Below are 57,671 nucleotides of genomic sequence, written 5' to 3'. Positions count from 1 at the left end.
TACTATGATGAATGTGGCCGTATTTGTCGGGTTTAGAAGGTATATCAGAAATGCACAGCCGGCTGCCTGGGAAAAGGCAAGCAGAAACCAGGAAGTGGAAAGTAGCCTGAACATAAACAGAGCTTGATTTAAAACAGGCCATGTGCCTTTGCAAAGGTACACATGGTCGGATAAGTCGTAAGAAGTATTAATAAATTAGAAGATAAACTTATTTTTCATGAGAGTAGCTCACTTGATTATGGCGCATAAAGAGCCGGCACAGGTAGAGAGGTTGGTTAAAGCGTTACTACATGATGATGCGGATATTTATATTCATATCTCCACCAATAGTGCGATCGAACCCTTTGAGTACCTGAAACTGATTGATCATGTGCGTTTAATACAGAACAGACTGGATGTTCGCTGGGGATCATATAAGTTTACAAAAGCTATTATTGAGTCTACCCGCGAAATTTTACAGACAGGTATTGCCTACGATTTTATTAACCTTATCAGCGGACAGGATTATCCGATTAAACCCGTTGACAAAATCCATAAATTTTTAGAAGCACATATCGGGCGTTCTTTTATTTACGACGAACCCGAAGGGTCTGACTGGTGGAGCCATGCGATAACCAGGGTGGAAAAATACCATACCACTAATTTCGAATTTAAGGGACAGTATCGCATTCAGGCGTTTATTAACTGGCTGCTGCCTAAGCGCAAGTTCCCTCTGCCCATGGAACTGTATGGCGGCTCCAACAGCACCTGGTGGACCATCAGTATAGAAAGCGCGGAGTACCTGGTCCAGTTTTTCGATAATCATCCGGAACTACGGCGTTTTGCCTACTTTAGCTGGGGCTCAGATGAGTTTCTGGTTGCGACCATCCTGATGAACTCTCCCTACAGAGACAAAATGATTTGCCATAATTACCGGTATATAGACTGGTCGGACGGCGGGGCACATCCTGTGATTCTTACCACGAAAGATCTGGCAGGTATCAAAGCATCAGACTGCTTGTTTGCCCGGAAGTTTGATGTACAGCAGGATGCGACAATACTCGATAGGATTGACAAGGAAGTCCTGGGCCTGGCAACGTACCAGGATAAGATGTCGGCATAAGCCGAAACGAACATAAGCTTCAGAAAAATGAACAAGTATAAGATAACAGGTAAGGATATTGTTATTGTAGGTCAGCAGCCCTGGGACACTGAAATAGGCAGCAACTGTAAAGATATTGCCCTGGAGTTCAGCAAAGACAATAGGGTGTTGTATGTGAATGCTCCTCTCGACAGAAATACAGTGCTGAAACACCGCGACGATCCGAAAATACAGGACAGGCTGCGCGTTGTGAAAGGGAAGGAACAGGGGCTTAAAGCTGTCTCATCAAATCTTTGGGTGTTGAATCCGGATAAGATCATGGAATCCATCAACTGGATGCCGCACTCGCCCTTGTACAACTACTTTAACAAAATCAATAATAAACGCTTTGCCGGTGCCATCGAAAAAAGCATTAGGAGTTTAGGCTTCCGCAATTTTATCCTGTTTAACGATAACGATATTTTCAGAAGCTTTTACCTTAAAGACCTGCTATTACCAGAAATCAGCGTGTACTACTCCAGGGATTATATGCTTGCTACAGATTACTGGAGAAAACATGGTGCGGCACTGGAGCCTCAGTTAATTGCCAAAAGCGATCTTTGTGTGGCGAACTCCGGTTACCTGGCTTCTTACTGCGGCAGGTATAATACAAATGCCTACTATGTAGGGCAGGGCTGCGATCTGAGCAGCTTCCAGCAGGCGGAACAGTTGGAGATGCCTGCTGATATGCTGGCTCTGAACAAACCTATTATCGGTTATGTAGGTGCCCTGGTGAGCCTGCGGTTAGATATAGAAGTGCTCGAGTATATGGCTGCACAAAGGCCGGAGTGGAACATTGTACTGGTGGGGCCTGAAGATGAAGCCTTTAAAAACAGTGCTTTACACCAGATGGCCAACGTGCATTTTCTGGGTTTGAAAACGCCTCAACAGCTCCCTGCTTACATACAGAACTTTAACGTTTGCCTGAACCCGCAGCGGGTAAACGAAATGACCATTGGAAACTATCCCAGGAAATTAGACGAGTACCTGGCGCTTGGAAAGCCTGTGGTGGCCACTAAAACAGAGGCGATGGAGGTTTTTAAAGAGCATGTATACTTGGCGGAGTCAAAAGAAGCATATGTGCAGTTAGTAGAACTCGGACTGGAAGATGACAGTAAAAGGCTTCAGAAACTGAGACAGGAATTTGCCGCCACCCATACCTGGGAAAACAGTGTAAGCGAAATTTACAAAGCTATTTATACCTACTCTTCCCAAAAAGAAGAAAAGATACATGCAATGAACAGCTAAATGTATTTAATATAGAATTTTTTAGCTAATATTAATCAACCACAGCAGAAGCACCTTTGAAACAGTTATCACTTTTTAAAAACAGGCATTTTTTATCTCTTTCCGGTAATGGAGTGGTGGCTGTTTTTAGTGTCCTTACTTACAGCATCCTTTTCCGTTTCTTATCCGAAGCGGATATGGGTAACTGGATTTTCTTCCAGTTTGCTTTCTTATTGCTCGATGCGCTCAGAACCGGTATGCTGCAAACAGGACTCATAAAGTTTTACTCTGGTGCAAGTGCCGAACGGCAGGCCAGTGTGGCTGGTTCGGCCTGGTATATAGGTATATTGATAACTGCTTTTTTTGTACTTTTAAACATTCCAGCCTTTTTTACGCTGCACTTAATTGCCGATGAGGGAGTGTTGCTTCTATTAAAATGGTTCAGCATCAGTTTAATAGCCACGCTGCCATACAATGTGGCTCTTTGGATTTTGCAGGCAGAGCAAAAGTTCGACATCATCCTGTACATTCGCATCATAAGCCAGGGTTCTTTTATAGCCCTGATAGGCGGCTTGTATATTTTCTCCCATGTAAGCCTGAATAGTGTACTATATTCTTTTCTAGCCAGTTCGTTGTTGAGCAGCATCATCTGTTTTATCTATGGCTGGTCGGGCATCTCTAACTTAAAGCATAAAACAACGGCCTGTGTACAAGAGCTTTTCCGTTTTGGCAAGTATAGTGTCGGTACCTTTCTATGCTCTAACCTGTTAAGAACTTCCGATACCTTTATTATTAAATTCATGCTGGGGCCGGCACCGCTGGCTATTTATAATCTTTCCCAGCGGTTGCTCGAAACCATTGAAATCCCGCTGCGAAGTGCTCTGTACACTGCCATGCCAGATATGTCGGCCGCTGTAAACCAGAACCAGGAGGAGAAGGTAATCTTTATCATGAAGAAGTACGCAGGAATGCTTACGCTACTGTTTATACCCATCGCCATAGGTGTATTTATTTTCGCTGACCTGGTAATCCTGATTATCGGAGGAGAGAAGTATGTCGGCACGGAGGCTGCTAATATTTACAGGATATTCATGTTGTTTGCCATCTTGTTTCCGGTGGAAAGATTTCTCGGCATTACGCTGGACATCATTAACAAGCCACACCTGAACCTGATTAAAGTAATAGTAGCACTTACAGTAAATGTGATTGGCGACTTTGTGAGTATTTACTTCTTTAACAGCATTTACGGTGTTGCTTTAGCTACCATTTTTACCTTTGTAGCAGGTTTGCTCTATGGCTACTGGGCACTTAACAAGTACCTTCCTCTAAACTTCAATGGCTTTCTGCAAATCGCTTTTTCTGAGGCCAGCCATATAGTAATGGTGTTTTTCAGGAAGTTAAATTTTTTCAAATCGTAGTCTCATAACAATAAGATACAGCTTACCGGCAGGTTTTGCCTGTTTTAAAGTAGTTCTTTATCTCAGCTTATCCTATAAAAGCAGCAGTCAGGTACTTTATGTGCAGCTTCCTGACCAGTTGGCTTTTATAGGATAGCTTTTTTCATTCTTTTCAATAGTAGCGTCTTCTTGCTGGATACCTCTTGGATTATTTTTATAAATTAATATTATTCAAATAATATTAATTTTATGCAATTACTAACCAAATAACATGTAATATAATATTATAAAGAATTTAGTTAAAAACGTAACCTTTTTGTGAATTTATTAAAGTGGTTGGAGGTTAATTTCACATCTTTGTGCTATGCAAACAAACTTAAACTTTTTTATTACACATGAAGCTAAGACGCAGAATTTTAACTGTTTTTGCTTGTGCTGTTTGTACTTATTCTAGTGCCTTCGCAAGTGACCCAACCTGGTACGGCAACGACCATTTTAAAATTACCCCTAAGTCTGATTATGTAACTATTTCAATGAGTAAGCACTCATGGGAGACTTTTTCAGTTGATTTGAAAGATGTACTTTCTAAAGAGGGTGTCCTCTCATTTGAAGTAAAGGCGGAGCAGGCTGTTCTGCTGCGGGTGGACGGATTTACGGCCAACAACACGCAAGTGAATTTATTCAGCAACCAGGTAATGCCCGGAAGCTTTCAGCAACTCTCCTTTGACCTGACGGCTGTAGAGCACCAGGTAGAAAACCTTATTTTTTACCTGAATCCCGGTGAGGATTTTACAGGCGAAATACAGATTAAAGAATTAAAGGTAACCGCACCTTTTCTGAAGCAGGAGGTTTTAGCTGTTTATCCGAATCCGACGACTGATTTCATTAATGTGCAGCTTCCTACAACCGACGAATTTGACCAGGTACAGATTTTTGACAATACCGGCCAGGTTATTTCTACCATCAAACCTGACTCGAAAGAATTTAACCTTGATCTGAAAGGCTATAAGCCCGGTATGTATTTTTTAAAGGCTCAGAAACAGGGAACGAAAAATTATATTTCGACTAAATTTATAGTAAAATAGTATAAGGCACCAGCATGAAATACAAACTACACATACTCATCTGCCTGCTTTTCTTGTCCATAACCAGCTTTGCGCAGAAAGTTACAATCACACCTTCGATGCTGTCTTATTACCAGGGACAGGGAAACACCTACATTGATCTGGCTCAGTTAGCAGATGAACAGGCTTTAATCGGAACATCTGTCAGCAATAACTCGGCATCTCCTTATCCTTCTAAAATATGGAACCCAAGCTGGGGTGCCACGCCAACGGTACAACTCGATTTGGGTAGTACGTACAGTTTGTCTCAGGTTGCCATTTTTGATGGATGGAATAAGACCGATCTTGTTGTGAAATATAACAAAGAAGGTGCCTGGGTAAATTTGTTTGCGTGGGACATGTCTTACGGCGAGAAATGGAGGGTTGAGAAAGTGAACGTACAGACTGATAAGCTCTTGTTTGAGTTTGCCGGTTTGTCTTCACAAATAGGCGAGATAGCTGTTTTCGGTTCAGCAGTATCCGGTGCTGCGCCTGCACCAGGCCCAAATCCGGCACCTGCTCCGGAAGTAACACCAGCGCCTGCACCAGCTCCGGTAGCAGATCAGCAGGCCCCAACAGTACCGGCAAGCTTAACAGCAGGAAGCATCACGCAAACCAGCGTCACCTTAAGCTGGAGCGCTTCAACAGATAACACAGCTGTAACAGGGTATGATGTGTTCCGAAACGGAAGCTTGTTTAGTAGTGTAACAGGAACCACTACAACCATTACAGGTTTAACAGCCGGTACAAGCTATGCGTTTAAAGTAAGAGCAAAGGATGCGGCCAACAACCTGTCCGGGTTTAGCAAAGAGATTACAGTTACAGCAACGCCAGTTCCAGCGCCAGCGCCAGTTCCGGCACCTGCTCCAACTCCTGCACCTATAACCAACAACAACTGCGTACCGGCTAAACTTGCCATTACGCCATCTATGATTGTTAATGAGCAAGGGAAAGGCGATGCTAAAATGCTGGTAGATGAGCAGACGCTGGCTGGTCTTCCGGGGCAGGGACAAGGAGGTTCTCCAACTACTGTGTGGATGCCTGGTTGGAATGCTTCAGATTATCCGGCAAGTGCATATATTGATCTGGGTACTGCCACTACCATATCTGCCATATACCTGCGCGATGTGAATGATGCAGGCGCTTTCACCATAGAGACAGGTTCTCCGGGCAACTGGACGCCACTGGTAGCAGATAAATTAACAGGTTATTTAAGCTGGAACCAGCACAACGTAAATATAAGCACCCGCTACCTGCGCTTTACCCGCGGATCTGTGGGAGCAAACGTTTCGGAAGTTGTGATTTATGGTTGCATGGGGGCAAGTACGCCTGCATCGCCAGCACCAGCGCCTACACCTACACCTACACCTGCTATGCCTTCTTCTGCCCGGTTTACAATAGATCAGTTTATGGGAGTAAACGCTTTCGTAGACGATCCGATAGACAAGATGCAGGCCGTAGGCTTTGTGCGTGAGTATCATGACTGGAACTGGGATGAAGGCAATATCTGGAGCGGTGGCGGTAACCATAAATACCCGGGTTACCCGAACAACCAGATGAAGTGGGCGCCGAGTGAACCAGGCTGGAACTTCGATAATTTCTACACCAATGTAAAAAATGCCGGCCTGGGAATTTCACCTGCCATTCAGGGCTCGGTTAGCTGGCTTCATGGTGGCATCAGCTTCCCGTACCATAACAAGCCGATCGATGAGCCGGGTGCCAGTACAACCAACCCTAATTCTTACGAGAAGAAGGCACACCACATGTACCAGTTTGCAGCACGTTATGGCGCAACACCTGTGGCAGATGGCAAATTAACACTTGCCCCTGGTCAGCCGCGCCATACAGGCATGGGCCTGATAAAATACATAGAAGACTGGAACGAGCAGGATAAAAACTGGGAAGGACCAGCTGCACAATTCTCACCACAGGAATATGCTGCTATGGCCAGTGCTAACTACGATGGGCATGCCAACACCATGAAGCAGGGCAGCGGTACCTTTGGTATCAAAAATGCCGACCCGAACATGAAGTTTGTCATGGGTGGTATTTATGAGCTTAACCTGGATTACGTGAAGCAGATGAAAACCTGGTTCGAGCAGAACAGACCTGACAAGAAGTTTGCTGCCGACGTAATCAATGTGCATACCTATGCGTGGCTTAACAACGGACCTGGCGGCGGCGGACCTGCTAAAAGCCCTGAAGAAGACAGCTTCAAAGAAAAGATGAAGGCTTTTGTAGACTACAGAAACCAGCATCTGCCAGGTGTGGAAGTATGGATTTCTGAGTTTGGCTGGGATACACATCCTACTTCTCCGCTAAGAGTACCAGTTGTTGGGCCTTTCGATCAGCAGGAGGTACAGGGGCAGTGGATGGTTCGTGCTTACCTTGCTTTTGCTGCAGCTGGAGTAGACAGAGCGCAGATGTATATGCTTCGCGATGTGAACACAAGCGATGCCACCCACTTCTCTAACTCTGGCCTGGTAGGACCGAAGGGTAGCTGGGCACCTAAAAAATCGTGGTACTATGTTTACACTATGAAGAACACCCTGAAGAACATGGTGTTCATAGGGGAGCAGGCTTCCGGTAATTCCGACGTGCTGATCTATAAGTTTAAGAATGTAAACGGCTCGAACGGCGGTTACGTGGTGTGGGCCAAAACCAGGAAGAACTACACTGTAAACGGCCTTAACGTAACTTTGGCGGGTAGCCCGACCACTGCTACAAAAGTAGAGATGGTGAATGGCAAAACTGAAGGGGTACGAAGCAGCCTGCAGATAAACGGAGGCAAAGTTTCTGTAGATGTCAGCGAAAGGCCAGTCTTTATCATGGTGGATAATATTCAGTAATACACCTTTGCTTTCACAAATAAAAGAGGCTGCGGGAATACCCGCAGCCTCTTTTATTTGTGAAAGCATTTATTCTTCTATGTAGTTTGCAAGCGTATTGTACTCGAACGTATTGCTTGTTTTGGCATCTGTATTTACGGTAGCTGCCCTGCTTACAAAGATGCCGTAGCCTAAGCTGCCGGAGATGTAGCTGTTTACAACCTTGGCTGCCCCTCTCACAGTGATGTTAGCCATCGGGTTCAGGACAGGGTTATTGCTCATGCCGCCATTGCTGACCGTTACCCTGTGCAGCTCATTCAGGCTGCTGTTGCTGTCGAAGAAGATGCCCTGCCAGTTAGATGTAAATTGTGGAGTAGGATAGCCTCCGAAGCTAACAGGCCCTTCTGCAGAACCTTTTGCAATCAGGTAGCCATTGTTCCGCACGTGCAGCGCCTTGTTCGAATCAAACTGAAAGGAAACCGGTTTATTGGTGGCCGAAATAATTTTCACTCCTGACTCAAAAAACAGATCACCTACCACATGTACCCCCATCGCACCGATTGCTGTTGGCCAGGTTATTTCCTCGTTATGAGACACAGTGCCTTCTGTTTCTATGCCGTTAAAGCCATTGCCATTGCTGAACCTGGAATTGTTGTCTAGCTTATGAACCAGGTTGGCACGGATATAAAGTGCAGCGCCTGTATTATTGCTGAATCTGTTGCCGGAGAAATGATGCAAAACTGGTGCTTCTCCTTCTATATAAAAGCCGTAGCCGCCACTATAGCTGCTCTCTGTATTGCTTATTTTCAGGGAAGGACTGGCATAGCCACTGTATTGGTCTATTGTACCCGCAAGCCCGATATTCGTTTTTACATTTGCAGGGAAGTTGTAGAAGTTGCTGTTGCCCGCATAAAGCACCTTTACATGGTCCAGTTCATTCCGCTGACTCGAAGAAGAAAACATGATGCCTTTCCAGTAGCCTTTTTGTTTACTATAACCTGTAAAGGTGATAGGTTTATCGGCTGTTCCTTTGGCAACGAGTGAGCCGTAGGCAAATGCACCCTGGCTGTTTCTGATATAAAAAGCTTTGTCGGCTTTAAATTCAAAAGTGGCCCCCGGGGCTATTTTTACATCGGCTTCCAGTATAATATCATCTGTAACAAGGTAAGTCGCACCATCTTCCAGGGCAGGCCAAACCAGTTCAGGCAAGTGGGTATAATAAGGAACATGTCCGCCGGTTGCCACTCCATTATGCCCATTACCACCTACCAGGCTGATACCGGAGGCTAAACCTGGCAAAACAGTGGCATGAGCATACATGCTGCTTCGCGTATTGGAGGTAAAGGTAACGTTGCTGAGATTATGGCTATCTGAACCAACGCCTAAGTACACACCATAGCTGCCACTGTTCGAAAACGTAGTGTTGCTGGCTTTTAGACTAATAGACGACCAGGTTTCACCGTAGAGGGTTACATTGCCAGAAATTCCGTTGTCACCCCCGCCACCTCCATAGGCTACTTCCACATGATCGAACTCATTGTAACCTTGTATCAGGATGCCTCTCCAGAAACCTTTAACTTTTTGTTTGCCTGTGAAGGTGATGGTCTGGCTAGCAGTTCCGTTGGCGATCAGGGCACCTTGTAAGGCCACTTCCAAGCCCTTGTCTGCTTCGAACTCTATGACAACACCTGGTGCAATGGTAAGCCTAGCGTTCACTTTGATATTGCCAGCAACAACATAATCTGCCTTGCCAGGGTCGGCAAATTTATCAGTTAAGGTGAGGTCAGTGGTAATATCCTAGTTTAGAATAGTGGCTGTTTCACCTTCGCCGCCAGCTCCACCTGTGCCGGTAACAGCGGTAAGGGTTAACTGATCTTTGCTTTGACCGCCAGCGCTGCTTGCCGTAAGCTCTATCTGGTAAACACCTGGTAAATCTGCTACAAAGGTTGGTCTTACCTGGGTAGGACTGGTGATAACGGCCTGGCTTCCTTCCGGCTTCTGCAAGATGGCCCAGCTATAATAGAGGGTTCTGTTTTCACTTTCAGTAGAGGCGGAGGCATCGAGAGTAGCGGTCTGGCCAACCTCCACTGTTTTGTCATCTCCCGCTTTGGCTGTAATGGTGGTGCCAGTTGGGGCCGGATTGTTCAATTCCTCTTCGCAGGCGCTAAGAACTGTTGTGAACAGCAGCAGCAACAATATTTTGCTGTATAAAAGCGCAGTGGCTTGCGAAGTTGTTGTACCCACTCGGGATAGTGTTTTTGCTAAAAATTGAACATTTTTCATGGTTTTATTTTTGTAAGGAACTAGATATAAGGAGCATATATTTATTATATATAGGCCTTAGCAGATTGTGTGCCAGAAATAATCACATTGAGATGAAAAATTGTGAAATGCTGCCGGAAAGCAGCAGATAGTGCAGGTACATAAAAAAACAGCCCCTGCATCTGGTATTGCAGGGGCTGTTTTTTAAGGTGAAACGGGTTTTACCTTCTCAGGATCAGCTTTATTGTTTTTGTTTCGGAAGCACTTACAAGGCGAACGAAGTACATGCCTTCTTTCAGGTTATTTCCGTCTACTTCCGATGTAAGGGTTTCATTGGCTAATGCTGTACCTGCTTTCAACTGCTTTACAAGTTGCCCTTTGCTGTCGTACAGGCTCAGGTTGTAATTATCTGCAGTTTCAAATTTAAATTCAACTGTAGCCTTGTCGTTAAACATAGTCGGATAAGCAGTGGCATAAGTTGTAGAGGATACTTTTGGTTCTTCCTGGGCGACAGGGCAGGGGGCAGGAACTTCTTTATCCATGTAGAATTTCAGATCGTCTATGGCTCCGGAGCCGGCCAGTTGCCCGTTATTTCTGCCGTCAAATACCACTTTCATTTTCACGACACCTCTTGTATTGCCCAGATCTACTTCCTGCGCACTGTTATTGCCCAAAGGCTGCAGTTTAATACGTTTCAATTCTATATCAAAAGGTCCGTACAGGTAAATCCAAGAGTTGTCTTCGTATGCATCAATGTCTTTCACCTTTACAGATTCCAGGTTCAGGTAGCCTATGGCAGAGAAGTCCAGAATTAATTCGGCTCCCCACTGGTTATCATTCGGAACGTCTGTTAAATCCTGGTTCACAATCAGAATATTGCTCCAATCTTTTGAATACAGGTCTGCATCGTCGCCGGTAGGGGCTTGTGAATCGAAAATGGCGGCATGATTTTCGGGCGCAAACATATCCTCACCATCAGGAAGCCTTCTTCTGCCCATAATCGATACAGGTCCGTATTCAGTATCTATAGAACTGATCAAGCCTTTCTTTTCCCCATTAAAGTCAATGACATGATGCGATTTTACGATCTCGGTGGATGCCGTCCTGACATATACTGTTGAAGTGGCCTGGCAACCACTTTGCGGGTGGGTAACTGTTAAAGTATAGGCGCCTAACTCCGTTACTGTCGGGTTCTGCTTGTTAGAAGTAAAACCTCCGGGTCCTGTCCAGCTATAGGTGGCGCCCGGTGTATCGGAAGAACCTTTTAGTTGAAGCGAACTGCCCAAGCAGCTCAATTCGCCACCCACAGCATTGGCCGTTGGTACTTTATCTTCGCGGGTAACGATTACGGTATCTTCTAAAACACAGCTGCCTATCATTTCCGTCATTCTTAGAATGTAAGTTCCGGGTGCGTCCACTGTAGGTGTAATGATGTTGTATTCTGACGCAATATGGCCACCGTCTAGTGCAATCCAAACGAAGTTACCTGTATTCGTTTTGCCTTCGAGTGTTACAGTAGGGTTGTCGCATGTTAATACTTTGTCCGGACCGGCAGTGCCTTTCGGATAAACAGGTCCACCTACAGTATATTCGGCAGTAGCCGTGCAACCTGTAGCTGGATCGGTTGCGGTAAGACTATATTTACCCGGTACGCTAACACTGATGGTGCCTGCAGCAGATGAAAACCCATCAGGGCCCGACCAGCTATAAACTAATGCTTTGTCATGTGGAGTCGGTAAAGCTATTAAGCTAACCGATTCTCTGTTACAGTGTAGTATGGTTGTGCCGGGAGAGGAAATTTTTACGCTAAAGCTTTTTTCACCTGTAACCAGTACTGTGTCACTTTTCTGGCAGGCAGTTAATATATCTGTAAGTAATAAAACATACTTACCCGGTGCGTCTACTACAGGAGTCAGGCTTCTTTCTCCGGAAACGATATGTCCACCATCAAGCGCAAACCAGATAGCATGAGGTGCTCCTGCAGTACCTCTGTTACCTTCAAGTGTTACGGTAGGGTTTTCACAGCTGATTTGTTTGTCAGGGCCAGCATTACCAGTAGGAACGATAAGTCCGGCTAAATCATATTCATCTGAAACAGTACATCCGGTAGCAGGATTTACTGCAGTTACCTTGTATATTCCACCAACTGATGCGGTAATAACCGGCTTGTTCGAAGTGAATCCGTTTGGCCCGATCCACGAGTATTCAACACCCTCCAAAATAGGACCGCTACGTAATTCCATTTCCGGATTATTACATGTTAATCTTGTTCCGTTGGGGCTAAGTGAAATTCTGAACCTGTTGATTACTACTTCAGCCTTTGCAGTACTTCCGTCAGGAGCTGCTACCGTTAAGCTATAGTAGCCTTCAACTGTTGCTTGTATATCCTGATCGTTTGAAGTAAAGTTTCCAGGGCCTGTCCAGCTATAGGTAATGCCTTCAGGATTTGTAGCGCCATCTACAATGGCTTGCCCTTGTAGTAAAACAGATGAAGTTTCGCAATCTAACAAAGTAGAGCCCTCTGTTTTTATGGTAGCTTCTATGGCTGCTGCCTTTGCGCTTAAGGTAGCTGAAAACAGAAAGACAAACAGCAGCAGGCGCAAGGCAGATTTACCTGCTTGTGAAATGTAAGGCGATGTGCTGTCGTTTGTCTGACTTAAATCGTGGTAGTGTTTTTTCATAGTTTAATTGTAAATGTTAAAACTGATTGAACAAGATATAGCAGTGCCTGCCGTTAAACAGATAAAGCTGAACGGATGATTACTGCTTAAAATAAAATATTATTGTTATAAGATTGGACCAGCCCGGTAAAGTGAACACTGCAATAGGCTGTGGAAGGTGGTTGGCAGTATTGTATTCAAATCTTTCACTTCAGAAATTAATATTTAAAGCGCCTTCTGCTGGAAATAATGCTAATGTTAACAACCGGAATAAAAGAAATCACTGGATTTATCTCCTTTTGTATTAATCTTTGACAGGATATACGGCAGAACTTCAGTTAAAAGTTATTAATACATGATAATATTTTGTTATGAGCAGTTTTAGTGGGTAAACGTACTTATATCTTAAGTAGAGGTAGTTATTTGCTATGGGAAGAAGTTTTATGCTGCTTTATGCCTGCGTGTAATTATTAGCATTTGTTGAAATCGTACTAGATAGAATTGTAACAACAAAACCCGCTGCCCCACTTGTAAAAGTGGAGCAGCGGGTTTCAAGATCCGATTGATACGAACTATCGCTTCTCTAACTGCCTTTTCAGTTTTTCCTCTACATTTTTCAGAAGCTCAAACCAGTTTTCGCCAGTGTCTTCGGCAAACACATCGTTGCCGGGTATACCTACGCGCATACTCACCCGCCTGGAGTCAGTAGACTGGCTGGCTTCTTCTTTAAAGTATACATCCACGGAATCTATTTTCTTGGCGTGGCGCTTCAGTTTTGTGATCGAGTCGCGCACCATTTGCTGAATAGAATCAGAAATAGAAATGTCCACAGCCTGCACATCTATCTTAATACCTTCAAAATTCTCAGTATAATTCATATAGCTTTTAGTTTAAGTTGTAAAAGAAGAGAAGGGAATGGTAAATATGCCAGTTCCTCCATCTGTCAGTTTCAGTTTAAACGGCAAGAGCAGGTTTTGGTTAAGACGCGAAGGTGTATCTGCGTTTTTTGTAGGATGAACAAAAGCAAAAAGCCTCCCTGCGAGTAGTTCGTCCAGGCAGGGAGGCTTTATCATTATTTCTTTGTAGGGTTTAGAATAGTATCTATCCTGAAAAGGGCATCGTCTATGTGATACCTGGTAAGGTCGTTGCTGTGGCGGCTCTGGGCGTTTCTGAGCTGGCGTTGCAGCCTGATCAGTTCGCCTCTTGCAATCGAGCGAATGTCTGACTGGCTCAGGTCAACGGGAGTACCGAAGCGCGAAGCTCTTGCAGGTTCTTCGTTCAGCAGGAAGTTCATGCGGTCTAGGTAAGCCTTTTGCAGGTTTCTGCGGTAAATGTCTATTTTAGCTCCGCCTGCCAACTCATTCCAGATGCCACTCTGTAACTGGCGCACCATATCCAGGGCATTATAGCGCACACCGTTCACCTCGTTTTCCATCAGGCGGGTTAGCCTGTCGGCAGAGAGTAAGCTGTTCAGGTGGCGTGTCTGCAGGCTACGGATATTATCTACATGGCTGGCGTGGTGTATATTGCTGCTGATTTTAGACTGGTGTAACCAGGCAGGAGAAGAGAAAGCGTTTGTAAGGAGCCACGCTACCGAAGCTGCCTGCTCTTTAGCGCTTACCGGCGTAAAAATATTGCCTTTTTGGCTGGGCTTGAGCCTGTCTTCGTGTATGCCACCTACATTGGTAACTACATGGCCAATGTAGCGGCTCCAGACACCCATCAACTCTCCGTATAACTCGTTCAGGTCTTCGTACTCGTTGGTTTGGGCAGCGGTCCAGTCGTATAGTTTAGGTGCTACTTTCTTCAGGTTGCTTAAGCCGTAGCTGCTGGCTTTTACCACATCGTTTCCGATGCCTTCAGTCTGGCTATCCGGATCATAACCGCCACTGCCGCTGCCGAAGCGGTACATCGGGTTATTGGCTTTGTCTTCAATCCATTTATTTAGCGTTGGTACTTCCTGCTCAGCATTCTGAGCATTGGGCAAATAGCGGTAACCCCAGTTAATGGCATAATGGTCGTAAGGGCCCAGCTGGCGTATAAACCGTACGTTTTCATCGCCTGGCTGGGCAACATAATTATACCGGGCATAGTCCATGATCGTAGCCGCTATACCATATTCCTGCGTGAATTTACCGGAGCGCAAAGAATCGGTCAGGTAGGCAGCGCTGGCTTTCATGTTATGGGGCAATCCTAAAGCATGGCCTACTTCGTGTGTAATTACCTCAAGCATCATTTCGCCCAGGTCTTCCATAGGGGTTTCCAGGGTACGTGCCGAAGGGTTGGCGGCCCCAGTCTCGAGCAGGTACCTGTTGCGGTAAGAGCGAAGGTGGTTGTGGTACCAGATAATGTCGCTTTCAATAATCTCTCCTGAACGCGGATCAGACACACTCGGCCCTACTGCATTTCGGGTGGTGCTGGCCACGTAGCGAATCACAGAATAACGCACATCTTCAGGGTTAAAATCAGGGTCTTCTGTTGGAGAAGGAGGGTCTTTGGCCAGAATGGCATTTTTAAAGCCTGCTGTTTCGAAGGCTTTCTGCCACTGTTCCACACCTGCCCGAATGTAAGGGCGCAGCTTTTCAGGTGTGGCAGGGTCCAGGTAATAAACAATCGGTTTCACAGGCTCTACCAGTTCGCCTCGTTTATAAGCCTCCACATCTTTAGGTTCGAGGCGCCACCTGCGGATATACGACTTTTCATCTGCTTTCAGCGCTTCAGACCCGTAGTCAATCTGGGATACATTGAAATAGCCAACCCTGTAGTCGTTGATGCGTGGCTGCATAGGTACCTTGGGGAGCAGAACCATTGATTGGTTCATGAGCAGACTGATAGTGCCTGTAGCGGAGTTAGAAGGCGGTGCGCCTGCCTCGTAGGTAAAGTCTTGCTTTACCTCCAGGTTCAGCGGAAAGCTTTTGGCACTGGAAATAAAGCTGCGGCTCTCGTCGAGCTTGCTTACTTTATACGTTTGCCTCATATTCGCGTCCAGGCCACTAAAGGCTTTCACATCGCTTTGAAGAAATTTGCTAACCTCCACCACATAGCCGGCAGAATCTCTGGCGAGTGCCGCAATATCAAAGGCGTAAATAGTAGGCTGGTAATTGTTCACCTGTACCGATAAACTAATAGGCAGCGAATCGGCTGCTACCGACTGGTATGACTTTGTTTTAAGCAGAATCTTGTTCTCGAATTTCTGCCATACCACCATCTGCTCATTTACAGATGATCCGGCATTTATATAGCCGTTTCCGAGCCCGGTCGGAAGCCCGGCAAAGCGGGTGATCCAAAGGAAATCGCGGTTCAGAAGCGAATCCGGGATTTCATAGTAATACTTATCACCTACTTTATGTACTGTAAAAACCCCTTCGTCAGAAACGGCCTCTCGGGTAATGACGTCGCTGTAGTTTTTGATACCACTTCTGGAGCTTTGCTTTGGCTTTTCAGCATTTTCTGTTTTGGCTGTTTCGGGAGCTGTACCGGTGGTTGCTTTAGTAGTGGAACAGGATGTTTGTGTAATAGCCGCAAGCAAAAGCAAACTTAGGGCCTTGTAGAGTTTTGGCATTAGCTATTTAGTTGAAGATGAAAATAAAAACCGTATGATTGCACAAGGTGCAGATTACCTGATTTTAAAGGTAAGTTAAAATTTGCAAAGACCGCTTAATTGAACAATAGATAACATCAAAGTTATAACATTACTTGCTTAAATTCAAGGTTTTGTATATTGTACTTTAATTTGTTTAATATATAATAGAACTATTTAAAGGTGTTTTAAATAGTAAAAATTAAATATGCAAAAGGCTGGTATTCTTAGAAATAAGTTACAATTTGCATATTCTTTTAACTTACCAGCTTGTTTAATTAGCTTACAAATGGGTTTGCCATTATTCCGTCGCTATTGGTGCTTGTTGTGGCTGCTTTACCTTTGTGGCGGACAGCTGAGTGCACAGCAAAATATAAGCGCCTGGTTCGAACCATCTTTTGTGGTGCAGATCTGGGATAACAAAAGCGGCCTGCCTCAGAACACTGTTTTCGATATCAGGAAAGACGACGAAGGTTTTCTCTGGACTGCCACAGAAGAAGGGCTGGTTCGGTTTGACGGCCATGAACTGCTGGTTTATAAAGAAAACAACCTTCCTGGTTTATCTTCGAGCGCGTTTTATGCTATAGCCCCTTCTGCCAAAGGAGGCATCTGGGCCGCCAGCGATAATGCGCTTGTTCGGGTGCATCATAACAGGGCAGAGGTAGTGGATCTTTCAGAGCAGATCGTCGACTCCAGAATTACCACTCTGGTAGAAGATGGCATGGGCAGGCTCTGGATCGGGACGCACAACGGGGATCTGCTATACCACCAGAACAAGGCATTTCATAAGGTGAAGCAGTGGCCGTATCGCAAGAGAAAATCGATACAGGTAATCAGAACTGCCGCTGACGGAATTTACATCGGAACTGATGCCGGTTTGTTTCATCTGAGCCAGGACCTGAAGCAAACTAAAGCCATCAGCGGCTTCGAAGATAACTATATCCGTTCGCTGGCTATCGCCCCCGACAAGTCTCTCTGGATCGGCACCAAGGAGGAGGGCCTGTTTCATAAAACAACAAAAGAAAATGTTCATTTTACAGAAGAAGACGGGCTTCCGGAGCTGTTTATTTCGGCCATCGAGATTGCGCCGGATAACAGCATCTGGATAGGCACCTTAAGTTCAGGCGTATACCGCCTGACAAAGGGAGCATTTACTGCCCTGGCAGCTACGGGCTTACCTGACGATGGGGTAAGGGCCATTCATTTTACCGAACCAGGGCTGGTATGGTTAGGCACTGCTGCCTCTGGCCTGGTACAGCTTAAGCCTGCCGACGTACACATGCTGGCTGAGGCCTATCCGCTATCCGGCAATATTATCCTGCCTATTTACCAGCACCCGAACGGAGATGTGTGGGTAGGAACAGGCGGCAACGGAATTAACAGGATTTCTGGCGGGCGCACCACGGTCTACTCCAGGCAGCAGGGACTTGCAGCCAATGTGATATTAAGTATAGGTGGCACAAAGGAAGCAGTATACATCGGTACCCCAAGCGGGATCTACAAATTTAACCTCAGCTCAGAAAAAATTGACAAGCATATAACTGAGAAAGACGGGCTGGCCAGCAATATAGTTCAGGCGATTTATGCAGATACGCAGGAGAATGTCTGGATCGGCACCCGCTTTGGTGGGTTGCACAAGCTGACTTCGGACCAGAAGATTTCGAAGCTTCAGTTGCCGCAGGAGCTGGCAGGAGCTGAATTTGTAAGCATCTACGAAGACAGGCAGCATAACATGTGGTTCGGTACGCGTGGTGGCGGTATGGTGCGTATAACGCCGGCTGGTGCCGTAACGCATTTTGCGGGGAAGCACGGACTTCCTTCCAAAATTATAGATAGCTTTTACCAGGATGCTGAGGGAAACATGTGGCTAGGCACTGAAAAGGGACTGGTGTGTTATACAGGTAAACGCTTTATACTGGTGGATGAAAACAACGGCCTTTTCTTTAACGGAATCTATCGGATACTGGAAGACAAAGCCGGGGCTATATGGCTGAGCGGAACGTATGGCCTGCAACGAATTGCACAGGAAGAACTTAAAAAAGTTGTCAGGGAGAAGGAGAAAGATTTTAGAATAGTTGCCCAGCTGTTCGACAGCTCCGACGGGATGAAGAATTCAGAAGTGAATGGCGGTATTTTCCCGGCTGGCTATACGCTGCAGGACGGCAGCCTTTGGTTTCCTACCATAGACGGCGTGGCAATTATCTGCCCTGCATCTTACCGGGAAAATAAAGCACCGGTAAATATTCATATCAAAGCACTTCGATATGGAAATTCAAGCCCCGATTTGGATGCTGATATCCACCTGCCGCAGGGTATACGCTCCGTGGAGATCGATTATACAAGCGTTAATTTTTCGAAGCCTTCCACTATCAGGTTCTATTACCGGTTAAAAGGACTGCAAGACGAGTGGGAGTCGGCAGGTCAGAGGCGAACGGCTTATTTTACCTCGCTTGATCCCGGAAATTATGTATTTGAGGTGAAAGCAGAGCTGAACGGCGTTTGGTCGGAGCCGGCAGAACTTGCATTCTCTATAAAGCCATTTTTTTATCAGACGCTTTGGTTTAAAGCGGTGCTCCTGCTCCTGCTGTTTCTGGCTGGTTTTTATGTCAGAAAGTTTCAGGCAAAAAGCCGGCATGAGGCCGATCTGAAGGTACTGGTAGAGGCCCGCACCAAAGAGTTAAAGGAAAGCAATGAGCGCTTTCACCTGGTGAATAAAGCTACTTCTGATGTTATATGGGATTATAACCTGGTGCGCAACCAGTTTTATGTGGCCGATAATTTTGAAGTGCTTTTTGGCCATAGAACAGATGAGGGCCTGCAAGACCTGCAGCTCTGGTACGACAACCTGCACCCGGATGATTCTGAAAGAGTAACCGCTACATTTCAGGCTGCTTTAGAAGGAGACGCCACTTTCTGGAAAGAAGAATATCGATTCCGGAAAGCAGATCAGCAGTATGCATACATTCGTGACAGGGGATATGTTTTGCGGGATGAGAGCGGAAAGGCTATCCGGATGCTGGGTGCCATGCAGGATGTTTCCAGGTCGGTGGAGGAGGAGCAAAGGCTGAAGCTGCTGGAATCTGTGATCACCAATGCAATGGATTCTGTGGTTATCACTGAGGCGCAGTTAGATAAACCCGGACCAAAGATTATCTATGTGAATGATGCTTTTACCCGCATGACAGGCTATCTGAAAGAAGAGCTGATTGGTAAAACTCCTCGTATGATGCAGGGGGAAAACACTGATAAAGCAGAGCTTGAAAAATTAAAGGAAGCCCTTGAAGAGGGGAAAAGCTGTGAATTTGAGATTGTAAACTATCAAAAGAGCGGTAGAGAGTACTATGCCCATATCAGCGTGTCGCCTGTTACAAATCACCAGGGGGTGATCACTCATTTTATAGCCATTCAACGCGACGTGACAGAGCGCAAAGCTTACCTGAGCGCGATCGAACACCAGAATGCCCGGTTAAAAGAAATCTCCTGGATTCAGTCGCACATCGTGCGGGCTCCTTTGGCCCGTATACTGGGGCTCGTAAACCTGTTGCAGGATAAGCGCCGCAGCCCCAACGACCAGGAGAAGCTACTGACCTACCTTAAAAGTTCAAGCCAGGAACTGGACAGCGTTGTGCAGGAGATCGTAAAAAAAGCTGAAAACGTGAACCGCGACAATGTAATGGAGGTGTAGCGAAATATTAAGTTTATAGTAGGTCTTAACGGTACCTTCTTTTCCAGATCATATACCATTTCTTGTTTTTGGGGTAATTGCGGTGCGAATTTACATTATTGAAAACCAATGCTACCAATAATAGAATAAGTACTCCTGATAAAACTGGGCTTAGTACATACAAATAACCCAGATTCTTTATCTTTTCGGATCCGATATTGGCTATCAAGGCAGTAGCACCTCCGGGTGGGTGTAAGGTTTTCGTTATCTGCATCAGTACGATAGACAATGAAACAGATAATGCAGAAGCCAGCCACACTTCGTTGGGTATGAGTTGGTGCACTGTTACACCTACAAAAGCACATAAAACATGACCGCCAATAAGGTTTCTAGGCTGTGCCAGCGGACTGTTGATTATACCGTAAATCAATACACAGGAAGCACCAAAAGAACCAATCAAGAATAAATTGTCGTTAGCTGAAATGTATTTGCTATTGATGAAGCCAATGAAACCGATACCTAAAAAAGACCCTAAAAAGGTCCAGAAATGTTCTTTGATGTCGATTAAGGTTTCTTTATAAAAAACATAACGAGCCAAACGTATATGGCTTCTTAGTCTTTTTCTCATAAATACCAGAGATAAAATTAGTCAACTTCTTTTAAACCCAGCTGTGCGTTGATCAGAGGTGTTTTAGGAGCCAGGAAAAAGCCGGTCAGGCTGGCGAACATTATCGGGATAAAGTAATGAAAACCTGTTAAAGTTGACAATAGAATGATAGTGCTGATTGGAGTTCTGGTAACGCAGGCATTAATGGCTGCCATGCAGCTAACCAGGATAAGCGGCAAGTTCTGCCCCGGGAAAATAGTGTTTACAAGCATGCCCACTGTAGCCCCAACAAAGAATAAAGGTATAATAAAGCCCCCTCGCCAGCCAGAGGTAACGGTAAGGCTAATTGCAAGTATTTTAACAATGAGTAGCACAAGAAGGAAATGCACGGTAAACTCACCTGCCAGTAATTCATTTAGCTGATCATGACTGAAATAGCGAGAAAGAGGTACGAAATAAGCGAGCAGTCCAATTAGGAAGCCTCCGATGGTCATTTTCAGGTAGATAGGCAGGCGTAATTTTTTAAAACCTAGCCGGCATTGGCGTACTATAAAAATAAACAGCCATCCGGCCGCAGTGCCTGCCAGTGCATAAAGCATGGCATAAAAAAAATCATTCAGTTCCGGAATTGCATAAACTGGGAAATGCCAGGTAGGGCCAATGCCAATATGTGTAATTAAAATGAAAATAACATAACTAGAGCAGCTTGCTACAAAAGCAGGCATAAGTGCCTGATAATATTCCACCACGTGTTTGTGGTGTAGTATTTCGAGTGCAAACAATGTTCCGCCAAGCGGTGCCCCGAAGAGAGCGGTAAAGGCTGATGCCATACCTGCCAGGCTAAGCGAGCGTAAATCTTCGCCCTTGATTTTAAGTTTACGTGCAATCCAGGTGCCGGTAGAGCCAACAATCTGTACCAGCGGTGCTTCCGGGCCAGCACTGCCCCCGCTGGCTATACATAGCAAGGATGACAAAATCATAGAGGGATTGTTCCGGGGCTCTAATCGTCCGCCTTTAAACCTGATGTTGTTTACGATCAGGTCCATCTCTCCCGGATCTCCAAGAAAATGAATAATTAAACCTGCCAGCAAGCCTGCTGCTGTCATAACTGCTATAACATAGTAGCTTTGAAACTGAGCAAGGAAATGAAGCAATGCCTCGAGCACAAGCCAGTAGGAACCTGCTATAATACCACCTACAATACCTATTGCCACCCAAAGAAGGAACAACTTGCTAAATACAAACGGGTTGAACTGAAGAGGGTAATTCAGTTGATTCCTAAAGGTAACTGCCAGTCTTCGAACTTTAAACTTCATCCGGCAAAGGTACCTTAATTTAAGCTAAAATGTTTGCTCGCCCTGCTTTTATACAGCAATATGCTTCTGTAATAGCTTAATTAGTAAAGAGGTGTAATCAAAACATGTAATTCAAGTTTACCATCGTTCTGGCATTGCTCTTGGTGACATGGTGATTATCGGTACTGCTAATCGGAAGCTGTAGTGTTCCGCCAACAGCCATGTTCCGGATGTAGATGTTCAGCCCCAGGTTAGAGAAATAAGCATCACCGCCTTGCTGAACCATATGATTTGTTCCAAATTCATCCGCTTTGGCATGCTCATAGTAGACACCGGCACTCGGAAGAAGCGTGACGTCCTCTACAGTGTACCAGTAAAAGAGGTTAGAGGAGGTGCTAAGCCTGTTCCCAAACCTGTACCCTGAGCTGTTTGCATTATTCATGCGGTAAGTTAAATCGCTGTTTAGGCCAAATTTACCTACTCGAATGGTATAGATTCCATTCAGCAAGTAATTGGTGCTGCCTGTGCCTGGTGATAATGTCTCCGTCTGCTCTCCTTCCTGTTGCCTGTCCGGGCGGATACCGGTTGCTACTTTTATACCACCGCCTACCTGCAGGGTATGCTTTACTGCATGGCTCAGGCTGTCGCCTGTATTCAGGAGAGCATAGTTTGCCAGTATGGTTATATCGCCCAAACCTTTGTAAGTGGTTAACCCACGGGTAGTGCTCTGCTCATTCAGAGCATAGGGAACAAAGGCAAATACCTGTACATTCTTAAAAGGTACAAACCTGCCCCATGCCTCCAGGGTACTGTAACGCTGCTCTATTACATCAGGGTGCGTCATGGGCATACCTTCGTGCATGTGTGTATGTGTGGTGCTAATGGTGTAGCTGCGGGTGCTGTAGCGCAGTCCGGCAAAGTTTCTATGAAACTGGGGCAGGATACCGAAATAACTCCCACCCATGGTGCAGCTGCCGTCGCAGGCGTGACTGCTGAAACGAATAGCCAGGAAGGCTATCAGTAAAAGTAAAATTCTCTTCATGGCGCTGATACATGTAAGGTTTCTGTAATAAAATGCTGCTATGGTGGGCAGTAGCTGTCAGTATAATCACTATTTGCTGAGGTGTTGCTGCAAATATCTGCTGAAGCCAATACCTGGAAAATGACTTCTATCACTAATAAAAGAGATTTATATCTTTTATTAGTTCTGATACCGACAATACCTTTGTTCTGTAATCAATCAACCAGTATTCTGCATGTTTAACGAATAACAGTTATGAAACCCGGTAGAAATATGAACTGCAACAGCACTAAAACCTTACCTGTCAGCAGACACTTGAGCACCATCCAAAGAGGTGTATTAGCTATAGCCTTCGGAGCTTTTCTTTATAGTTGCTCCTCTGGAAGCAGCGATAATAATCAGGACGACCTCAACCAAAGCACTTCTTCCAGCACAACTGAAGCAGAGGCTCCAGCAGCGGATAATGGAAAAGGCGTTGGCCCGGTAAAGGAGGTAACCCTCGGAGAGGGAATTGATGAGCAGCTGGCGTCACAGGGTAAAGCTTTGTTCGATGGCAAGTGCTCTGCCTGCCACCAGTTAAGCGACCAGAAGGTGGTAGGACCTGGCCTGGCGGGTGTAACAGAACGCCGCCAACCGGAATGGATCATGAATATGATCGTGAATCCGGAGGAGATGACCAAAAAAGACCCAACTGCTAAAAAGCTGCTGGCCGAGCACCTTACCCAGATGACAAACCAGAATGTGAACGAGCGGGATGCTCGTGCCATGCTCGAATTCTTCCGGCAAAACGATGCGTCCAATTAACCAGCATCCACACAACAATTAACCATAAAATATTATGGAAACTCTGATAAATAAATTCAGAAAAGTCGCCCCTAAGGCTGCCATGGTAATGGCAGTAGCAGCAGGCGCAGCGCTACAGGGGTGTAGCAACACAGATGGCGGTAACACAAGTGCCACAGCCGAAGGAGTAGCTTCTGACGCTGCTTCTGCGGTGTATGTAGCCCCGGGCAAACACGATGAGTTGTACTCCTTCCTGTCAGGTGGTTTTAACGGGCAGGTATCTGTTTACGGTCTTCCTTCGGGACGCTTGCTGAAGATTATACCAGTGTTCACGCAGCATGGTGAAAATGGTTACGGTTATAGTGAAGAGTCGAAGGCCATGCTGATGACCTCACATGGTTTTGTGCCCTGGGACGACCTGCACCACCCTAAACTGTCGCGTACCGATGGGCAAACAGATGGCCGCTGGTTGTTTGTGAACGGAAATAACACGCCTCGTGTAGCCCGAATCGACCTGACAACATTTGAAACAGTGGAGATCATGGAGATTCCGAACTCTGCCGGCAACCACTGCTCTCCTTACCCAACCAACAACAACGAGTATGTAATTGCAGGTACACGCTTCTCTGTTCCACTGGATATGAAAGGGGGTACAAGCGATGTAAGCCTAGATAAGTACGAAGAAGAATTCCGTGGCTCTATTTCCTTTATTAAAATAGACAAGGATAAAGGCGACATGGACCTTGATTTCCAGATCCTGGTTCCTGGCTTTGACTACGACCTGGCGAATGGCGGTAAAGGCCCATCTGAAGACTGGGTTTTCTTCACGACTTACAACTCTGAGAAAGCCGGTACATTAAAAGAAGTAGGAGCTTCTCAGAATGATAAGGACTTTCTGGCGGCAGTAAACTGGAAATTAGCAGCTAAATACGCTAAAGAAGGCAAAATTCATGAAATGCCAGCCAACTATTACCACAACAAGCTCGACAAGGACACTCACACAGCTCAGTCAACTGTGAAGAAGAAAGTTCGCTACCTGTTACCTGAAGAATGCCCGGGTATGATGTACCTGCTGCCTGCTCCTAAATCGCCACATGGCATCGACGTAGATCCAAGTGGAGAGAACATGGTAGTAAGTGGTAAACTGGCATCTGCGATACCTGTGTTCTCTTTCTCTAAAATGCAGGAGGCCATTAAAAACAAAGCTTTCGACGGTGAGAAAAATGGTATTCCGGTGCTGAAGTACGAAGCTGTGCTGAAAGCCGAAGTGAAAGAGCCAGGTTTAGGACCATTGCACACCGAGTTCGACGGCAAAGGAAATGCTTATACCTCTATGTTCGTGTCTTCTGAAGTAGTGAAGTGGAAATTAAGCGATTTTACGGTTGTAGACAGAATTCCGGTTTATTACTCCATTGGTCACTTAATGATTCCTGGTGGCGATACAAAGGAGCCACTCGGCAAGTACCTAGTAGCCATGAACAAAATTACAAAAGACCGCTACCTGCCAACTGGTCCAGAATTAGCGCACTCTGCACAACTGATCGATATTTCCGGTGAAAAAATGAAACTGTTGCTTGACTTCCCTACGGTGGCTGAACCACATTATGCTCAGGCTATCCGTGCTGAGAAAGTGGCACCTAACAGCGTGAAATTTCATAAACTGGACGAGAACAAGCATGCCCATGCCGTGAAGAAAGAAGCAGATGTAAGCGTGACCCGCGAAGGCAAGAACGTGATACGCGTGAAAATGACAGCAATCAGAAGTCACATGACCCCAGACAACATCGAAGGCGTACAAGTAGGTGATACCGTTTACTTTCACGTAACGAACCTGGAGCAAGACTGGGATGTACCGCATGGTTTCGCTATACTGGGTGCCAACAATGCTGAAACACTGATCATGCCTGGCGCTACACAAACCTTGAAGTGGGTGCCTAAGAAAGAAGGGGTGTATCCGTTCTACTGCACAGACTTCTGTTCCGCACTACACCAGGAAATGCAGGGTTATATTCGTGTATCTCCTAAAGGATCCAAAACGCCGATTGCTTTCTCTACTGGCAAAAAGAAACAAAACATACCAGGCGTAGCAGCCTCACATTAATGCTCTGACAGGGTAATCAGCGGAGGTTACCCCAAGTGGCTTCCGCTGATTTTTTATTCAATTTCACCTTATACTATACAAGGATGAAAGCTTACCAAAAAGTGCTGATGGTTGTGGCAGCCTTATCTCTTGGCTTACTGTTTATGTTCCCGATGTGGAAGATATACCTGAAAGCCCCACAATATCCCGAAGGACTAGAACTGCATATCTGGGTAAACAAGCTGGGAGGCAGCTCTGAAAGTGTCCTTCAAAACTTTAATATACTGAACCACTACATCGGGATGGAGCCGATTCATGCCGAGTCGTTTGCGGAGCTAAAGTACATGCCTTACATCGTCATCTTTTTTATGATTACGGGTGTGCTGGCAGGTCTGGCCGGGAAAAGGAAACTGGTACTAAGCTGGAGTATTCTGCTCATGCTATGCGGAGCGGCTGGCATACTGGATTTCTATCTATGGCTGGTAAGGTTCGGCACAAACCTCGATCCAATGGCTGCTATAAAAGTTCCAGGTATGACCTATATTCCTCCATTGCTGGGAAACAAGGTACTGTTAAACTTTGAGGCTTTGTCGCTGCCGTCCTGGGGCAGTCTGGGTATATTTCTGGCTATCACCATCTCCTGTTTCACTTATTTCCTGAGTCTGAAAGGCAAGCGACCTCATTTTCTATCCCGAACACCTAAAGCAGCATTGTCATGAAAAACACTGTGATATATTTATATGCCTTGGGGCTGGCGCTGTTCCTGGCTGGATGTCAGGTGGAGCCTAAGCCCATTGCCTACGGCCAGGCAAACTGCACTCATTGCAGTATGACAGTAGCTGATAACCGCTATGGGGCAGAGCTGGTAAACGACAAAGGCAAAGCTTATTTTTTTGATTCTGCTGAGTGTTTAATGGCTTATGTAAACGAACAGCCGGAACAGGCTGGAAAAGCCGCTTTTCTGCTGGTAACTGACTATACCCAACCTAATACACTTGTAAATGCACGCGATGCGCATTACCTGCAGACAAAACAACTGCAAAGCCCGATGGGCATGTATTTAACAGCCGTAGCCGATCAGGCTGCCGCAATCAAAATGCAGGAGGAGCTGGGAGGCCAGCTGCTAACCTGGAACGAAGCGGTAAAAGCCGTGCAGCATCATGAAAGACCTGAGTAAATATTTTTCACTTGTAGCAGCCACTTTGGTATTGCTGCTTTGGGCCGATGTAGCCTGTGGCAATACGCTTAGAGTGTGTACAAGCTGCCATTATACCTCTTTAAAGCAGGCCATAGCCAAAGCCAAACCCGGCGATACAGTACTGATCGAAGGGGGTATATACCAGGAACATGGAATCGAAATCAATAAACCGTTAACTATACTCGGTAGAAACAAGCCGGTAATTGACGGAAACTATAAAGGCCAGATTTTTACTATTAGCTCAGACAATGTCACGGTGGAAGGCCTTACTTTAAAAAACATCACCACCAGTTATACCCGCGACGATGCAGCCATCCGGGTAGTGGAGCGTGGCAACATCCGCATCCTGAACAATAGCATCCTGAATACTTATTTTGGAATTTACCTGCAAAACGCCGACAACTGTGTGATAAAGGGTAATGTGGTAACAGGAAGGGATGTAGCTGGCATGAATGAGTCGGCGCTGGGTAACGCCATACACTTATGGTATTGCAATAACGCTGTCATCAGCAACAATAAAGTCAGAGGCCACCGCGATGGCATCTACCTGGAGTTTGTAAAGGACAGCGAAGTAAAAGACAACCTGAGCCAGCACAACCTGCGTTACGGTCTGCACTTTATGTTTTCCGACCGCAATGTGTATACCCATAACATCTTCCGGCAGAACGGTGCTGGTGTAGCAGTTATGTACACACGCGATATCCGCATGGAGCATAACACCTTCGAGGGTAATTGGGGAGCTGCATCGTATGGGTTGCTTTTAAAGGAAATCAGTAATAGCGTCATTCAGAATAATACGTTTCGCAGCAACACCACGGGTATCTATATGGAAGGCTCAAACCGGCTGAATATACATCGTAACGATTTCGACCAAAATGGCTGGGCCATCAGGTTGTTAAGCAGCTGTTCCGACGATGTGTTCAGGTTAAACAACTTTACTGGGAATTCCTTTGATGTAAGCACCAACGGTAACTCCACCTTAAACAGGTTTGAGAACAACTACTGGGATAAGTATGGCGGCTACGATCTTAATAAAGATGAGCTGGGCGACGTGCCGTACAGGCCAGTTAGTTTATACGCCATGCTGGTGGAGCGGGTGCCGCCCTCTGTCATGTTTATGCGCAGCTTTATGGTAGACCTGCTGGATAGCATTGAAAAGGTGCTGCCGAGCTTTATACCAGAGGATCTGGTAGATGACCAACCCTTAATGCGAAAGATCAGCCATGATAACAATAGAAAACTTACAAAAGTCATACGGTAAGCTGCAGGTGCTCAAAAACCTGAGTGTTACTTTCGGAGCAGGTAAAGTAGTGTCTGTGATAGGTCCGAACGGCTCCGGCAAAACCACTATGAGTAAGTGTATACTGGGCATGGTGCTGCCCCATGGTGGTGATATAAAGATTGGAGGCGAAAGCATACTCGGGCAGCATGCCTACCGCAGCCAGATAGGCTATATGTCCCAGATTGGCCGCTACCCCGAAAATATGAAGATACGGCAGGTTATCCAGATGATCCGCGACATCCGGAAAGATGCAGCAGAGGTGGATGAGGAACTGATCGGGCTGTATGGTCTGAAAGAAATGTATGAGAAACGTATGGGTGCGCTATCGGGAGGCACAAAGCAAAAAGTTAGTGCTGCACTCGCATTCATGTTTAACCCGCAGATACTGATACTCGATGAACCTACAGCGGGCCTGGATCCTGTATCAGCGGAAATTTTAAAAAGCAAGATTCTGAAAGAGAAGAAGAAAGGGAAGCTGATTCTTATTACATCGCACATTATGAGTGAGGTAGAAGAAGTAGCCGATGAAGTAATATGCCTGGTAGAAGGGCAAGTAAAGTTTCATGAAACGATCGCAGGTATAAAAGCCCAGGCCAATGAAGAGCGCTTAGGCAAGGCCATTGCTAAGATCATGAAGGAGGGGGACTAAACCATGAGAAAGATTATCAAATATGTTTTTTACGACATTATCCGGAACAAAGTCGTCGTGGCGTATACCATGTTCCTGTTGCTCCTCTCTGTTGGTTTGTTTCACCTGGGCGGCAGTCCCGATAAAGCTATACTCAGTCTCCTGAACCTGGTACTGCTAACAGTACCCCTGATCAGTATTGTTTTCGCGACGATGCACTTCTACAACTCCTATGAGTTTATGGAACTGCTGGTAGCACAGCCGGTTAACCGAAAAAAAATCTTTCTGAGTGAATATTTAGGTGTTGCCTGTTCCCTTGCCGGGGCATTTATACTCGGTGTGGGGGTACCGGTGCTGCTTTTCGGTGCCAGCCTGACCGGCTTTTACCTGTTGCTCACAGGTGTGTTCATGACGTTTATTTTCGTAGCCATGGCCTTTCTTGCCACTGTTATCTCCAGGGATAAAGCCAAAGGTATAGGCATTGCATTGCTACTGTGGTTTTACTTTGCCCTGATCTACGATGGTATAGTCCTGTTAGTACTTTACACCTTTACAGATTATCCGCTGGAGCATGCTACCCTAGCCTTAACAGCACTGAACCCGATAGACCTGGGCCGGATTATTGTATTGCTCAACCTGGATGTGTCCGCTTTAATGGGCTATACCGGAGCACTTTATAAGAGTATACTTGGCAGCATGTGGGGGATAGGGCTTGCCTTTACGCTGCTGCTGGTGTGGGTGCTGGTTCCGCTGTTAATTTCTAAGCGTGTGTTCCAGAAACGGGATATTTAAAGCTGATGATTGTCTTACCGGCAACTGATGATTGTCATTCTTATGCTGACAGGGTTCCTCTAATTTTGTGTATGACATTCATTTTTAACCTTATTAGAAATGAAAAAAACACTATACCCATTCTTGCTGCTCTTGCATACACTTAGTTGTATGCAGCCCGAGCACGTTAATATACATCATGAGGTGGTGCACGATACCGCCACCGAGCTGGTACTCCATAACGGGGAACGCTGGCAGGTAGATGAGACAACCATTCATAGTATGAGACTTTTGCAGGCAATCCTGCAGGAGCATGCGTTCTTTTATGAGAACCGCACGCCTGAAGCTTATCAGGTTCTTGGCCAGATACTACAGGAAGAAATGCAGCAGGTCAATACGCATTGCACTTTAAAGGGAGAGGCACACGATATGCTGCATGTATACCTGAAGCCCTTCGAGGAAGATGCAAAGCTGCTGAACGGCAATAGTCTGGCAACAGCTTCAACAGCTTATGAACGTATGAACGACCATATCCAGCTCTTCGATACTTATTTTAAATGAAATGCAGCTAGTGCAGGAAAAGGAAGCAAGCCTGAGGATGAGGCGGGAAACAGTGATAAGAGCAAGGGTGGCACTGAGTTATTTTACACTGGTGGCTTTAATGGGACTACTGTTGCGCTGGCAGTTATATAGCCCGGTTGAAGTACTGAATTATAGAAATCTGTTGCATGCACATTCCCACGTAGCTTTACTTGGCTGGCTATACTGTGCTTTTTTTGCTGCGCTGCTTTATGCTTTTCCACCCGAAACAGAAAAACAAAGACATTCTTTTAATCGCCAGTTTTACCTCACGCAGGTATCCGTGCTGGGCATGTTGTTCAGCTTTCCTGTACAGGGGTATGCTTTATTTTCCATCACATTTTCTACTTTACACATTCTGTTAAGCTATTGGTTTGCCTGGAGTTTCTGGAAGCATGTAAAGCAGAATGATAAGCTGTGGAGGAAGTATAAGCTATCTCTTCAATTCATAGCTTGGGCGCTACTGTTCCTGGTGCTGTCAACTATAGGTCCATGGGCATTGGGGCCTATCATGGCAAAGGGAATGGCGGGTGGCAAACTATATTATTCTGCCATATATTTTTACCTCCATTTTCAATACAATGGCTGGTTTACTTTTGCTGTACTAGGTTTGTTGTTCTGGTATTTGAGGAGTAGAGGCATCTGCTATAGTAAAGTATGGGCAAAAAGGGTATATACACTTATGGTATTAGCGTGTGTGCCTGCCTTTGCGCTTTCTGTGCTTTGGGCAAAGCCGGGAGCCATATGGTTTGGGATAGGAGGAATTGCAGCAGTGCTGCAGATGATGGCACTAGGGTACTTGTTAAAGCTCTTGTGGGAGGTGCGGGAGGAGTTGGCTCGCGAGCTAATGCCATGGGTAAAGGGACTGTTTCTACTGGCCTTGCTTGCTCTCTCTCTTAAGCTGGTGCTACAGGTGGCATCCGCTGTTCCATACTTTGCAGATCTGGCGTATAACCTGCGTTACTTTATTATTGGTTACCTCCACCTGTCCCTCATCGGCTTTGTGTCGGTTTTTATGCTGGGCTTCTTTGTGCAGCTGGGGCTGTACCGGCTGGGTAAGTACGGGAAGATCGGGTTGGTCCTGCTGCTCCTGTTCTTCTTTATATCAGAAGCATTTTTATTTCTGCAAGGCACGCTACTCTGGCTGGAATTAAAAAGTTTGCCAAACTTTAACCTCCTGATGTTTATCATAAGTATTGGTATGCCTGTGGGCTTACTGCTTTTCTTTTTTGAACAGAAGAGCTTGTATTTGTACAGGCAGAGAAGATAGCCTTCAAAGACTTCACAGCGCACACAGCCCCTGCACGCATCCAGGCCAGTTGATTCTACACCAGGAGGGAGAATATCAGGCTTCCTTCCTGGTGTAAAATTATATTCAGATGATCCTTTTCCCTTAGCTACAACCCAAACTATTCCCACAGTTCAGGCACTTATAGCAGGTGCCGGAGCGAATAGTGATATGGCCGCAGGTGTTGCAGATCGGGGCATCTCCCATCATGTTAGCCAAGACCTGCTGAGTCTGTTCTATCAGGAGTGTTTGTGTTTTGGTATAAACAGCTTTTCCGTTACCATTTACATGTGCCGGAACATCTGCTATCGCTTTAGTACCTGGTACAGAAGCAGGTTCGGGGGTAGCTTCAGCATCTATACTTGGTGTTGCTTTATCCTGCACATGCACCAGTTCTGTTTGGTTAAGGTATTCGTAGCCCAGCAGCCTGAACATGTAATCAAAAATAGAAGTGGCTGATTTTATGTTGGGGTGTTCTACACGGCCAGCCGGCTCGAAGCGGGTAAAGGTAAAGCGACTGACAAACTCTTCCAGCGGTACGCCATACTGCAGACCCAGTGAAACCGCAATAGCAAAGCAGTTTAGGATAGACCGGAAAGAAGCGCCCTCTTTATACATATCAATAAAAACTTCTCCCAGCGTGCCATCGGCATACTCACCTGTCCGGATGTAAACGGTATGCCCGTCTATTTTAGCCTTTTGGGTAAAGCCTTTACGTTTATCGGGCAGCTTCCTGCGTTCGACCATGTGCGATAATTGCTGTCGGAAACTTTCGTTGGACGCATCGGCCAGTATAGTTTTTGCTGCCTGTAACACCTGATCAGCACTATAGCTCAAGGCTGCTGCTTTGGCTTCCTCCATTTTTTGCGGTTCCTGCTCATTTGTACTGCCGGATTTAGCCGAAAGTGGCTGCGAAAGCTTGCTGCCATCCCGGTAAAGGGAACAGGCTTTTAGTCCAAGTTCCCAGGAGAGGGCGTAACAACGGGCTACTTCTTCCGCAGTAGTTTCGTGGGGCAGGTTAATAGTTTTAGAGATAGCACCAGAAATAAAAGCCTGCACCGCCGCCATCATCCGAATATGGCCCTCCGGCAATATGTAGCGGGTGCCTTTGTTGCCGCAGCGGTTCGCACAGTCGAACACCGGGTAATGCTCGGGCTTAAGGTAAGGTGCCCCTTCAATTGTCATGGTGCCGAACAGGTACTCATTTACCTCTTCCAGTTGCTGGTAGGTATAGCCGAGGGCGCGGAGCAGGCTAAAATCAGACTTATTGTAAGTAGCTGCTGTAAAACCCAGTCGCTGCAAGCAGGCTTCTCCCAAAGTATAACTGCTGAACAAGGTATGTACATCATACGCAGTAGGCAGGGCTGCCTGGAGTGTAGCAATATCTGCTGCTGTAAAGCCATTGCTTAGCAGGGAAGATTTAGTTAAATGGGGTGCACCATCCAAGGTAGCATGGCCTTTGGTATAGTTTATAATAGCTTCTGTTTCTGCAGCCGTATAGCCAAGCATTTGTAAGGCTGCAGGTATAGATTGGTTAATGATCTTGAAATAGCCGCCCCCTGCCAGTTTTTTATATTTTACCAGCGCAAAATCTGGTTCCACGCCTGTCGTGTCGCAGTCCATGAGCAGGCCTATAGTGCCTGTGGGGGCAATAACAGTGGCCTGCGCATTGCGGTAGCCATACTGCTCACCAAGGCTCAGGGCTTCGTCCCAGGCCCGGCAGGCGACATTTAGCAGATCGGCCGGGCAATGTGCAGCATCAAGCGCAACAGGAATTATACTTAATTCGCTATAATTTGCAGGCGTGTTGTGAGCAGCAAAGCGATGGTTGCGAATCACGCGGAGCATGGCTTCTTTGTTCTGCTTATACTTCGGGAAAGCTCCCAACACAGCTGCAATTTCTGCTGATGTCTTATAGGTGATGCCCGTCATGAGTGAAGTGATAGCACCTGCCAGGGCTCTTGCTTGCGGGCTGTCGTAGGGAAGGCCCTGCACCATGAGCAAGGCACCCAGGTTAGCGTAACCAAGGCCAATGGTACGGTAATCGAAAGACCGCTGCGCAACAGCCTCTGATGGAAACTGCGCCATCAGCACGGATATTTCCAGCACAATGGTCCAGAGGCGGGAGGCATGCTCAAAAGCAGCGATATCAAATGTGTGCGACTCAGTATCAAAGAATTTGATTAGGTTAAGCGAGGCCAGGTTACAGGCCGTATTATCCAGGAACATATACTCGGAGCAGGGGTTGGAGGCTCTTATCGGTCCGTCGGCCGGGCAGGTATGCCACTCGTTGATGGTGGTATCGAACTGCACTCCCGGATCAGCACACGACCAGGCAGCATCAACCAGTTGGCTCCACAGTTCCTGTGCAGGCACTTCTTTTACCACACTACCATCGGTACGGGCTGTCAGTTTCCAGTTTTCCCGTGTTTGCAGGGCTTCAAAAAAGGCATTCGGTATGCGTACCGAGTTGTTGGAACTCTGCCCTGACACTGTTTGGTAAGCTTCACCGTTATAATCGGAAGAATAGCCTCCCTTTATCAGCGCCGCCACTTTCTTTTCCTCATCTTTTTTCCAGTTAATGAAGTCCAGAATTTCCGGATGATCCAGGTCAAGGCAAACCATTTTGGCTGCTCTGCGGGTAGTACCACCTGATTTGATCGCACCTGCTGCCCGGTCGCCTATACGCAGAAAAGACATAAGGCCAGATGAAGAACCGCCGCCGCCCAAAGTTTCATCTTTGCCCCGGATGCTGGAGAAGTTGGTGCCTACGCCCGAACCATACTTAAAGATGCGGGCTTCCTGCACCCACAGATCCATAATGCCGCCCTTGTTTACCAGGTCGTCTTCCACAGCCAGTATAAAGCAGGCGTGTGGCTGTGGCCGTTCGTAAGCTGACAGCGACTGTTTAATTTTTTTAGTTTTAGGATCGACATAAAAATGACCCTGCGCTTTGCCTTTCAGTCCATAGCTTTCATAAAGGCCTGAATTAAACCATTGCGGAGAGTTAGGAGCAGCATACTGGCCGAGCAGCATGTATACCAGCTCGTCGTAGAACGATTGGGCATCTTCTTCGCTGGCAAAATAGCCATAGCGTGTGCCCCAGGCCCTCCAGCAGTTCACCATACGATGTACCACCTGCTTTATAGAATTTTCTGAGCCTGTACTTCCATCGGGTTGCGGTACGCCTGCTTTGCGAAGATATTTCTGCGCCAGGATATCTGTAGCGATTTGCGACCAGGCAGCAGGTACTTCTACATCCTTCATTTCGGCTACTACATCGCCAGCAGGGTTACGGATGGTGGAAGAACGGGACGCATAGTGGAACATATCATAAGTGCTGGTGCCTTGCCTGGTAAATCGGCGGGAAATGCGGAGGCCTTTAGACTTGTGTTTATTTTTTTCCATAGGGGATGATGGATGATGAATGAAATGATATATAGCTGGAATAAAGTGGAAGAGTAAAAGTCGAGGCTATTGTATCAATAAAAAATGACAAGGATCATCTTAATAAAAGACTTTTATGTCTTTTATTTAAACCTGACTCAACTACATTTGCACAGATGATTGATTACAAAACAGATAAAATATTTAAAAAATATGGCAACGACAGAAACAATAGAAATTTTAGATGTAACCGTTATCGAACCACGGCTAAAGCACCCTACTATTTTTGAATGGTTCGATAAACTGCAAGGCGGAGATGCCTTTATTATCCATAACGACCACGACCCTAAACCGCTGTATTACCAATTACTGGGCGAACGCGGAAATGTTTTTAAATGGGATTACCTGGAGCAGGGGCCTGAGATATGGCATGTACAAATTACAAAGCTTACACCAGCTGCTGGCGAAACAGTAGGGGAGTTGGTGGCAAAAGATTTCCGGAAGGCACAGGTGTTTAAAAAGTTTGGCATCGACTTTTGCTGTGGCGGTAAAAAATCGGTAGCACAGGTGTGTGAGGAGAAAGGAATTAACCAGACAGCATTGGAGCAGGAGCTGAAAAGCTTGCCAGAAACCACAGCCGGACGGGATGAAAACTTTGATTCCTGGGAATTGGGTTTCCTGGCCGATTACATTGTAAACGTACACCATAAGTATGTGCGGGAGGCCCTGCCTGCGCTGTATGAGTACACCACTAAAATTGCCCGGGTGCATGGCAACCGCCACCCCGAACTGCTGGAGATTGCAAAGCATTTTGTAAATGTGGCCAACGAGCTGGAGGCACACATGCCGAAGGAAGAGCGTGTGCTGTTCCCCTATATTAAGCAACTCGACGAGGCAAAGAAGAACGGCCAGAGCATCGACAGACCTGCTTTCGGCTCCATTCAAAACCCGATCAACATGATGGAGATGGAACATGAAGCAGCTGGTGATGAACTGGAGGCGATCCGGGAGCTGAGCCAAAATTTTACACTGCCTGCCGATGCCTGTGCTACCTACCAGGTGGCATTTGCAAAATTGCAGGAATTTGAAAGTGATCTGCACCGCCACATTCATTTGGAAAATAATATCCTGTTCCCGAAAGCGCTGGAACTGGAAAAAGAAGTGTTAAAGTAATATGATCAGGATTTTCAGGATGTAAGGATAAATAGGGTTTGTACAAAATATAAGAACTGCTGGTGCGAGCTACAAGCTCGCACCAGCTTCTAGACTTTTAAGCTCCGTTTCTTAAATAAGGAGGGGTGGGGGTGGTTGGGTCTTTTCAACGATTTATCCTGTTCATCCCTAAATTCTGAATCCTAAGAGAAAAGACCATGAAAAGAGCAACCACACCATTGAAAAGAGATAAAAGCCTGGTGCCACTGTCACGGGAGCACCACTTTGGATTACTGTTTTGCTGGAAGCTGCGGCAGGGGCTTCAGAATGGAACTGACCTGGAGGTGCTTCGGGAGTATGTGCAGTACTTCTGGGATCATGTGCTGAAAGCACATTGCGAGGAAGAAGAGTGGCTCCTGAACCGGCTGGTGCCTGAAAATGAAACACCGCGCCTACAGCTGGAGGAGGAACACCACCTGCTGCACGAAATTATCGACTGCATCTGCCAGGGAAACCGGCTCACAAGAGAGCTGTTCGAGGTGCTGCAGCAAGACCTGGAGGAGCATATCCGCTGGGAAGAACGGCACTTGTACCCATACCTGCAGGCCGTTACGCATTCCGATCAACTCGAGCTGACAGGGCAACTACTGGCGCATAAACATACTGATAAACAGGATAGCTTTCCGATCAGCTTCTGGGAAAAACCATCTAAAACAGCTTAGCGATGACTATTGCCCCCAACACTAAAATTTCAGCAATCATAAAAGCAAATCCCGAAGCCATTGAGGCCATTGCCTCTATTAACAAACATTTTGCCAGGCTCCGAAACCCGCTGCTCCGCAAAGTGCTGGCCTCACGGGTAACAATAGCCGATGCTGCCCGGATAGGCTGCTGTGAGGTAGATACTTTTTTTGAAAAGCTGGTGCCCTTAGGGTTCACCATCAACAATAGCTCTGCTACTCCAACAGCAGCACAGTTGCCTAAACCTGAGCCTGAACTGCCTGGCTTTCCGGTTGATTTGTCTGAGGATAATATACTTTCGCTGGATGTGCGGGAAGCTATTTCAACAGGCCAGGATCCTTTTCTGGAGATAATGGGGGCGGTAGAGGAAATTGGCAGTCATAAAGTCCTCCGGCTCATCAACACCTTTGAGCCCACGCCGCTCATTGCTATACTTCAGAAGAAAGGCTATACCTCCTTTACCGAAGAGAAAGCTGCTGACCTGGTGTATACCTACTTCCGGAAACAAACTGCGCCTGCTATCCAAGCTACAGAAAACACATTAGAGTTAGCTCTAAGCTTTGAAGCAATTGAAAAGCGCTTTGAAGGCAAATGCAAATACCTGGACGTGCGCCACCTCGAAATACCGCAGCCCATGATCTCTATTCTGAACGAACTGGAACTGTTACCTCCTGATAGGGCACTTTACGTGGCCCATAAGCGGATACCTCAGTACCTTTTGCCACAACTGCAGGAAAGAGGCTTTTCCTATACCTCTAAAAGCGTGGGGCTTGCCGAAGTTTACCTAATCATTTATAAAGAGATATAATTATGAGTACTGCAACCATTTCCAAGTCTCCAGGCAAATGGGTCGTGTTGCCTCATTATGCCTTTGCCGCCTGTGCCTTTCTGGTACTGGGCATCCTGCTGCTTTTATCTACAGATGCTTTTGGAGGGCATTATTTTAACCCGAAGCTTCTTACACTCACGCATGTAGCAGCGCTAGGTTGGGCTACCATGCTGATCTTCGGGGCACTTTACCAGCTACTGCCTGTGCTGCTGGAATGCAAACTGCACAGCGAGCGATTAGCCATGTATACATTTGGTTTGCTTGCAGCGGGTACCATTTTATTGGCTTGTTCCTTCTGGCATTTTCAGTTGGGCGGGCTGATGCAATCAGGTGCAGTTCTGCTTTTCCTATCCTTTCTGTTGTTTAATGTCAACGTCATACAAACAGCTAGAAAGGCTCCTAAATGGACCATAGAAGCCGATTTTATCGTTACTTCTGCTATCTGGCTGCTGGTTACAGGCTTAGTTGGCTTGCTGATGGCTTTTAACTTTACCATGGCTTTTTTGCCTGCAGACCATCTGCACTACCTCAAGCTGCATGCTCACATAGGGATGGCTGGCTGGTTTCTGTTACTCATTATTGGCGTAGGAGCTAAGTTAATTCCGATGTTCCTGCTTTCGCACCCTACCCACACCAAAAAGCTGGACTGGAGCTATAACTTGATCAATGCAGGCTTAACTTTGTTTGGCATTGATCACCTGTTCTTTCATACTCCTTTCTTGCCTGCTTATGCGGCACTGGTTGTAGCAGGAGTAGGCTTGTTTCTGTCATTCCTGTACGAGGCAAATTGCCTGAAGCAGCGGCACGATATAGACTTGGGCATGAAACAGACATTTGTAGCTCTTGGTCTTTTACTGTTGCCGTTGCTATTGGTTATTGTGGTAAGTAGTGATCTGGCGCTCTCACCAAGGTGGTTGTCTTCTATCTGCCTGGTATATGGCATTTCATTATTTCTGGGATTTGTAACGGCTATTATACTGGGGCAGACTTTTAAAACCCTACCTTTTATAGTTTGGATGCATGCTTACGAAAATCTTGTGGGACGTTATAAGACCCCACTACCCAAAGATATTTACAGCCATAAATTGTTGTTGTGGCAGAACCTAAGTTACTTATCAGGCTATATAGTGCTGATAACAGGTGTACTGTTGCAATTGGAACAGCTTATACTTATGGGTGCCATTCTGTTTACTGTAACAGCGGCGCTGTATACTGTAAATGTATTCCGACTGCTCTTACACAAAGTACGCGACCTAAAACCTTTTGCTTATGAAAACGCACAGGCTGGACTTGGGATCTGAAGTATTCGAAACCCTGAAATATATTATAGATCCTGAAGTGGGTATTAACATTGTAGACCTTGGGTTGGTTTACAGCGTAAGTCTGCAAGAGGATGTATTAACGATAGAACTGACGCTAACTACGCCAGGCTGCCCTATGGGCGGCACCATTGTGACAGCAGCAGAGCAGATACTGCAGAAACGCTTTCCTGATCTGGATGTGAAAATTGAGCTGGTATGGTCCCCGGCATGGTCAATAGAAATGATTACCGTAGAAGGAACGCGCCAGTTGGAAGGGAAATAGAGTTATCACTTCATCGTATTAGAAATGATAAACTCAAAAGAGAGTTTAGAGCATACGCAACAATTATATAAGTTAAGACTTCCATAATTGTATACTATACTTCATTTGATTAATAATGACGGTTTTTGAGCAATTGTTTTATTTAATATTAAATGGAGTAACTATAGTACCTTTGCTGCTGCAAATTGTACTTGTGTAAAAAGTGCTTCTTGAGAATAGTACACCTAAGTTGCAGAATTGGAATTTTAGATACTATTTCTAATTCATATTTTTAAATTGGGCAAAGGCCTCAGCTATGCTATCGAAAACTACAGAATATGCTCTTCGTGCCATTGTATACATTGCCATTATAAATGCAAGTGGCCGTAAAGTAGGCTTTAAGGATATTGGTAAAGAGCTGGAAGTACCGGTACAGTATATTGGTAAAATTCTGCAGGAAATGGTCCATAAAAACCTGATAGCATCAGCTAAAGGACCAGGCGGAGGATTTTACCTGCACCGGCCATCCTCTGAACTGACCATACTGGAAGTAGTGAATGTAATTGATGGGCTGGAGGCTTTCAGAAAGTGCGGGATGGGTATGAAGCAGTGCTCCGACAAACACCCCTGTCCGCTCCACAACGATATCAAAGCTTACCGCGATCATCTGCTGAAAGTTTTCAAAACAAAAACCATTCAAGATCTTGTAGAAGGCATCAAAGCCGGTAGTTCATATATTACCAATGTGCCGGAATAGGAGTAGGCATGCACCAGCGCTACCTGGAGCGACTATCTCTACAAATACAAGCGCACCATTTTTCGCCAGTAGCGGGGGCGGTGGGCTTCTTCGTCCCAAATGTGCAGGGCGTGTGGTATGCCTTTGCTATGGAGTACCTGGCTCAGATACAGATTGCTGCCCAGGAACGGGTCTTCTTTTCCCACTGCCAATACGATGTCTATGCTTCGGAGGGCGTGCAGCCAGGAGTCGCCTATGCCCGGAAGGTACTGGTTGGGCATATTAAAGTATACATTCTCACTCCAGTAGCCCTGCAGCAGGTCGCGGTAGTGGCTGATCTGCTGGCCCAGCTCATAGCGGCCGCTCATGCCTGCCACCTTGCTAAAAAGGTTTGGGTGCTTGAAAGCGAAATTTACAGCATGGTAAGCTCCCAGGCTGCAGCCGGCAGAAATCATGGCAGCTCCGGGACTTTTACGATGTATCAACGGAATTACCTCCTGCAGAATGTACTGCTCGTATTGCAGGTAGCGGTCAACTTTGGCTGAGGGGTGGCAGCTGTCGCAGTAAAAGCTTTCGGTGTCTACGCTGTCTACACAGTATACCTGCAGATGCCCCTGCTCTATCTTATCACGGATGGCTTCTATCATGCGCCAGTTTTCGTAGTCGTAGAAGCGGCCCATGCGTGCCGGGAAAAACAATACAGCCGCACCGGCATGGCCGAAAACCAGCAGCTCCATATCCCGCTGCAGGGAGGGGCTGTACCACTTATGGTATTCTCTGTTCATCGGGAGCGGCAGCTTGGGATAGCAGCAGGTTTGGTATCACTATTTCCTGGGTTCCGGCGAAGGCAGCGGGATGTTTGCCCGTATAATTTTGGTCCAGAGTTCGTAGCCTTTGCTGTTCATGTGCAGGCCATCGCTTTCGTAATACATGTGCTGCGGATTTCCATAGATGTCGAGCATCGGGTCAAACACGTTTATAAACTTCCAGTTATGGTGCAGCCGCATAATCTCCGACTCAATCAGGCGGTTCGTGTACCTGAAGCTTTCGAGCAGGTGATTGCGGCTGGGGCTTGGTTTTAGCGAAACAAAGTAGCAAGGCAGCTGGTCGCCGAAGCGTTGCCTGGTGCGGGCTACAAACTGCTGAAAAAAGATAAACACCTCTTCCGGGTTCCGGCCATCGCCCAGGTCGTTGTCGCCGGCATAAAGCACCAGTGTATCAGGATTAAAAGGAGCCACGGCACGCTCAAAAAACCAGACACAGCCGGCCAGGGTAGAGCCGCCAAAACCCAGGTTTACAGGTATATATTCTTTAAAGTCCTTCTCCAGCGTTTCCCATAGCCTGATAGAAGAGCTACCGTAAAATAATGTAGACGGACTGTAGCTAAGCTCCGCTCTTTCTTTCTCCAGCCTTTGTATTTCTTCCTCGTACCAATACATACTTTCTTCCCTGTAAATGAATGAAAAGCCCGTTTAGGTTTACCTCCGGATTTCCCGAAACTATACCCTTTACCTGCTTTTGCTGCTTCAGGTTGTTGTGTAAAGGTTTTATATGTTGATTGGTAAAAAAGAAAGCAGCAAATTATTTCTATTAAGCAGGGGCAGACTGTCGTAGCAGCTTTAAAGGGGGCTAAAATAACAAACTCCTGCAGGCTAAGCTGAAGGAGTTTGTAAAGTAATTGTTAAATTTCAAGCAGATGTGGCTGCTGCTACGCCTGCTATACCACATGCTTCAGCATAGAAGCTATAGTTGTTGTTTTACCCTTTATCTTTTAAAATAAATGCGGAAGGTGGTGCCTTGGTTGAGCTGGCTTTCTACTTCTATGTGACCACCGGCATTGTCTACTATTTTCTTTACCATATAAAGGCCGATACCGGTGCCCTCTACGTGGTCGTGGAAGCGCTTGAACATCGTGAACAGATCTGCCGTACGGCTGCTGTCAAAACCAAGTCCGTTGTCGCTTACAGTAAGTACATGAAAGTCGGTTATGCTGTGGCAGTTGATCCTGATCTGCAGCTTGCGCTCCGGAGAGCGGTATTTAAGGGCATTGGAAAGCAGGTTATACACCACACTCCGCATGTTCTTTTTAGAAAATTTAATAAACGGACAAGCGGTTATATCAATTTCCATCTTCGCTCCGGAAGATTTAATTAATGGCTCCAGGTCCAGGCTTACTTCCTCGATCACTTCAGATAAACTAACTTGCACCGCTTCGGCAGTACTGGCATGCTGGAGCTTCACTACATCGGTGAGGCTATGGATGGTATCTTTAAACCGATCCACAGACTGTTGCATCAGGAGCATGATCTGAAGGGCAACAGCTCCGGGTGCTCCATTTGTGTTCAGCTCTTCGTGCAGTATGGTCAGAAGCCCCTCGATATTGGAAATCGGTGCTTTTAAATCGTGTGATGCGGTATAGATAAAGTTGTCCAGATCGTTGTTGATGCGCGTAAGCTGGGTATTCTTTAACTCCAGCGCCTCTTCTGTTTTCTTCCGCTCTGTTATGTCTCTGCTTACAGCCAGCTGAGCCAGCCCGTTAGCACCCGGAAGAGGAACGGCATGTGTTTCTATGCGGCGGCGCGTTCCGTTTAGCCCGATAATATCAAACTCCCAGCTCAGGCTTTCTCCCCGGCACACACGTTTGTGGTTCTTTATCCAGCGGGAGCGGTATTCTGGTGCAATTACTTCATATACACAGGCGTTCCCCAGCAGGTCTGCCGTGCCTTCTACCATTTCCAGTCCCGAAGGGTTCATGTATTGCAGTGTGCCTGCGTCATCAACAATCTTGATACATTCGGGAGTAGCATCCAGGATGGCCTGCAGCCTTTCCTGGCTTACTTTTTCTTCATGCACATCGGTCGCAGTGCCAAACCATTTGATTATGTTGCCTTCTTCGTCGCGTTGCGGAAAAGCCCGGCTCAAATGCCACCTGTAAGAACCATCTTTTAACTGAAGCCTGTGTGCTTTCTCATAAACGGATCCTTCTCTTATAGCTTTGTTCCAGGCTTCAGTGGTTGGCTGTTCGTCTTCAGGATAAAGTAAGCCGCTCCAGCTCCAGGTGTTGTCTTCCAGTTTTCGGGCGCCGGCAAATTCACTTACTCTGTCGTTGTAAAAGTATACTTCGCCCTTGCTGTTGGCTATCCAGACGATCTGGGGCATAGAGTTGGCCAGGTTGTTCAGCTCTCTTGTGCTTTCTTCGATTTGCTTCTGCGCCAGGATCATGTCGGTTACATCGGACCCGGAATTAACAACGCCATATACTTTGCCTTCGGTATCAAACAAAGGTGTAAAGCTGAAATCGAAGTAATTAGGCTTCAGCTTTCCGTTTACCACTAAGTCTATCCGGTGGTTCTTGCTGTTAAAGGGGATCCCCGTTTTATATACTCTTTCGAGATGTTCAAAGATTTCCTGGTCTTCGAGTTCCGGAAGAAGTTCTCTGTAGAGCTTTCCGATAATGTCGTTGCCTTTGCCCAAGCCGTCTTTCAGCCCTTGGTTGGCAAACTGTATGCGCATTTCGGGGCCCATATAAACGCCCAGAGGGTGATACAGGCTTTCTATCACAGAACGTACCTGCTGCTCACTCTCTTCAATTTTTTTGCGGCTTATCACTTTTTCGGTTACGTCATGCGTAATGCAGAATACACCTATTGGCTCTTTATCGGAAGCCTGTTCGTAATAAGGCTGGTATACTATATCGAAGTAGCGGAGTTCTTCTTTCCCGCTGGCCCGGCTGTAAAACTCTAAATCTTTGGCATGGTAGGGCAGACCGGTTTTGCGTACATAGTCCAGCACCTCCGCAATACCCAGTGCTTTTAATTCCGGGAGCGATAAGAATAAGGGTTTGCCAATTATTTCCTTATTGATGCCCAGTACCTTATAAAGCTCCTCGTTTGCCAGCTCAACTATGTTTTCAGGACCCGTGACAATAGAAATACCTACAGGAGCCTGCATAAACAGGCTATAGGCAGTTTTCATGATCTTGACAGCTTCCTCGCTTTTCCGGGCCAGCACCAGTTCTGTCACATCTGTCGTGGTGTGTAAAATATAACTTACATTACCTGCGGCATCTAAAACAGGCTTACAGCTCGACGACCAATAACGTACTTCAAATTTTCCTTCGGCGTTTCGTATATCGTAGCGTCCGACAGGAGCCTGGTCTAGCTTTTTTTCAAGCAGGGCCCGATGCAGTGATTTCCGGAAGTTACGGGGACCTGTTGCGGTTACAGCTTCGGGATTTTCGGGAAAGACTTCAAAGGCATCTTTCCCCAATACCTTTTGCCTGTCCTGGCCGATAATTGCCAGTAAGTCATCGCTGATGGCGATAATGGTGAAATGTGGCGGGTTAGGTTTCAGAACCAGGTGTTTACCTGGCATTACGTTAAAAACTGATTGAAAATCCGGCTGTAAATCCTGGTTCATTCTAAAATTGTAAAAACCCTGTTTCAGGAGTTTAAAGATTTGCAGTTGAAGCCTGGCCGCCGGGCTTGCTGGTCCTGTTGTTTAGGATACGCTGCCGGATCAGTATCTGCAACTGTCCTCAACCTGTTGTAGTATTCAACTATACCTCAACTATAGGAAATGAGTTCATTTTTATGAAGAAATGACATTGTTCCTGTTGCCTTTCCTGTGTAACATGGCTATGGCCTTTGCAATGAACCTGCTCCTTTTCTGAGCAGGCTATGCTCCGTACATAGAACCGATCAGATTTTCGTATTTAGCTACAATGGCTTTTCGCTTCAGCTTAAGGGTAGGGGTTAATTCGCCACCCTCAATTGTCCACTGCGAAGGCATCAGGACAAATTTCTTTACCTGTTCCACGTGGTTAAAGTACTGGTTGTACTGGTTTACAGCCTCTTTAATTAAAGCCCTTACCTGCTGGTCTTTCACCACGGCCTGGTCGCCGGGGTAGCTGATTCCCTGCTTGGCGTACCATTCCTGCAACGCATGAAAGGCAGGTACGATAAGTGCGCCCACAAATTTCTGCAGTTCGCCTACAACCATAATCTGTTCTATCCAGCGGCTTTCCACCATCTTATTTTCGATAGGCTGAGGCGCTACGTATTTCCCGCCGCTGGTCTTGAACAGCTCTTTCTTGCGGTCTGTTATCTTCAGGAATTTGCCGTCTACCATCGTGCCGATGTCGCCTGTACGCAGCCACTCGCCCTCCATCACCTCGGCTGTCAGGTCGGAGCGTTTAAAATAGCCCATCATTACGTTCGGTCCTTTGCACAGGATCTCGCCGTCATCCGCAATTTTTACCTCTACGTTCTGTAGCAGCGGCCCCACAGTGCCGAACATTCTGTTCTGTTCGCTGTAGCGGTTTCCGCTGATAATAGGAGAGGCCTCTGTTAAGCCATAGCCTTCCTGAATCACAATGCGGGCAGCGGTAAAAACTTTCAGCAGGCGCACCTGGCAGGCTGCCGCCCCGGTAATAATAGCTTTTACCTCGCCCCCGAGTGCTTCGCGCCACTTACTAAAGATAAGTTTATTGGCCAAGGCCAGCTGTAATTTATAGCTGGTGCTTAAAGGCTGGTTTATCTCATATTGTTCGGCCAGTTGCAGGGCCCAGAAGAAAAGCTTTCTTTTAACACCTGTCAGCTCGGCTCCTTTGGCCAGAATACTCTCATAAACTTTCTCCAGCAGCCGCGGAACAGTCGTGAAAAGGGTTGGTTTCACTTCCCGCAGGTTCTCAGCTATCTTATCCATGCTTTCGGCATAGTAAATGGAAACACCGCAGTAAAAGAAGCAATAGGTAGCCATGCGTTCAAAAGCATGGTTCAGTGGCAGAAAGCTGATGGCCCTTTTGCCGCGCACCCCGATCTCCTGGATAATTAGCGAACTGCTGAACACGTTGCTGATAATGTTATAATGCGATAGCATAACACCTTTGGGAATACCCGTGGTGCCGGAGGTGTACAGAATAGTGGCCAGGTCGTTTTCCCGGATCAGGTCGCGGTACTGCCTGACCTGCTTTTCCGTGTGCGGGGTGAGTTGGGGCAGTAATTCCTGCCAGTTAGGAGCCCCTGCTACTGGCTTAAAGGTATAAATCATCTCCAGAGCCGGCAGTGCCATCCGGATGCTGCTGAGCTTCTGGTAAAGAGCTTCGTCGCCTGCAAACACCATTTTTACACGGGCATCCTGCAGGATAAACTGTAGCTCATTGGTGTTGATGTTCGGATAAACAGGCACCGAAACAGCGCCGATCTGCTGAATAGCCATGTCCACCATCATCCATTCCGGGCAGTTCTGGCTGATGATAGCAATTTTATCTCTGCCTTCTATGGTACCGTCGCCCCGCGAGACGCCCAGCTGCAATAAGGCTGCGCTGATCTGGTTTACCTTTTCGCTCACTTCGCGGGTGCTGTACTTTCGCCATTCGCCGTTTTCTTTGGAAGAAAGCATGTCCGGCAAAGGGGTGTGTTCTAATTGATAAGCAAGACAATCAAACAGGCGCTTCGGCTCTTTTATGGATACCATATTTTCATTTCTCATCGGTCATCTCTGCTATTTTCCCTGCTGTGCATTTACGGGCAAACATGGCAGCTGTTTTCAGGCTGCAAAGCTACTACTTAGATTCAGCTTCTGCTATGGCTGTTTAAAATATCGGTGAGGCTGAAAGGCAATTTTTAAAGCCGGAATTAAGGGCTGAAGCAGGTGCAGGCTGGTGCCTCTGCCTGTAAGGCTTCTCCGCTAAAAATTGATCTGCTTTATTTTTTAAAAATGTATGTTAAAACATCGATGTGCAGCAGGTAACAGCAACCTGCTAATTGTGCGCCACGTTTTAATAATTATAAACAGCTTGTGAAGTTAATTGTTATAGGATAAGGCGTAGGGGTATAACACACCTTCGATGGTTGCAAGTGAAAGCGGAAGGCACTTCAGCTGTCCGCCTGCATACAATTATTGCTCTTTTCCCATAGTAAGAAGAATGTTTAGACGTTAGTTAAATAGGAGCATGTATACGTTCTGATTTTGCAGCGCAAAGGATGAATCCGGTATATGCTTAGGGCGCTTGGCCTGAAACAAACAGGAAGGCTGAGCTGCCTCCGGAGCAGGGTTAAACACCCGAGTATGATCTTGTAAAGCGAGAGGGGCCGGGAGAGATTCAGGCTCTTTTTCTTCGGGTATACACTGCTCTCCTGGATTTTATTCCGGAAGTTGTTGCCTTAAGCGGCAATCTTGCTTCCTTCACCATTTATGACACAATTGCCATGGACAAAACAAAATGGGTTATAGACCCGATGCACTCAGAAGTACAGTTTAAAGTAAAGTACCTGGTTATCTCTACTGTAACAGGTTCGTTCAAGAACTTTAGTGGTGGAGCCACCACGCCGAACGGCAGTTTCAACGATGCAGAGATACATTTTTCGCTGGATGTAAGCAGCGTGGACACCAACCTGGAGGCAAGGGATAATCACCTGCGGTCGGCAGACTTTTTCGATGCTGGAAATTTCCCGCACATCAGCTTTCAGTCCACTTCTTTCACCAAGGTACACGATGATCAGTACCACCTGTTCGGTTTGCTCACGATAAAAGGCATTACTAAGCCGGTAGAGCTGGATGCCGAGTTTGGTGGTTTTGCAACGGATATCGAAGGAAATACAAAAGCAGGTTTTGAAGTAAGTGGTCGCATAAGCCGCTGGGAATTCGGCCTTACCTTTAACCCATTGTCTAAAACAGGGGGAATGGTATTGGGCGAAGACATTAAACTGGTAGCCAATATTCAGTTGGTGCAGGAGGAAACGAGCCTGGCGTAAACCTGCTGGCTTATACGTTTCCTGTTGGCACCGGCAGCTGTAGGACTTGTGTAGCGGGCTTTGTACCAACAGGAAATGCTTTCCACCTCATCCGTACCTTCTCCTCCCAATCACACCAAATAAACCTGATTTTTTGCTGCCGCGGCGGCCACTGCTAAAAGCTTAGGCTGCTTCCATGCCGGTACTATCTATTCTGCAGCACTTCCTGTACCGAAGTCCAGTGCATAGCCGGATAGCGGTTGTTGTCGAGCGGCTCCAGCTTACCATGCCCGCTGTACATATTCCGAAGGTACTGCATGCCCTGCCAGGCCGGAAAAACTTCTTTTCGCTGCGGAAAAACCGTACGGGTAAACTTAATAAGTGCATCTAACCTGCCAAGTCCTCCTGCACGCAATAAGCTGAACTCGTTTCCGGTAGCCTTGCTGGCTGCTTCGCATAAGCCATTTGCATGTAACGTGTCGCCGGCAATACGGAGGTATCGTGGCGTTTCGGCATCCAGTGCCGCAGCGGCTGTATAGGCTGCAGTATCCTGTATAGTGGTATAATCCAGTAGCTGATTTGCATCTCCCCAGTACACTACCTTTTTAAGCGGAAACAGCACAACCGGGGCTTGCCCGGTGAGCAGGTCGGCAAACATGCCGTTGAGGATAGAGGTTGCCCTGATAGGTGCCTTGTCCAGTCGCTCGCCGAATTCCCGGCGCAGATCCAGGTTCCGGTTGGTGCCTGCCGGTATTTTTGTGAAATCGATCGAAAAATCGGAAGGAATAAACCTTGGCACCCCGGCTTCTACGGCTGCAAGCAGCAGGATGCGCTGCGTTTCCAGGATCACCTCTTCCAGGCCGGATAAAGCGGAAACCACACAGGTAGCGCCGGCACACGCTTTTGCCAGTTCTGAAACGCTTTTAAAGTCCGTTACAAAAATTGTAGCGCCCTGCTCGCGGAATGAATTAAGTTTGCTGCTTTTGCTGCCCGGCCTGACCAGCAGCAGGGGCCTGACACCTCTTGCTAAAAGAGAGGCCGCTATTCTGCCTCCTAAATCTCCGGTAGCCCCGGCTAAAACAATAGTAGCATCTGCTGCATTGGTAGGTGTTTGTAGCGCCATTTTATGTCTGCTGATTTTCTAAACTTAACTGGCAGATAGCGGATAATGTTTAAGCAAAATTAAAAATGGCTGAAATTGTTGTAACCGGCTTACACATCTGCTTATGCCGGAGCTTCTGACATACGAAACAGGCTAAAGCTAAGTCCGCAACCACTCCGTCTAAAAGATATATGTTTGCTGGTTTTAAATTGTTCCAAAGCAAGCCCTTTCCTGTTTTTAAAAGAACCTGAAAAACAACTCTTTCTAAAGTATAGGAAGCATTCGTTTATAAATGATTTACCGGTGATATAATTTTAAGTACCTTTAAGCGCTGCTGCAATTGCAGTAATTTGTCGTTTCTGTCCCGTATACACCCAGACCGGAAGAGAGACCTTTGTCTTCATAAGAACAGCAATATCATGAGTCAGAAAAATTCACTGTTATATAGTATAGCCACTGGCAGGTGCCCCAGGTGCCGGGAAGGGGAAATGTTTCCGAAAGGCACCTTGTACACGCGCAAATTTGCCGACATGCATCCTGACTGCCCCTGCTGCGGACAGACGTATGAGCCGGAAGTTGGCTTTTACTATGGGGCTATGTATGTAAGCTTTGCTTTTAATGTTGGCATATTCCTGATTTGCTTGTTTCTGCTGTACCAGGTTGTAGAAGAGGTAACCATGGGTATGATGATAGGCGTAGTGGGCCTTGTGGTGATCGGGCTGCTGCCTGTTATTTTCAGGCTTTCCAGAATTATCTGGATATACCTGTTTGTACGCTACGAAGGACCCTGCAATGAAATACCCAAAAAGATGCATCGCTAGCAGCCAGGTTAAGGTCTGTAAAACCAGCTTATGCTAAAGCAGGAGATTCGCCTTTCATCTCATTCACAAATTCACCCCGATGACACTAAAAGATAAAGTGGCTGTAGTAACTGGTGCAGGCCAGGGAATTGGGCTGGAGATGGCCCGCATGCTTGTGCTTTCCGGAGCAAAAGTAATCCTCAACGACCAGGATGAGGCATTGGCAGAAAGTGCAGCCGCTGAGATTGGGGCAGACGGCTGTTGCCTGGCTATGCCCGGAGATGCCAGTGATGTCGCTTTTACCCGGCAACTGGTTAGTACTGCTGTGGAAAGATTCGGGCAGCTGGACATTGTAATAGCCAATGCAGGCATTACTTTGTTCGGCGATTTCTTTACCTATACACCAGAGGCCTTTAACCGGGTGATGCAGGTAAACCTGGGCGGTACATTCTTCCTGGCGCAGGCGGCGGCTAACCAGATGAAGCAACAGCCATCGGGGGGCAGCTTATTGTTTACTTCTTCTGTTACTGGCCACCAGGCTCACAAGAACCTGGCGGCCTACGGCATGAGTAAGGCCGCTATAGAAATGCTCGCCCGTAATTTAGTTATAGAAGTTTCTGCCTATAAAATTAACGTAAACACCATTGCTCCGGGCGCAACCTTAACAGAGCGAACCCAGGAAGACGCAACATACGAAAGTACCTGGTCGCAGCTGACCCCAATGGGAAAACCGGCCAGTGTGGCCGATATCGCCAATGCCGGCCTGTTCCTGGTGTCGGAGGAGGCACGGCATATTACAGGGCAAACCCTGATCATAGATGGGGGCTGGACCTCAGTCAGCCCTTCTCCTTATTAAACCTGCCAAGAGCTACTGCCAACGTTTTGCCCGCTACCTGGGAACCATGATGTTGGGAAATACCCGCAGGTATACCTGAGCGCTTACAGGGAGGTCGCCATAATAAGGATGCAGCGCTGTATCACTTCTGAATATGCTTGCCTGGGCCCCCAGGTGAAAATTAACGGAGCCTGCCTGTGCCAGCTGCCTGTTTGCGCCCACCGTTAGGGCATGAATTCCGAATATAGTGTCGTGCCCGAAGAAGTCTTCGCCAAAGCCAAGCTCATCAGCAGATTTCTGTAGCCACTCATACCTGCCGTAAACTGCAAATCGGCTGTTTTGCAGGTTCGACTCCAGCAGGACAGAATGCTCTTTATGATGAGGATCGACGTAGTTAAATCCCCAGTTCAGGGTAGTGGTCAGGAAGCGGTTATCGCCTGGCAGTTTTCTGCCGTACAGAGCCGAAGCAGTGGTGCGGTATACATCTTCATCCGGCTCGCTTACCTCCGGGCCCTTAACGTAAGCGTGCGATGCCTGCAGACTCCAGTTGGCGGTAGGGTTATAGGTAAGGCGAACCGTTCTGGAGTCGAAGCGAGGCTTATCGAAGTCGTAGCGCTGCTCGTCTGGTTCTCTTCCTGTAAATGTAGAACCTTCGAGCTTTAGATTCCGGTAGCGGAAGCCCAGTGTCGCAACTCCGAAAGTTATGTGTGTGGCGTCCTGCCAGTGGTGTCCCAGTGGTGAATCAGGGTTATTGAGTGCGGAAGGCCGGTGCATGAAAGCCACATTACTGAGAGCGGGTTCTCCCGGATATCCCAGGTAAACAAAAACATCCGCCTCTTTAGAAAGCATATGCGTGTATCCTACCGATAGCTCGCTGAACAGGTCGTGCGGGTGCTGGCGGTCTATTAAGGGAGCATTGTTATAGGTTTCCCCGGTCTGGAAGAGCAGGGGGTACCCATTGGCACCTACAGTAAGCGGGTCCAGGGAGATCATACCACTGAATCGAAACAAGCCTCGTTTGCCTACGAAGCGCTGCCCCATCAGCATAAACCAGTTGGGCGCATCAAACTGGCTGTCGCCTCTGTTTCCTCCTTTAAAAATATCCTGGTTATTATACCGCAGGAACAGGTTGTAGTGCAGCATAAACATCCAGTCGCTCCGGTGGTACATATGGCCGTACATAGGCGATTCATCCGGCAGCCAGCCGGTACCGGAGGCATTGCGAGTCATGGGCAGGTTGCGTGAAAAAGCATGTGTCATGGGCATCTGCATGCTATCGTGCTGGTTATTCATGCGGTGGCCCTGGTGTTGGGCTGTGCTATCGGGCATTTGCTGCTGGTTATGATGGTGCTCATGCTGAGCGGCAAGCGGCAAGGCAGTGAGCAGTGCAAATAAAGTGCTGAGTAAGATTTTTTTCACAGTCATAATTATATAGGAAGCAGAAGAACTGCACATGTTAATTTAACTTGGAAGGTGCATCAGCATTTTACGGCAGATAAGCTGCCCGGGTAGGTGCCATTCCGGAATTTTGCAGATGACACGGGTTATTTGCCAATCTTTTGGCGGTTCCCTATCATTATAACCGGAGCAAGTACGCTTATTAGATGAACTTAAAAATATAATAGTGGCAGAAGCAGGAATTGTAAACTTTTAATTGTAAATTGAAAAAAAATATGAACGTATATGCCTTCAAATATGTAGTAGGTATATAATTAACAAATCAACATGAATAAAGGAACAGTAAAATTCTTTAATGACCTGAAAGGGTTCGGGTTTATCAAAGAAGCAAATTCAGATCAGGAGTACTTCGTACACGTATCTGGCCTTGTAAATGAAATCAGAGAAAATGACGAGGTAACTTTTGACTTACAAGAAGGAAGAAAAGGACTAAACGCGGTTAATGTTAAACGTGCTTAGTTTTCATATATAAGTCATAACAGAAAAGCCTTACACCTGTAAGGCTTTTCTGTTTTTTTACAGGTAATAATGTGCTAAACAGCCATACCTGCTCAACATAACCACTTTGTATGAATAGAAAATATATAGTAGATACCACCACACGTGAATACCTGTGTGTAGCGTTACAGAAAGGTAAAGATTGGTCTCCCACCAACCAGGACTCGCTTCAGCGTTTTATGACATCCCGCTCTGTTAAAGAATTCACCGACTCTGAACTAGTATCAGGCGAATTTAATGATAATACCTTCTTTGAGAAGTGGATACGTAACGGTACAAACTTCTTGTTTCGATACTAAATAAAGGTTCTCAACCTTTGAAAAAGAGCAAAAGCTACATTTAATTTAAAACAACTTTATGGGAAGATCACAGGAAACTTTTAGTAAAAAAGAAAAAGAAAAGAAAAAGCTGAAGAAAAGGCAGGACAAAGAACAGAAAAAAGAAGAGCGTAAGACCAGCTCCAGAAACGGCAAAGACCTGGACGAGATGCTGGCTTATGTAGATGAATTCGGAAATATCTCTTCTACTCCTCCTGATCCGAACAAGAAAAAGAAAGTAGTAGACCAGTCTGAAATTCAGATCGGTGTATCGCGGCAAGAGCCCGTTGATCCTGCCACCCTGATCAGAAAGGGAACTGTTACCTTCTTTAACACCTCCAAAGGCTATGGTTTTATTAAAGACCATGTAAGCCAGGAAAGCATTTTCGTGCATCAGAACGCTCTGAGCGGACCAATTAAAGAAAACGACAAAGTAAGCTTTGAAGTGGAAAAAGGGTTAAAAGGCCTGAATGCAGTAAATGTGAAGCTTGCCAGCTAAAGACGATACCAACACCTATTCCAGAAAATATGAAACCCGATGGTAGAATAAAATTTGTAAGCAAAGACAGGAACTTGTTTTTCCTTACGCTCCGCAGAAGAGTGGACGCTTATTTTAAAGAGAACCAAATCTCCCGGAATGCCAACGCCAAAATGGTAGTTAAGAGTGTAGCTCTGCTAGCATGTTATATTCTGCCTTTTATGCTGTTACTAAGTTTTACGCCTGGTTTACCTCTGAGCCTGTTCTTATGGTTTATGATGGGACTTGGCGTAGCTGGTATAGGGATGAGCGTGATGCACGATGCCAACCATGGCGCCTACTCTTCTAACCAGGCCGTTAACAGCTGGATGGGCCACACACTGAACCTGGTGGGCGGCTCCGCTTTTAACTGGAAGCTGCAGCATAATATTCTGCATCATACCTATACCAATGTAGTTGATATGGACGAAGACATACAGGACAGGCTGGTGCTCCGGTTTTCGCCGCATACATCTATCAGGTTTTATCATCAGCTGCAGTGGGTATATGCGTTTCTGTTCTATGGTTTACTAACGCTGTACTGGGTGCTGGCCAAAGATTTTGTGCAGTACTTCCTGTTTATCAGGAAAGGCGTGAACCCGAATTCCAAAGAAAAAAACCAGGTGATGTTGCTGAAGCTGATCCTGATGAAGCTGGTGTACTTTTCTGTAATTCTGGTTGTACCTACCCTTGTATATGGCATCCCGTTTCTGGAGGTTCTGGCGGGCTTCCTGCTTATGCATTTTGTGGCAGGCATCGTGCTGACAGTTATTTTTCAGCTGGCGCATACGGTAGAGGGTACCAGCCATCCGAGGCCGGATAGCAACGGGAATATCGAAAACGACTGGGCCATACACCAGCTGCACACCACAGTAAACTTTTCACGTAACAATAAGTGGTTGTCCTGGTATGTGGGGGGGCTGAATTATCAGATCGAGCACCACCTTTTCCCCAAGGTCTGCCATGTGCATTATCCTGCCATTTCTGAAATTGTGAGAGAAACAGCCGCTGAGTTCAACATCCCTTATATGGAGAATAAGACCTTTGGCGATGCCTTACGCTCTCATATTGCCACCTTGCACCGTTTCGGCAGGCTGCCCGGCCTGAACGAAGCAATCGGGTAAGGCAAAGCTGCCTTTTCTGTTTCGGAGTATACTTTAAAGTGTATTTTTTAGCAAAACTGCTTAAATTGGGAGTTCTTCTGTTTCTTTAAGAGAACTCATGAAATACATTGTAAAGACTACCAGCCAAATACTTCTTTTTGTTGCCCTGCTTTTCTCCTGTTCGGTGGCAGAAAAAACAACCACCGGCTCCGAGGTGAAAAAATGGGAGGAGCAGGCTTCCCGGGTTACCATTATACGCGATGATTTCGGTGTGCCGCATGTGTACGGTAAATCAGATGCCGATGCTGTTTTCGGACTGTTGTATGCACAGTGCGAAGATGATTTTAACAGAGTAGAGCGTAACTATACCTGGGCTATCGGCAGGCTGGCAGAGGTAGAAGGAGAGGAAATGCTTTATAGCGACCTGCGCGCCAGGTTATATATGTCGCAGGAAGAGGCCATGCAGCACTACGAGGAAAGCCCGGAGTGGCTGAAGGCGCTTTGCCGTGCCTTTGCCGACGGCATTAACTACTACCTCTATACCCATCCGGAGGTTAAGCCCAAACTACTTACCCGTTTCGAACCCTGGATGCCGATGTACTTCAGCGAAGGTTCTATCGGCGGTGATATCGAAAGTGTTTCCACTAAAAGGATAAAGGCTTTCTATGAAGAAAACAAATCGCTTGGACTGAACAAGCACGGCGATGGCCTTGTGCACCCGGCCTTGCTCGAGGAGCCTAAGGGATCGAACGGCTTTACCATTTCAGGTAAGCACACGGCATCGGGTAATGCTATGCTGCTCATTAATCCGCATACCTCTTTTTTCTTCAGAGGAGAAGTGCATGCTGTCAGTGAAGAAGGCTTGAATGCTTACGGAGCCGTTACCTGGGGTCAGTTCTTTATTTACCAGGGCTTTAACGAAAAAACCGGCTGGATGCATACATCCGCTTATGCCGATGTAATAGATGAATTTGAAGAGACGGTTATCAAAGAAAATGGCAAGTTCTATTACCGCTACGGAGATGAAAAAAGACCTGTTGCCACTGCTGAAGTAACGCTGGCTTACAAAGATGGAGATGAACTGAAGCAGAAGACTTTTACGACGTTCAGAACCCACCACGGGCCTATTACGCATCAGAATGGAGATAAATGGGTGGCAACGGCCCTGATGTGGAAGCCGGTGGAAGCCCTGACGCAGTCCTACACCCGGACCAAGAAAAGCAATCTGAAAGAGTTTAATGAAATGATGCAGCTGCGCACCAACTCGTCTAACGGAACCGTGTATGCCGATGCAGATGGCAACATTGCTTATTACCATGGTAACTTCTTTCCGATACGCGATACTTCTTTTAACTATACCAAACCCGTGGATGGAAGTAACCCGAAAACCGACTGGCAGGGATTACATTCTCTGGAAGAAACCATACGTGTTATCAACCCGCCGAACGGCTGGATTCAGAACTGCAATTCCACACCTTTTACAAGTGCAGGAGCCTATAGTCCGAAACCGCAGGATTACCCGGTTTACATGTCGCAGTCTCCTGAAAACTTTCGTGGCGTGCATGCCATCCGACTGCTGGAGAAAGCCGATAACCTGACGCTTGATAAGCTGATACAGCTTGCCTACGATCCTTACCTGCCCGGATTTGAGGTGCTGATACCGGGGCTGGTAAAGGCATATGATCAGCAAGGCACCCGTGATCCGAAACTGAAGGAGGCCGTGGAGGTAATGCGCAAATGGGATTTTGCTGTTTCTAAAGAATCGGTGGCCATGTCGCTGGCTCATTTTTATGCAACCACCCTACTGAAAAGCGGCAGTGCGCCCAATGGCCTTAACCTGATGGAGCGGTTCCGGTACTATGCAGCTACAGCGCCTGCCAAAGAGCGGCTGGATATTTTTGCCCAGACAGTCAGCCAACTGGAGAAAGACTTTGGCCAGTGGAATACTCCCTGGGGAGAAATAAACCGTTATCAGCGCATCAACGGTGAAATTAAGCAGCCTTTCAATGATAACCTGCCGAGCCTGCCGATAGGCATGGCATCCGGAAATTGGGGGGCACTGGCTTCGTATGGCGCTAGTGCGTACGATACCAAACGGCTTTACGGCACCTCCGGCAACAGCTTTGTAGCGGTAGTCGAGTTCGGCGAGAAAGTGAAAGCAAAAAGCATGCTGGCCGGCGGACAAAGCGGTAACCCGGACTCACCGCATTTCGACGACCAGGCCCAGCGGTATGCGGACGTTGCCTTTAAGGATGTCGCCTACTACCGCGAGGATGTAGAGAAACGAGCTAAAGCAACTTACCACCCTGGGGAAAAGCGAGCGGAGTAATTTTGCAGGTGCAGCTTTAGGAGGCCGGTTGGAAGTTTATCATCACATGGAACAGCACGATACTGCTTATGAACCTTCGGGGAAGGTGACAGCTTACGAAGGATTCACACGGAGAAACAATACGGGTGAGGCGGCTTTCAAACACTTCCTTTCTGTACAAAGTAAACCAATTGCGCAGCCATCGGAGAAGCAGGTTATAATTGTGATAGGCAAGCACAGGTACTATAACCTGTTTAGTGCCCAGTTGGCCGAGGTGCAGGTAAGCCATGCGGGCGAGCTGAAGAACCCGATTACCATTCTGAACCCGATCGAACTTGCCTGGCAGACGCAGCAACCGGAGGAACTGAAGTTTTACACCGCCATTATGAAGCTGCAGAATTTTTACGAAAAATCTGCCACAGATTTTATGGCCCTGCAGTCGTTGGTGAACAACCCTTTTAACTATGCTTTTTACCTGCACGATAGCAGTATTTCTGAAAAAATTACCAGCCGGTCCATTTTTCCGGTTCAGGTAAGTCAGCCGGCCATCGATTTCAAGATACAGGTAAGTTTAGACGAAGACTTCTATACTGTAAAAGGAGCCGTAAAAATTAACGGATCTTTTTGTCCTTTAAGCCGCATTCAGTTAAAGTTTGATTACTTCCTGGTACTGGACAACCTCTGGTACTTTAGTGAGAAGCAGAACCTGATGGATTCCATTGGCTACTTCAGAAAACAACAGCATGACATTGTGCTGCCTCCCGACGAATTTCTGAGGTTTAACGTGGAAGTGCTGTCCCAGATGGAGGACGATGTACCCATAGAACATACTTACCTGCGGCCAGCCAGCAAATCGCAGTTACAGCAGGCGGGGTTTAACGAAGAGCCGGAGCGGCTGATCTATCTGTCGGATATGGAGGACTATGTGATGCTGAACCCTGTGCTGCGTTACCGCGACAAGGAAGTGTCTGTACTTTCTACCAAGCCGCTTTTTATCCAGGACCATACCGGCGAATTACTGGGTGTAGAGCGGAACAAGGAGGCGGAGGATGCGCTTATGACTTTGTTTCTGGTGCAGCACCCCGATTTTATGGAACAACTCGAAAGCCCACTGCCCTACTTTTACCTGCATAAGAACTGCTTTCTGGACGAGAACTGGTTTTTAAATGCCTTCGACGCCTGGGACCGGCAGGGCATAAAGGTATTGGGCTTTAAC

The 57,671-nt window shown here is 46.6% G+C and carries 46 protein-coding genes (2 of these 46 running past the window's edge); 31 read left to right on the top strand and 15 right to left on the bottom strand.

The genetic code is table 11. The features are described from left to right. The 6 genes from C1N53_RS09095 to C1N53_RS09070 all read left to right on the top strand — a co-directional run. On the top strand, nt 1–127 hold the 3' portion of the coding sequence (locus C1N53_RS09095; RefSeq protein ID WP_137759002.1) for a glycosyltransferase family 2 protein. It extends 1,070 nt beyond the left edge of the window; 127 of the gene's 1,197 nt are visible here — the last part of the coding sequence; its start codon lies off the left edge, out of view; the stop codon is at nt 125–127. Between the two features lie 90 nt (nt 128–217). After that, a complete protein-coding gene (locus C1N53_RS09090) occupies nt 218–1,102 on the top strand; it encodes a beta-1,6-N-acetylglucosaminyltransferase (protein WP_137759001.1) in 885 nt (294 codons plus the stop codon). A 27-nt stretch (nt 1,103–1,129) separates the two neighbouring features. Next, complete coding sequence (locus C1N53_RS09085) at nt 1,130–2,368, top strand: glycosyltransferase (RefSeq protein ID WP_137759000.1); 1,239 nt, start codon at nt 1,130–1,132, stop codon at nt 2,366–2,368. A gap of 56 nt (nt 2,369–2,424) precedes the next feature. Then, nucleotides 2,425–3,765 carry a lipopolysaccharide biosynthesis protein gene (locus C1N53_RS09080; protein ID WP_137758999.1) on the top strand — a complete coding sequence of 447 codons (1,341 nt, stop codon included), beginning with the start codon at nt 2,425–2,427 and terminating at the stop codon, nt 3,763–3,765. Nucleotides 3,766–4,139: 374 nt separating this feature from the next. Further along, entirely contained in the window at nt 4,140–4,829 is a 690-nt protein-coding gene (locus C1N53_RS09075; protein ID WP_137758998.1) for a T9SS type A sorting domain-containing protein, read from the top strand. Between the two features lie 14 nt (nt 4,830–4,843). After that, the gene (locus C1N53_RS09070; RefSeq protein ID WP_206077635.1) at nt 4,844–7,696 is read left to right on the top strand and encodes a discoidin domain-containing protein; all 2,853 of its coding nucleotides are present in this window, start codon (nt 4,844–4,846) and stop codon (nt 7,694–7,696) included. 69 nt (nt 7,697–7,765) lie between these two features. On the opposite strand, the gene C1N53_RS09065 is transcribed toward C1N53_RS09070, so the two are convergent. From C1N53_RS09065 to C1N53_RS09045, 5 genes are all read right to left on the bottom strand, one after another. After that, nucleotides 7,766–9,391, bottom strand: a complete 1,626-nt coding sequence (locus C1N53_RS09065; RefSeq protein WP_137758997.1) for a hypothetical protein — start codon at nt 9,389–9,391, stop codon at nt 7,766–7,768. A gap of 81 nt (nt 9,392–9,472) precedes the next feature. Then, nucleotides 9,473–9,958 carry a PKD domain-containing protein gene (locus tag C1N53_RS09060; protein WP_137758996.1) on the bottom strand — a complete coding sequence of 162 codons (486 nt, stop codon included), beginning with the start codon at nt 9,956–9,958 and terminating at the stop codon, nt 9,473–9,475. Nucleotides 9,959–10,158: 200 nt separating this feature from the next. Then, a complete protein-coding gene (locus C1N53_RS09055) occupies nt 10,159–12,618 on the bottom strand; it encodes a T9SS type A sorting domain-containing protein (protein ID WP_137758995.1) in 2,460 nt (819 codons plus the stop codon). Between the two features lie 551 nt (nt 12,619–13,169). After that, nucleotides 13,170–13,475, bottom strand: coding sequence for a ribosome hibernation-promoting factor, HPF/YfiA family (hpf, locus tag C1N53_RS09050; RefSeq protein WP_137758994.1), 306 nt, complete (start codon nt 13,473–13,475; stop codon nt 13,170–13,172). A 194-nt stretch (nt 13,476–13,669) separates the two neighbouring features. Then, entirely contained in the window at nt 13,670–16,159 is a 2,490-nt protein-coding gene (locus tag C1N53_RS09045; RefSeq protein WP_137758993.1) for a zinc-dependent metalloprotease, read from the bottom strand. 307 nt (nt 16,160–16,466) lie between these two features. On the opposite strand from C1N53_RS09045, the gene C1N53_RS09040 reads away from it, so the two are divergent. After that, nucleotides 16,467–19,862 carry a two-component regulator propeller domain-containing protein gene (locus C1N53_RS09040; RefSeq protein WP_168193996.1) on the top strand — a complete coding sequence of 1,132 codons (3,396 nt, stop codon included), beginning with the start codon at nt 16,467–16,469 and terminating at the stop codon, nt 19,860–19,862. A 25-nt stretch (nt 19,863–19,887) separates the two neighbouring features. On the opposite strand, the gene C1N53_RS09035 is transcribed toward C1N53_RS09040, so the two are convergent. The 3 genes from C1N53_RS09035 to C1N53_RS09025 form a co-directional block, all read right to left on the bottom strand. After that, the gene (locus C1N53_RS09035) at nt 19,888–20,469 is read right to left on the bottom strand and encodes an HPP family protein (protein ID WP_137758991.1); all 582 of its coding nucleotides are present in this window, start codon (nt 20,467–20,469) and stop codon (nt 19,888–19,890) included. Nucleotides 20,470–20,486: 17 nt separating this feature from the next. Beyond that, entirely contained in the window at nt 20,487–21,764 is a 1,278-nt protein-coding gene (locus tag C1N53_RS09030; RefSeq protein ID WP_137758990.1) for a chloride channel protein, read from the bottom strand. Nucleotides 21,765–21,861: 97 nt separating this feature from the next. Then, complete coding sequence (locus C1N53_RS09025) at nt 21,862–22,785, bottom strand: hypothetical protein (protein ID WP_137758989.1); 924 nt, start codon at nt 22,783–22,785, stop codon at nt 21,862–21,864. 234 nt (nt 22,786–23,019) lie between these two features. Here C1N53_RS09025 and C1N53_RS09020 point away from each other — a divergent pair, with 234 nt between their 5' ends. The 9 genes from C1N53_RS09020 to C1N53_RS08980 all read left to right on the top strand — a co-directional run bounded on the left by C1N53_RS09020 (nt 23,020) and on the right by C1N53_RS08980 (nt 31,355). Then, entirely contained in the window at nt 23,020–23,568 is a 549-nt protein-coding gene (locus C1N53_RS09020; protein ID WP_240773439.1) for a cytochrome c, read from the top strand. Between the two features lie 34 nt (nt 23,569–23,602). Then, nucleotides 23,603–25,648: a Sec-dependent nitrous-oxide reductase gene (nosZ, locus tag C1N53_RS09015; RefSeq protein ID WP_137758988.1), complete on the top strand. Its 2,046-nt coding sequence runs from the start codon at nt 23,603–23,605 to the stop codon at nt 25,646–25,648. A gap of 83 nt (nt 25,649–25,731) precedes the next feature. Then, nucleotides 25,732–26,346, top strand: a complete 615-nt coding sequence (locus tag C1N53_RS09010; protein WP_137758987.1) for a hypothetical protein — start codon at nt 25,732–25,734, stop codon at nt 26,344–26,346. Then, complete coding sequence (locus C1N53_RS09005) at nt 26,343–26,804, top strand: nitrous oxide reductase accessory protein NosL (RefSeq protein ID WP_137758986.1); 462 nt, start codon at nt 26,343–26,345, stop codon at nt 26,802–26,804. Before C1N53_RS09010 ends, C1N53_RS09005 begins: the two co-directional genes overlap by 4 nt. Then, the gene (locus C1N53_RS09000; protein WP_137758985.1) at nt 26,788–28,086 is read left to right on the top strand and encodes a nitrous oxide reductase family maturation protein NosD; all 1,299 of its coding nucleotides are present in this window, start codon (nt 26,788–26,790) and stop codon (nt 28,084–28,086) included. Before C1N53_RS09005 ends, C1N53_RS09000 begins: the two co-directional genes overlap by 17 nt. Beyond that, nucleotides 28,049–28,756: an ABC transporter ATP-binding protein gene (locus tag C1N53_RS08995; protein WP_137758984.1), complete on the top strand. Its 708-nt coding sequence runs from the start codon at nt 28,049–28,051 to the stop codon at nt 28,754–28,756. The genes C1N53_RS09000 and C1N53_RS08995 overlap by 38 nt, the downstream gene beginning before the upstream one ends. A 3-nt stretch (nt 28,757–28,759) precedes the next feature. Further along, nucleotides 28,760–29,527 (top strand): ABC transporter permease subunit, encoded by a 768-nt coding sequence (locus C1N53_RS08990; RefSeq protein WP_137758983.1) that lies wholly within the window; start codon nt 28,760–28,762, stop codon nt 29,525–29,527. A 99-nt stretch (nt 29,528–29,626) separates the two neighbouring features. Further along, nucleotides 29,627–30,067 (top strand): hypothetical protein, encoded by a 441-nt coding sequence (locus C1N53_RS08985; protein WP_137758982.1) that lies wholly within the window; start codon nt 29,627–29,629, stop codon nt 30,065–30,067. A gap of 37 nt (nt 30,068–30,104) precedes the next feature. Next, nucleotides 30,105–31,355 (top strand): hypothetical protein, encoded by a 1,251-nt coding sequence (locus C1N53_RS08980; RefSeq protein ID WP_137758981.1) that lies wholly within the window; start codon nt 30,105–30,107, stop codon nt 31,353–31,355. 123 nt (nt 31,356–31,478) lie between these two features. Here the strand turns inward: C1N53_RS08980 and C1N53_RS08975 are convergent, their stop codons facing one another. Further along, nucleotides 31,479–34,781, bottom strand: coding sequence for a vitamin B12-dependent ribonucleotide reductase (locus C1N53_RS08975; RefSeq protein WP_137758980.1), 3,303 nt, complete (start codon nt 34,779–34,781; stop codon nt 31,479–31,481). A gap of 192 nt (nt 34,782–34,973) precedes the next feature. On the opposite strand from C1N53_RS08975, the gene ric reads away from it, so the two are divergent. From ric to C1N53_RS08945, 6 genes are all read left to right on the top strand, one after another. Beyond that, nucleotides 34,974–35,933 (top strand): iron-sulfur cluster repair di-iron protein, encoded by a 960-nt coding sequence (ric, locus tag C1N53_RS08970; protein ID WP_137758979.1) that lies wholly within the window; start codon nt 34,974–34,976, stop codon nt 35,931–35,933. A 197-nt stretch (nt 35,934–36,130) separates the two neighbouring features. Beyond that, nucleotides 36,131–36,634, top strand: a complete 504-nt coding sequence (locus C1N53_RS08965) for a hemerythrin domain-containing protein (protein ID WP_137758978.1) — start codon at nt 36,131–36,133, stop codon at nt 36,632–36,634. A 2-nt stretch (nt 36,635–36,636) separates the two neighbouring features. Further along, entirely contained in the window at nt 36,637–37,461 is an 825-nt protein-coding gene (locus tag C1N53_RS08960; RefSeq protein WP_137758977.1) for a DUF2249 domain-containing protein, read from the top strand. Between the two features lie 2 nt (nt 37,462–37,463). Then, on the top strand, nt 37,464–38,783 hold the full coding sequence (locus C1N53_RS08955) for a hypothetical protein (RefSeq protein ID WP_137758976.1): 1,320 nt from the start codon (nt 37,464–37,466) through the stop codon (nt 38,781–38,783). Beyond that, a complete protein-coding gene (locus C1N53_RS08950; protein ID WP_137758975.1) occupies nt 38,752–39,066 on the top strand; it encodes a metal-sulfur cluster assembly factor in 315 nt (104 codons plus the stop codon). Before C1N53_RS08955 ends, C1N53_RS08950 begins: the two co-directional genes overlap by 32 nt. Before the next feature lie 295 nt (nt 39,067–39,361). After that, nucleotides 39,362–39,802 (top strand): Rrf2 family transcriptional regulator, encoded by a 441-nt coding sequence (locus C1N53_RS08945; RefSeq protein ID WP_137758974.1) that lies wholly within the window; start codon nt 39,362–39,364, stop codon nt 39,800–39,802. Nucleotides 39,803–39,840: 38 nt separating this feature from the next. On the opposite strand, the gene C1N53_RS08940 is transcribed toward C1N53_RS08945, so the two are convergent. From C1N53_RS08940 to C1N53_RS08925, 4 genes are all read right to left on the bottom strand, one after another. Next, nucleotides 39,841–40,566 (bottom strand): esterase family protein, encoded by a 726-nt coding sequence (locus C1N53_RS08940; RefSeq protein WP_137758973.1) that lies wholly within the window; start codon nt 40,564–40,566, stop codon nt 39,841–39,843. 39 nt (nt 40,567–40,605) lie between these two features. Next, nucleotides 40,606–41,220, bottom strand: coding sequence for a GDSL-type esterase/lipase family protein (locus C1N53_RS08935; RefSeq protein WP_137758972.1), 615 nt, complete (start codon nt 41,218–41,220; stop codon nt 40,606–40,608). A 325-nt stretch (nt 41,221–41,545) separates the two neighbouring features. Further along, nucleotides 41,546–44,200: a PAS domain-containing protein gene (locus C1N53_RS08930; protein ID WP_137758971.1), complete on the bottom strand. Its 2,655-nt coding sequence runs from the start codon at nt 44,198–44,200 to the stop codon at nt 41,546–41,548. Between the two features lie 258 nt (nt 44,201–44,458). Further along, nucleotides 44,459–46,273: a long-chain fatty acid--CoA ligase gene (locus C1N53_RS08925; protein ID WP_206077634.1), complete on the bottom strand. Its 1,815-nt coding sequence runs from the start codon at nt 46,271–46,273 to the stop codon at nt 44,459–44,461. 719 nt (nt 46,274–46,992) lie between these two features. On the opposite strand from C1N53_RS08925, the gene C1N53_RS08920 reads away from it, so the two are divergent. Further along, nucleotides 46,993–47,538 carry a YceI family protein gene (locus C1N53_RS08920; RefSeq protein ID WP_137758970.1) on the top strand — a complete coding sequence of 182 codons (546 nt, stop codon included), beginning with the start codon at nt 46,993–46,995 and terminating at the stop codon, nt 47,536–47,538. A 184-nt stretch (nt 47,539–47,722) separates the two neighbouring features. Here the strand turns inward: C1N53_RS08920 and C1N53_RS08915 are convergent, their stop codons facing one another. Continuing rightward, nucleotides 47,723–48,640, bottom strand: a complete 918-nt coding sequence (locus tag C1N53_RS08915) for an NmrA family NAD(P)-binding protein (protein WP_137758969.1) — start codon at nt 48,638–48,640, stop codon at nt 47,723–47,725. Nucleotides 48,641–49,038: 398 nt separating this feature from the next. On the opposite strand from C1N53_RS08915, the gene C1N53_RS08910 reads away from it, so the two are divergent. Together C1N53_RS08910 and C1N53_RS08905 are read left to right on the top strand one after the other, a co-directional pair. Further along, nucleotides 49,039–49,440 (top strand): DUF983 domain-containing protein, encoded by a 402-nt coding sequence (locus C1N53_RS08910; protein ID WP_137758968.1) that lies wholly within the window; start codon nt 49,039–49,041, stop codon nt 49,438–49,440. A 79-nt stretch (nt 49,441–49,519) separates the two neighbouring features. Beyond that, nucleotides 49,520–50,275, top strand: coding sequence for an SDR family NAD(P)-dependent oxidoreductase (locus tag C1N53_RS08905; RefSeq protein WP_137758967.1), 756 nt, complete (start codon nt 49,520–49,522; stop codon nt 50,273–50,275). 33 nt (nt 50,276–50,308) lie between these two features. Here C1N53_RS08905 and C1N53_RS08900 read toward each other — a convergent pair whose 3' ends face one another. Next, entirely contained in the window at nt 50,309–51,679 is a 1,371-nt protein-coding gene (locus C1N53_RS08900; protein WP_137758966.1) for a hypothetical protein, read from the bottom strand. Between the two features lie 300 nt (nt 51,680–51,979). Between C1N53_RS08900 and C1N53_RS08895 the strand changes: the two genes are divergently transcribed. From C1N53_RS08895 to C1N53_RS08870, 6 genes are all read left to right on the top strand, one after another. Then, a complete protein-coding gene (locus C1N53_RS08895; RefSeq protein ID WP_137758965.1) occupies nt 51,980–52,171 on the top strand; it encodes a cold-shock protein in 192 nt (63 codons plus the stop codon). A 110-nt stretch (nt 52,172–52,281) separates the two neighbouring features. Next, the gene (locus tag C1N53_RS08890; RefSeq protein WP_137758964.1) at nt 52,282–52,509 is read left to right on the top strand and encodes a hypothetical protein; all 228 of its coding nucleotides are present in this window, start codon (nt 52,282–52,284) and stop codon (nt 52,507–52,509) included. A gap of 58 nt (nt 52,510–52,567) precedes the next feature. Beyond that, nucleotides 52,568–53,026, top strand: a complete 459-nt coding sequence (locus tag C1N53_RS08885) for a cold-shock protein (protein WP_137758963.1) — start codon at nt 52,568–52,570, stop codon at nt 53,024–53,026. 29 nt (nt 53,027–53,055) lie between these two features. Next, nucleotides 53,056–54,168: an acyl-CoA desaturase gene (locus C1N53_RS08880; protein WP_137758962.1), complete on the top strand. Its 1,113-nt coding sequence runs from the start codon at nt 53,056–53,058 to the stop codon at nt 54,166–54,168. A 97-nt stretch (nt 54,169–54,265) separates the two neighbouring features. Beyond that, nucleotides 54,266–56,476, top strand: coding sequence for an acylase (locus C1N53_RS08875; RefSeq protein WP_137758961.1), 2,211 nt, complete (start codon nt 54,266–54,268; stop codon nt 56,474–56,476). A 46-nt stretch (nt 56,477–56,522) separates the two neighbouring features. Next, on the top strand, nt 56,523–57,671 hold the 5' end (the start) of the coding sequence (locus tag C1N53_RS08870) for a DEAD/DEAH box helicase (RefSeq protein ID WP_137758960.1). Its footprint extends 1,797 nt past the window's final position; the window shows 1,149 of its 2,946 coding nt (coding positions 1–1,149); its start codon is at nt 56,523–56,525; its stop codon lies beyond the right edge, outside the window.

This window comes from Pontibacter sp. SGAir0037 (assembly GCF_005491705.1).
GTDB lineage: Bacteria > Bacteroidota > Bacteroidia > Cytophagales > Hymenobacteraceae > Pontibacter.
This window is presented reverse-complemented; position numbering and strand designations above follow the sequence as displayed.

Coding starts and splice junctions, on each gene's coding strand:
- C1N53_RS08890 (WP_137758964.1), top strand. CDS start 52,282: ATGAATAGAAAATATATAGTAGATACCACCACACGTGAATACCTGTGT.
- C1N53_RS08965 (WP_137758978.1), top strand. CDS start 36,131: ATGAAAAGAGCAACCACACCATTGAAAAGAGATAAAAGCCTGGTGCCA.
- C1N53_RS08980 (WP_137758981.1), top strand. CDS start 30,105: ATGAGGCGGGAAACAGTGATAAGAGCAAGGGTGGCACTGAGTTATTTT.
- C1N53_RS08935 (WP_137758972.1), bottom strand. CDS start 41,220: ATGTATTGGTACGAGGAAGAAATACAAAGGCTGGAGAAAGAAAGAGCG.
- C1N53_RS08900 (WP_137758966.1), bottom strand. CDS start 51,679: ATGACTGTGAAAAAAATCTTACTCAGCACTTTATTTGCACTGCTCACT.
- C1N53_RS08950 (WP_137758975.1), top strand. CDS start 38,752: ATGAAAACGCACAGGCTGGACTTGGGATCTGAAGTATTCGAAACCCTG.
- C1N53_RS08875 (WP_137758961.1), top strand. CDS start 54,266: ATGAAATACATTGTAAAGACTACCAGCCAAATACTTCTTTTTGTTGCC.
- C1N53_RS08920 (WP_137758970.1), top strand. CDS start 46,993: ATGGACAAAACAAAATGGGTTATAGACCCGATGCACTCAGAAGTACAG.
- nosZ (WP_137758988.1), top strand. CDS start 23,603: ATGGAAACTCTGATAAATAAATTCAGAAAAGTCGCCCCTAAGGCTGCC.
- hpf (WP_137758994.1), bottom strand. CDS start 13,475: ATGAATTATACTGAGAATTTTGAAGGTATTAAGATAGATGTGCAGGCT.
- C1N53_RS08880 (WP_137758962.1), top strand. CDS start 53,056: ATGAAACCCGATGGTAGAATAAAATTTGTAAGCAAAGACAGGAACTTG.
- C1N53_RS09085 (WP_137759000.1), top strand. CDS start 1,130: ATGAACAAGTATAAGATAACAGGTAAGGATATTGTTATTGTAGGTCAG.
- C1N53_RS09005 (WP_137758986.1), top strand. CDS start 26,343: ATGAAAAACACTGTGATATATTTATATGCCTTGGGGCTGGCGCTGTTC.
- C1N53_RS08985 (WP_137758982.1), top strand. CDS start 29,627: ATGAAAAAAACACTATACCCATTCTTGCTGCTCTTGCATACACTTAGT.
- C1N53_RS08885 (WP_137758963.1), top strand. CDS start 52,568: ATGGGAAGATCACAGGAAACTTTTAGTAAAAAAGAAAAAGAAAAGAAA.
- C1N53_RS08915 (WP_137758969.1), bottom strand. CDS start 48,640: ATGGCGCTACAAACACCTACCAATGCAGCAGATGCTACTATTGTTTTA.
- C1N53_RS09030 (WP_137758990.1), bottom strand. CDS start 21,764: ATGAAGTTTAAAGTTCGAAGACTGGCAGTTACCTTTAGGAATCAACTG.
- C1N53_RS09045 (WP_137758993.1), bottom strand. CDS start 16,159: ATGCCAAAACTCTACAAGGCCCTAAGTTTGCTTTTGCTTGCGGCTATT.
- C1N53_RS08930 (WP_137758971.1), bottom strand. CDS start 44,200: ATGAACCAGGATTTACAGCCGGATTTTCAATCAGTTTTTAACGTAATG.
- C1N53_RS08990 (WP_137758983.1), top strand. CDS start 28,760: ATGAGAAAGATTATCAAATATGTTTTTTACGACATTATCCGGAACAAA.
- C1N53_RS09025 (WP_137758989.1), bottom strand. CDS start 22,785: ATGAAGAGAATTTTACTTTTACTGATAGCCTTCCTGGCTATTCGTTTC.
- C1N53_RS08960 (WP_137758977.1), top strand. CDS start 36,637: ATGACTATTGCCCCCAACACTAAAATTTCAGCAATCATAAAAGCAAAT.
- C1N53_RS09070 (WP_206077635.1), top strand. CDS start 4,844: ATGAAATACAAACTACACATACTCATCTGCCTGCTTTTCTTGTCCATA.
- C1N53_RS08895 (WP_137758965.1), top strand. CDS start 51,980: ATGAATAAAGGAACAGTAAAATTCTTTAATGACCTGAAAGGGTTCGGG.
- C1N53_RS09010 (WP_137758987.1), top strand. CDS start 25,732: ATGAAAGCTTACCAAAAAGTGCTGATGGTTGTGGCAGCCTTATCTCTT.
- C1N53_RS09060 (WP_137758996.1), bottom strand. CDS start 9,958: ATGAAAAATGTTCAATTTTTAGCAAAAACACTATCCCGAGTGGGTACA.
- C1N53_RS09035 (WP_137758991.1), bottom strand. CDS start 20,469: ATGAGAAAAAGACTAAGAAGCCATATACGTTTGGCTCGTTATGTTTTT.
- C1N53_RS09020 (WP_240773439.1), top strand. CDS start 23,020: ATGAAACCCGGTAGAAATATGAACTGCAACAGCACTAAAACCTTACCT.
- C1N53_RS09040 (WP_168193996.1), top strand. CDS start 16,467: ATGGGTTTGCCATTATTCCGTCGCTATTGGTGCTTGTTGTGGCTGCTT.
- C1N53_RS08905 (WP_137758967.1), top strand. CDS start 49,520: ATGACACTAAAAGATAAAGTGGCTGTAGTAACTGGTGCAGGCCAGGGA.
- C1N53_RS09090 (WP_137759001.1), top strand. CDS start 218: ATGAGAGTAGCTCACTTGATTATGGCGCATAAAGAGCCGGCACAGGTA.
- ric (WP_137758979.1), top strand. CDS start 34,974: ATGGCAACGACAGAAACAATAGAAATTTTAGATGTAACCGTTATCGAA.
- C1N53_RS08925 (WP_206077634.1), bottom strand. CDS start 46,273: ATGAGAAATGAAAATATGGTATCCATAAAAGAGCCGAAGCGCCTGTTT.
- C1N53_RS08955 (WP_137758976.1), top strand. CDS start 37,464: ATGAGTACTGCAACCATTTCCAAGTCTCCAGGCAAATGGGTCGTGTTG.
- C1N53_RS08910 (WP_137758968.1), top strand. CDS start 49,039: ATGAGTCAGAAAAATTCACTGTTATATAGTATAGCCACTGGCAGGTGC.
- C1N53_RS08975 (WP_137758980.1), bottom strand. CDS start 34,781: ATGGAAAAAAATAAACACAAGTCTAAAGGCCTCCGCATTTCCCGCCGA.
- C1N53_RS08995 (WP_137758984.1), top strand. CDS start 28,049: ATGATAACAATAGAAAACTTACAAAAGTCATACGGTAAGCTGCAGGTG.
- C1N53_RS09055 (WP_137758995.1), bottom strand. CDS start 12,618: ATGAAAAAACACTACCACGATTTAAGTCAGACAAACGACAGCACATCG.
- C1N53_RS08945 (WP_137758974.1), top strand. CDS start 39,362: ATGCTATCGAAAACTACAGAATATGCTCTTCGTGCCATTGTATACATT.
- C1N53_RS08940 (WP_137758973.1), bottom strand. CDS start 40,566: ATGAACAGAGAATACCATAAGTGGTACAGCCCCTCCCTGCAGCGGGAT.
- C1N53_RS09000 (WP_137758985.1), top strand. CDS start 26,788: ATGAAAGACCTGAGTAAATATTTTTCACTTGTAGCAGCCACTTTGGTA.
- C1N53_RS09075 (WP_137758998.1), top strand. CDS start 4,140: ATGAAGCTAAGACGCAGAATTTTAACTGTTTTTGCTTGTGCTGTTTGT.